Here is a 53,598-nt window from a genome sequence, read left to right on the forward strand (position 1 = left end):
CTCGCAATTGTGCAAGTTCACTAATTCGCTGATTGAATGGGTTCAGTTTTGGTCGCAGCGAAGTCCTTTGGTGTCTGGCCGCCAAGGGCCTGATGAGGCCTGTGGTTGTTGTAGTAGATCAGGTACTCGAAGAGTTCATTGGCGAAGTGATCGAGGTTATCGAAGGTTGCCCCATCGATGACGTCGTCGTCGAGGGTACGCCAGAACCGTTCGATCTTGCCGTTGGTCTGCGGCCGATAGGGTCTGGTGTAGCGATGCTTGATGCCGAGTTCGAGGAGCATGGCTTCGAAGGGATGCTCTTCACGGTTGTTTCGGGATGCGAACTCGGCGCCGTTGTCGGACATGATTTCGGCGAAGACCAGCCCATAGGTGACGTTGAGGGTGTTGATCATCTTCAGCGTCCTGAACATGACCGGCAAGGCTTTCTTGGAGGTGATGACCTCGGCCCAGGCCAGGCGCGAGCAGCTGTCGATCAGGCTGACGATATAGGCCGTGGCCGGGGGTGGCGCCAGGAACACGTCGCGTGGCAGCTGATGCAGATCGACATGGCCAAGTTCGCCGAGCTTGTCCTTGATAATGCGGCGTTTCTCCTCGCGCATCGCCGGCGTGCGCCGGTTCAGATGATAGCGTTTCAGGACCCGGTAGATCGTCGACGGCGAGGGTAGCGTATCGCGCCGCTCGCGCAAGACAGCATGGATCTCGTAGCGGTTCATCCCCCTCTGGCGGCAAGCAACGATCTCGGCCTCGATGCCTTCCGGTTCGCGCCGTTCCTTCCACTTCGGTCCGCGCCGCCGCGGCAAGAGGTCGGCCTCCTCGCCGCTTTGCAAATAGCGGTTGTAACACTTCCGGAAGGTTTGCGAGCAGGTGCCGTGATGCCGATAAAAATCTCCGACCCGGCGGAACGTTGCCGACCGCCCGGCTTTCACCGCCTCGTATTCCGGGATCAGGAACCGCCACTTCTGCAGGTAGTTCCGCTCAATCGTCCGGTCGTAGCTGTTGTCGCGCATCGAATCCTCCCGCAAGAGAATTCAATCAGCGAATTAGTGAACTTGCACAGCAATGACGGCTAAAGTGGCGCCGGACGATACACAAAGGATACAGAATGCCCTGGCTTGAACCGGTCACCCTTCGCGGCGCGCATGCGCGGCTTGAACCGCTGTCGCATGATCAGATCAAGGGGCTGACGGAGGCCGTCAGCGACGGTGATCTCTGGAAGCTCTGGTACACCGCGATTCCGAAGCCGGAGAACATGGCCAAGGAGATCGACCGCAGGCTCGGCCTGCAGGCCGCAGGCTCCATGCTGCCGTTCACGGTGTTCGATGCCGATGGTGGGATCGCGGGCATGACGACCTACATGAATGTCGACACGCCGAACCGCCGCGTCGAGATCGGCTCGACCTGGTACGCCAAACGCGTGCAGCGCAGCGCGGTCAATACGCAGTGCAAACTGCTGCTGCTGACGCATGCTTTCGAGAAGCTCGATTGCATCGCGGTCGAGTTCCGCACGCACTTCTTCAATCATCAGAGCCGCCGCGGCATCGAACGTCTCGGCGCCAAGCAGGACGGCATCCTGCGCAGCCATCAGGTCGCACCCAACGGCACGTTGCGCGACACCGTGGTTTACAGCATCATCGCCAGCGAATGGCCGACGGTAAAGGCCCATCTCAACTATCAACTCAACGAAAAGGCGCGCTGACATCAGCGTCAGCGCAAGAAACGAGACGCAAGAAACGGGACGATGGAAACCTTCGATTATGTGATCATCGGCGCAGGCTCCGCCGGGAGCGTGCTGACCAACCGCTTGAGTGAAGACGCAGGCACCAAAGTGTGCGTGCTGGAGGCGGGGCCGAGCGACTGGCATCCCTACATCCATCTGCCGGCCGGCTTCATCAAGACCTTCCACATGAAGAGCGTGAACTGGGGCTACCAGCAGGAGGTGGGTCCCTACACCGGCGGGCGCAGCATCTATGCGCCGCGCGGCAAGACGCTCGGTGGCTCGTCGTCGATCAACGGCCACATCTACAACCGCGGGCAGCGCCAGGATTTCGACACCTGGGCGCAACTCGGCAATCACGGCTGGGGTTATCCCGACGTGCTGCCGTATTTCAGGCGGATGGAACGGCGGGTCGGCGAGGGCGACGACACCTATCGCGGCCGCGACGGCAATTTGACCGTGACCACGATGGACTGGCAGGACCCGCTCTGCGAGGCCTTCATGAACGGCGCGGTCAGCCTCGGTATCCCGCGCAACCCGGATTACAATGGCCAGATCCAGGAGGGCGTCTCCTACTGCCAGCGCACCATCCAGAACGGCCTGCGCGTCAGCGCCGCGACCGCCTATCTTCATCCGGCGCGCAAGCGGCCGAATGTCGATGTGCGCACCCATGCGCATGTCACCGGCATCATCTTCGAGGGCAAGCGCGCCGTCGGCGTGCGTTATAACCGCGGCGGCAAGTACGGCGACCCGCTCGAGATCCGCGTCAACAAGGAAGTCATCCTGTCCGGCGGCGCCTACAATTCGCCGCAGGTGCTGCAACTCTCCGGCGTCGGCGCGCCCGATCTGTTGCAATCGCACGGCATCGAGGTGCGGCATGCGCTGCCGGGTGTCGGCGAAGGCTTGCAGGATCACTACGCGCCGCGCTCGGTGGCGCGGGTCAAGAACATTCGGACCATCAACGAAATGCGCCGCGGCCTCAGTCTCTGGGTTGAGGCGTTGAAATGGGCGACGACGCGGCGCGGCCTGCTGTCGCTGTCGCCGACCATGGTCTATTGCTTCTGGCATTCCGGCGAGACCACCGAAAGCTCCGACCTGCAGCTCACCTTCACGCCGGCGAGCTACAAGGAAGGCGTGCAGGGCCAGCTCGAGGACGAGCCCGGCATGACGGTGGCATCATGGCAGCAGCGGCCGGAGAGCCGCGGCTATGTCCGGATCCGTTCGGCCGATCCGTTCCAGGCGCCGATCATCCAGACCAACTATCTTGCCGAAGAGCTCGACCGCCGCGTCGTCGTCGCCGGCATGAAGCTGGCGCGGCGGCTGCTCGCCTCCGAGCCGTTGAAGCCGTATTTCGCCTATGAGGATTTTCCGGGTCCGAAGGTGCAGAGCGACGCCGAAATTCTCGCAGCCGTGACCGAGCGCGGGACGACCACGTTTCATCCCGGTTGCACCTGCCGGATGGGACCGGCGGAGGCGCCATGGGCCGTGGTCGACGACCAGCTCCGGGTCCACGGCATGGAGGGCCTGCGCGTGATCGACGCCTCGATCATGCCGCGGATGATCTCGGCCAATCTCAACGCCTCGACGCTGATGATCGCCGACAAGGCCTCCGACATGATCCGCGGCAAGACGCCGGAGACGGCGGCGCAGCTTGCGGAGTATGCGTGAGGGTTTCCGTCATTGCGAGGAGCGAAGCGACGAAGCAATCCATGCGTCCGCGAACGTGGACAGATGGATTCCTTCGCTTCGCTCGCAATGACGGTGGAATAGACGGAGGGACCTAGCCGTAAACGAACGCCTTGTCCTTCAGATCGATCGCCGGGAATTCGTCCTTCTCGGCCCAGTAGTCCTGGTTGTGCTGCCATTCCGGCTTGTCGCCGCGCTTCGGCAGCAGGTGCATGCCGCGCATCATGTAGCCGGGGTTGAAGTTCTCGGGATCGATCCACGGCAGCAACGGCATGTTGTGGTCTTCCGCTCGCAGCGCCGGCGTCACCTTGTTGGCGCCAGTCGCCTTCATGTGGTTGAGCATGCGGCAGACGAAATCGGCGACGAGGTCGACGCGCAAGGTCCAGCTGGCGCGGAAATAGCCGAACACCCAGACCAGGTTAGGCACGCCGGTGAACATCATGCCGCGATAAGTCACGGTGTCCTTGAAATCGAGCGGCTTGCCGTCGATCTCGAAGTCGATGTCGCCGTTGGCGGAGAGGTGGAAACCGGTCGCGGTGATGATGATGTCGGCCTCGAGCTCGGTGCCGGACTTGAGCAAAATGCCGTTCTCGGTGAAGCGGTCGATCTCGTCGGTGACAACAGACGCCTTGCCGCCCTTGATGGCCTGAAACAGGTCGGCATCCGGAACGAAGGCGATGCGCTGCCGCCACGGCCGGTAGCTCGGTGTGAAATGAGTGGCCATATCATAGTCCTTGCCGAGAACGGCCTCGACCGCTGCCAGCAGATCCTTCTTGGCACCCTCGGGGTCGGCAAAAGTCCGCTTGGTGAAGGCGTCCTGCTCGAACAGGATTTTGCGCCTGACGATCTCGTGGATCCAGTGCTCGTCGACCTGCAGCTTGCGCAGCTCCTCGGCGATCTCGATCGCGTTGCGGCCGGTGCGGAAATAGGTCGGCGATCGCTGCAGCATGGTGACGTGGCCGGCATCGTCGGCCAGCGCCGGGATCAAGGTTGCCGCCGTGGCGCCAGAGCCGATCACGACCACGCGCTTGCCCTTGTAGTCGAGATCCTCGGGCCATTTCTGCGGATGGATTATCGGGCCCTTGAACTTGGCCATGTCGGTCCATTCGGGCGTGTAGCCCTCGGTGTGGCGGTAATAGCCCTGGCACATCCAGAAGAAGTTGGTGGTGAAGCGGAGCTTCTCGCCGGTATCGAGCCTGACCGCGTCGATGGTCCAGAGATTGGTGTCGTTCGACCACTTCGCCGCAGTGATGGTGTGACGATAGCGGATATGGCGAGCGAGGTCGTTCTCGTCGATCACGTCGCCCATGTATTTCAGGATCTCGGCCGCGCTTGCGATCGGCGCGCTGGTCCACGGCTTGAAGCGATAGCCGAAGGTGTGCAGATCGCTGTCGGAGCGGATGCCGGGATAGCGATGGGTCGACCAGGTGCCGCCAAAGGTCTTCTGCGTCTCCAGTGCGACGAAACTGGTGCCCTTGCATTGCGTGGTCAGGTGATAGGCAGCGCCGACACCGGAGATGCCGGCGCCCGCGATCAGGACGTCGAAATGCTCGGTCGTGATGGGCTCGGCAGCGCGGATTTGGGTCTGGACGTTCATCTTCCCTGGTCTTCTTTTTGGTTTGGGTGCGGAAGCAAAACGCCGGAGCCAAGGCCCCGGCGTTTGCCGATATCGAAGCTAGACTTCGCGGCGGCTGAGGAACGCGAGACGCTCGAACAGGTGAACATCCTGCTCGTTCTTGAGCAGCGCGCCATGCAGCGGCGGGATCAGCTTGCGCGGATCGCGCTCGCGCAGCATCTCCGGCGTGATGTCCTCGTTCAAGAGCAGCTTGAGCCAGTCGAGCAGCTCGGAGGTCGAGGGCTTCTTCTTCAGGCCGGGCACCTCGCGCACCTCGAAGAAGATGCGCAGCGCCTCTTCCACCAACCGCTTCTTGATGTTGGGGAAGTGCACGTCGACGATCTTGTTCATCGTGTCGGCGTCGGGGAACTTGATGTAGTGGAAGAAGCAGCGGCGCAGGAAGGCGTCCGGCAGTTCCTTCTCGTTGTTCGACGTGATCATCACGATCGGGCGCAGCTTCGCCTTGATGGTCTCGCCGGTCTCGTAGACATGGAATTCCATCCGATCGAGCTCAAGCAGGAGGTCGTTGGGGAATTCGATGTCGGCCTTGTCGATCTCGTCGATCAAGAGCACCGGGCGCTTCTCATAGGTGAAGGCGTCCCACAGCTTGCCGCGCTTGATGTAATTCTTGATGTCGGAGACCTTGCTGTCGCCGAGCTGGCTGTCACGCAACCGCGACACCGCGTCGTATTCGTAGAGGCCCTGCTGCGCCTTGGTGGTGGACTTGATGTGCCAGGTGAGCAGCGGCGCATCGATCGCTTTCGCGACTTCCTCGGCCAGCACGGTCTTGCCGGTGCCGGGCTCGCCCTTCACCAGCAGCGGGCGCTCGAGCACGATGGCGGCATTGACGGCGACCTTGAGGTCATCGGTGGCGACGTAGTCCTTGGTACCTTTGAATTTCATCGATCTGTTTGCCTTGGTTCGCTCAATGGCCGCTTCGGCCTCAACATCAAACGACCGCTCTCGCGGCGGTCGCATGGCCTGCCCAATGTCTTGTCGGACGCAATTCTAGTTGAAAAACCGGGGCGGTCTAGCGCGGATTCCGCAGCGCAGCGGTGCCGAAGGTGGTATTCGCATGGAATGTCAGGCATCATCTTTCCGTTGTGCGGAATGCTGGACAGCGGAGCGCCAGCCGGCCAAGGCGGTCACCAGGTGAAAGTGAATGGCTGATCTCGGGATGAAGCACGGCCGGGGCCCCTTGACGCCACCGGCCCAGCGGGCGATCTAGGCAAGTATGTTCCTGCAGTTTTTCACATCGCTGCGCGACGCCCAGGTCCCCGTGACGCTACGGGAATATCTGACCTTGATGGAAGCGCTCGACGCCGACCTCGCCGATCAGACGGTCGAGAACTTCTATTATCTGTCGCGCGCTACGCTGGTGAAGGACGAGCGCAATCTCGACAAGTTCGACCGCGTGTTCGGCACCGTGTTCAAGGGGCTCGAGAGCCTGCTCGACGCCATGAGCAAGGCGGAGATCCCCGAGGAGTGGCTGAAGAAGCTGGCGGAAAAATATCTCACCGAGGACGAGAAGAAGCAGATCGAGGCCATGGGCTGGGACAAGCTCATGGAGACCTTGAAGAAGCGCCTCGAGGAGCAGAAGGGCCGCCACCAGGGCGGCAGCAAATGGATTGGCACCGCCGGCACCTCGCCATTCGGCGCCCACGGCTACAATCCCGAAGGTGTCCGTATCGGGCAGGAGAAGAACCGCAACAACCGCGCCGTGAAGGTGTGGGACAAGCGCGAGTTCAGGGACCTCGACGGCAATGTCGAGCTCGGCATCCGCAACATCAAGGTGGCGCTGCGGCGGCTGCGCAAGTTCGCGCGCACCGGCGCGCCTGACGAGCTCGATCTCGACACCACGATCAAGGAGACCGCGAACCACGGCTATCTCGACGTGCACATGCGGCCCGAGCGGCGCAACGCGGTCAAGGTGCTGGTGTTCTTCGATATCGGCGGCTCGATGGATTCGCATATCGAGCAGGTCGAGGAGCTGTTCTCGGCTGCCAAGACCGAATTCAAGCACATGGAGTATTTCTACTTCCACAACTGCCTCTACGAAGGCGTCTGGAAGCAGAACAAGCGGCGCTTCACCGATCGGACGCCGACCTGGGACGTGCTGCACAAATATCCGCACGACTACAAGGTGGTGTTCGTCGGCGACGCCTCGATGTCGCCCTACGAGATCATGGTGCCCGGCGGCTCGGTCGAGCATGTCAACGAGGAGGCCGGCTCGGTCTGGCTCGACCGCATCACGCGCACCTATCCGCATGCGGTGTGGCTCAACCCGGTCGCGCAGAAACACTGGGACTATTCGGAATCGACCACCATTGTCCGTCGCCTGTTCTCCGAGCGCATGTATCCGATCACGATCGAAGGTCTGGAGCATGCGATGCGGGAACTGGTGCGGTAGTTGTTTCCGTCATTCCGGACAGACGCGAAGCGGCTGATCCGGAATCTCGAGATTCTCTGATGCGCAATTGCGCATCATAGTTCGATGCTTTCGCATCGCCCCGGAATGACGAACAAGAACTAGGGAGGAGAGCCCATGCCCCAGAGTATTCACCGCGGCATCAAGGCGCTGATCGACGAGGCCAATGCCGAGATCGAGACGATCAGCGCGCGTGATGCGATCACGCTGATCGGCAAGGATGACGTGGTCATCGTCGATATCAGAGATCCCCGCGAGATCGAGCGCGACGGCAAGATTCCCGGCGCATTCTCCTGCACCCGCGGCATGCTGGAATTCTGGATCGATCCGAACAGCCCCTATGCCAAGCCGGTCTTCCAGGAAGACAAGAAGTTCGTGTTCCACTGCGCCGGCGGCATGCGCTCGGCGCTCGCCGCCAAGACTGCGCAGGACATGGGTCTGAAACCGGTCGCCCACATGGGCGGCGGCTTCGCGGCCTGGCGCGACGCCGGCGGACCGATCGAGGCGTGGGAGCCGAAGAAGAAGGGGTGAGGGGGCTGCCCTCTCCCCGTCATTCCGTGGCGCGACGAAGTCGCGAACTATGGTGCGCAGTTGCGCACCTGAGAATCTCGCAAGGCAACCTCTAGATTCCGGGTTCGCGCTGCGCGCGCCCCGGAATGACAAAGGAAATACCAAAGTGACCGCAATTGACGATCCGCTTGTCTCCACCGAATGGCTTGCCGCGCATCTCGGCGATGCCAATGTGAAGGTGCTCGACGCCACCTTCAAGCTACCCGGCGTGCTGCCGCTGCCGAAGGACGACTATCTCGCCGCGCATTTGCCTGGCGCGGTGTTCTTCGATGTCGACGCGGTGTCCGATCATTCCAATCCGCTGCCGCATATGTTTCCGAGTGCCGGGCAGTTCGGCCGCGATGTCGGCGCGCTCGGCGTCGGCAATGCCGACACCGTCGTGATCTATGATGCCGGCGGCTGGGTCGCAGCACCACGTGCCTGGTGGATGTTCCTGTCCTATGGTCACCGCAACGTGCGCATCCTCAACGGCGGCCTGAAGAAGTGGCGTGCCGAAGGTCGGCCGGTCGAGAGCGGCGAGGCGGCCAAGCCTCGCCCTGCAAGCTTCACAGCGAGCTATGATCCGAAGCGCGTGCGCAGCATCGAGCAGATGATCGCCAATGTCGAAAGCCGCAAGGAGCAGGTGATCGACGCGCGCGCCGCCGAGCGCTTCGAGGGACGTGCGCCGGAGCCGCGGCCGGGCATCCGCGCCGGCCATATCCCGGGCGCCCGCAACGTGCCCTACAACAATCTGTTCGATGCTGCGACCGGCGCGATGAAGCCGCTCGACGATCTGCGCGCGGCCTTCAGCGGCGCCGGTGTGAAGCTCGATGCGCCTGTTATCACGAGCTGCGGCTCGGGCGTCTCGGCCGGCGTGCTGACGCTTGCGCTCTATCGGCTCGGGGTCACCGACACTGCGCTGTATGATGGCTCGTGGTCGGAATGGGGGCAGGCGAGCGGCCCGCCGATCGCGACCGGGCCGGCGTGAGCGGCGGTTACCGCCGCTGAACGGTCGTGATCGTCGTCGTCTGGCCGAACGGATCCACGGCCTGTTGCTGAACGACCACCTGCCGGGTCCGACGTGCGTGCCGCCGCGCTTTCCGATGCGCCGGCTTGCTGGTCGCACTCTGCTCCGGCGTCTTCGTCTCCGCAGCCTTGGCCGCGCTGGGATGCGCGATGACGACTTCGGGGCCGCCCAGCGTTGCGATCTTGGTCGCAGCCGCGATCGCCCCGGGTGAGAGCGGCGCCGCCACACTTGCCGCCACACTTGCCGGCTCGCTCGCCGGGGCCGGCGCATCGGCCACAGCGGCGAGCTTGGGTGCGGCTTGCTGCGTCGCCAATGCATCTACGACCGGTGGCTGCGGAGCGGCCTCCGTTGCCGGTGCGGGCGGGGTGGTCTCGGTGGCCTGCGTCTCCGATTTCGGAGTGACCGGCGGTGTTAGATCATCCGCCGTCAGGGTGGCGATCGTCTCGGGCTCGGCGGCAGGTGACACCTCCGCAGGGGCCGCCGGCTCTGATGTTGCTGACATCGGCGGGGCCGGATTCTCTGACGTCACCTTGTCCGCGGACGGTGGGTCGACGCGCAGCATGGCAAGGACTGGCGGAGTCTCGGTCTGCTGTGCGAATTGCGGTTCGCGCGGAGCCGGGCGCGCCGGGATGCTGGCGAATTCCTCGTGGGCGGCGCGCAGCAGCGCTGCCGCGCCCAACCCGAACACCAAAATTGACGTCGCCAGCACGATTGCCGCGAACAAGAAACGAAGGCCGGGCAGCATGGGCGCGGGTTCCCCCTTCTGCGGGAGGTCTTGATGGTGAGGGAACGCGGTGACCACATGAGGACGGCCAGCGTTGCGAACGCGAATCAGGCCGATTCGAGAATATCGCAACGTCCGGAGACTGTTTGTTATAAAATACGCGCGCGTGATGACTTTGGGCACATGGACAAACTTTCCCAAGTCGTGAGACATCTTTGCCGCGGCGGTCACACGAGATCACAAAGTGCCCGAATTGGGCTGAATTTCGCTGATTTGTCTTGAATGCGCCGCTATCTTCCGTCATGTGGCCGTTAACAGTCCGGTGTGGCTTGGGGACTATACAAGAGCGATGATGATCAACCGCATTCTGACGATTTGCGCTGCTGCGGCTCTCGGCGCGGCGGGAACCTCGTTGGCGCATGCACAGCAAGGTTATCCGGCTCCTCAGCGGCCGGCCTATTCGGCTGCGCCCCAACCTTACCCGCAGGGCAATATGCCCAATTTCGACGCGTTGGACGATGACGACGCGCCGCAGGATTCGGCGGCACTACCGCCGCCTGGCCCGGTGATGTCTCCGGACGATCCACGCTACGGTCGTCCGATGAATGCGCCGCCGGTTTACTCCGACCGTGCCCCGGCCGGTCCCGTGATGTCGCCTGATGATCCTCGCTATGGCCGGGCCATGAGCCCGCCGCCGGTGATCTATGCCGACCGTCCGCCGGGCGCGCCGCAGCAGGGCTATCGCGACCAAACCTATCGCGACCAAGCTTACCGCGACAACGGCGTTCCGGCCGCAGGCGTTGCCTATCCCGCAGCTCCGAATGGCGATGATCGCAGCGGCATGCGTCCGCCGGAAGCGGTCGGTGCTGCCGGCGTCACCGGCACCGTGCCCCCGCAGCAGGCTCCGGTCGGTGCCGATGGCCAGCCGCTGCAGCTTGCAGCCCTGCCGCCGGATGAACAGCCTGAATCCGGCCCGGCGCAACTGGCGCCGAATCTGCGCCGCCAGGAAGTGGCGTTTCCGACCAAGGAACCGGCCGGTACGATCGTCGTCGATACGCCGAACACCTACCTCTATTACGTCCTCGGCGGTGGCCGGGCGATCCGCTACGGCGTCCGCGTCGGTCGCGACGGCTTCACCTGGACCGGCGTCCAGAAGATCACCCGCAAGGCCGAATGGCCGGATTGGCATCCGCCGACGGAGATGATCGAGCGCCAGCCCTATCTGCCGCGCTTCATGGCGGGCGGACCCGGCAATCCGCTCGGCGCCCGTGCGATGTATCTCGGTTCGACCGTGTACCGCATCCACGGCACCAATCAGCCGTCGACCATCGGCAAGTTCGTCTCGTCGGGTTGCATCGGCATGCTGAACGAAGACGTCTCCGACCTGTTCGAGCGTACCAAGGTCGGCACCCGGGTGGTCGTCATGCCCGGCGGTACCCCGCCGCCGTCAACGACGGCCTCGGCCGCACCGATGCCCGCCGCTGGACCTGCGCCGACGCAAGCCCAGATGGCGCCGCTGCCCGGCACCCAGCCGACCACCGTTCAGCCGCTGCCGGCCCCGGTCACGGTCCGCTAAACCGACCTCAACTCATTCCGGAAAAGGCGCGCCAACAGCGCGCCTTTTTTGTTGGTTGATTGACGCCTGCGATCTCAGGCCAGACGCCGCGGCGGCTCGCCGCCTTCGGTGAAGGCGTCGATGCACGCGACCATCTGCTGATAATGCGTCTGCAAGCTTTCGCGCGTCGCGTAGCCGAGATGCGGCGTGATCACGATGTTGTCGAGCTTGCGGAACGGGTGGTCTGATGGCAGCGGCTCGACCGAGAACACGTCGATGCCGGCACCGGCGATTGTCCTGGCGCGCAGCGCCGCGAGCAGGGCGTCTTCATCGACGATCGGTCCGCGCGCGCTGTTGACGAGATAGGCCGATGGCTTCATCCGCGCGAGATCCGCAGCTCCGACCAGTCCGCGCGAGCGCGGGCTCAGCACGACATGGATGGTGACGATGTCTGATGTCGAGAACAGCTCCTCCTTGCTGGCATAGCCGACGCCGGCCGCCTTGCACGTCTCGGGGGTGAGGTTCGGGCTCCAGGCGATGACGTTCATGCCGAACACCTTGGCCATGCCCGCGACCTTGCTGCCGAGCTTGCCGAGGCCGATCACGCCGAGCGTCTTGCCCTCGATCTCGGTTCCCGCAAAGCTCTGCCAGGGCTCGCCGGCGTGCATCCGCGTGTTCTCGCGGCCGATGCCGCGCGTCAGTTCCAGGATCAGGCCCATGGTCAGGGCCGCGGTGGGGTCGCGGCCATACTGCGTACCGCAGAACACGACCTTGCGGTCCTTGGCCGCTTCGATGTCGATCGCGGCGTTGCGCATGCCCGAGGTGATCAGGAGCTTCAGCCTGGGCAGCGCATCGAACAGCGTGCGCGGAAACGCGGTGCGCTCGCGCATCGCGCAGATGATCTCGAAATCCTTCAGCTTGGCCGCAGCGTCCGCCTCGCTTTCGAACGGCTTGTCGAACACGGTGACGTCGACGCGATCCTTGATGCTGGGCCAGTCCGCCACCGAGAGCGCGAGATCAAAATAGTCGTCGAGGATTGCACAGCTGAGCCGCGTCATCGGGAGGTCCGTTCATGGCGAGGGCGACGGCGGGAATGAACCGTCGGGGGCGGGCCATGGTCGCGCGCAATCGGCGGGCGCGCAAGCGGAGGAGGTTGCAAAAAGGATCGGCTGTTATGCTGACGGAGACGACCTGCGCGCTTTGCTGGTCCGGATCTCGGCGAGCATCGATTGCACCGCGGGTGACAACCCCACGTGTTTGGCGCGCCAGGCGGGGCCCGGGCCGCGCATATAGTGCAGTTCCGGCCGGTAGGGGTTGAACGCCTTGGCCACGAATGCACGCCAGAAGGCGCGGAATTCTGCGAACAGCTTCGCCTCGCCTCTGGTCGCCGGGCGGGGAAGAGATGCCGAGGTGATGGTAGCCATGACGCGGCCTCTGCTGTTCTGATCGCGGTTCTGCCGCGAAACACGCCGTTTTGGGCGCTGAGAACGAGTTTTGGCCTGATTTATTAAAAGATAGTTTCAATTGTCGTGATCGAGGGCACACAAGGGTGTGCCCGCGTGCACATGGTATCTGCCCCGTAATCGCCCGTGGTGAACGGATGGAAAACGGGGCGGTCGCGGTTGCGCTTTCGGGGGCCGGCCGCTACATCGGCGGCAGCAAAATTTCCACAAATCCTCTCGTTTTCAGGGATCGCGAATGGCTCGCCAGTTCGTCTATTTCATGCAGGGTCTGACCAAGAGCTATCCGACCCGCAAGGTGCTCGATAACGTCCATCTGAGCTTCTATCCGGACGCCAAGATCGGCGTGCTCGGCGTCAACGGCTCGGGCAAGTCGACGCTGCTCAAGATCATGGCCGGCCTCGACAAGGAATATAACGGCGAGGCCTGGGTCGCCGAGGGCGCCCGCGTCGGTTACCTCGAGCAGGAGCCGCATCTCGACGCCACCAAGACCGTCCGCGAAAACGTCATGCTGGGTGTCGCCAAGCAGAAGGCGATCCTCGATCGCTACAACGAACTGGCGATGAATTACTCGGACGAAACCGCCGACGAGATGACCAAGCTGCAGGACGAGATCGAGGCCGCAGGCCTGTGGGATCTCGACAGCAAGGTCGACCAGGCGATGGACGCGCTGCGCTGCCCGCCAGACGATTCCGATGTGACGAAACTCTCCGGCGGCGAACGTCGCCGCGTCGCGCTGTGCAAATTGCTGCTCGACCAGCCCGAACTGCTGCTGCTGGACGAACCGACCAACCATCTCGACGCCGAGTCGGTGTCATGGTTGGAAGGCCATCTGCGGAACTATCCCGGCGCGATCCTGATCGTGACCCATGACCGCTACTTCCTCGACAACGTGACCAGCTGGATCCTCGAGCTCGACCGCGGCAAGGGCATCCCCTACGAGGGCAATTATTCGTCATGGCTGCAGCAGAAGCAGAAGCGGCTCGCACAGGAGGGCCGCGAAGACGTCGCGCACCAGAAGACGCTGATCCGCGAGCAGGAATGGATCGCGTCGTCTCCGAAGGCCCGCCAGGCCAAGTCGAAGGCGCGCTATCAGCGCTATGAGGAATTGCTGAAGCAGGCGAGCGAAAAGCAGACCCAGGTCGCGCAGATCACGATCCCGGTCGCCGAGCGCCTCGGTCAGAACGTCGTGGATTTCGAAAACCTCAGCAAGGGTTTTGGCGACCGCATGCTGATCGACGATCTCACCTTCAAGCTGCCGCCGGGCGGTATCGTCGGCGTGATCGGCGCGAACGGCGCCGGCAAGACCACGCTGTTTCGGATGATCACCAAGCAGGAAGAGCCGGACAAGGGGTCCATCACGGTCGGCGAGAGTGTTCATCTCGGTTATGTCGACCAGTCGCGCGACGATCTCGACGGCAAGAAGAACGTCTGGGAGGAGATCTCCGGCGGCAACGAGCTGATCCTGCTCGGCAAGCGGGAAGTCAACTCACGCGGCTATTGTTCGTCGTTCAACTTCAAGGGCGCCGACCAGCAGAAAAAGGTCGGCGCGTTGTCGGGCGGTGAACGTAACCGCGTGCATCTGGCGAAAATGCTGAAGTCGGGCGCCAACGTGCTGCTGCTCGACGAACCGACCAACGATCTCGACGTCGATACGCTGCGTGCGCTGGAAGAGGCGCTGGAGGATTTCGCCGGTTGCGCCGTCATTATCAGCCATGATCGCTGGTTCCTCGACCGCATCGCGACCCATATCCTGGCCTTCGAGGGCGACAGTCATGTCGAATGGTTCGAGGGCAACTTCCAGGACTATGAAAAGGACAAGATGCGCCGGCTCGGCCAGGACAGCATCATTCCGCATCGCGTGAAGTACAAGAAGCTGACGCGGTGAGGCGGTCTCGCAGGTCGCCGAACCTGTCGAGGAATGCCCGCGCGCGGGGTAGCGCGTCGTGAAGGAACTGCTTTGGCTCGCGCAGCCAAAGCCCTTCGATCTGCCGCGAGCGCTGTTCCGAGATCAGGATGTCGGTCGGCAGATCGACCAGCGTCGCGTCCCAGCCTGGAAAAAACCGGCGCGCGCGCCGGAAGCCGAGCGACAGCAGATCTGCTTCGCTGGACAGGCCGTGGTAGTCGAACGCAGCCCTGCCGTCGGTGACGAAGATGTGGTTGCCCGTATAGCCTTGCGCCGGCTTGATCCATCGGGCGTGAAAGCCGAGGTCGGAATATCTTTCGAGAAACGCGTAGGCGAGCACCTGGCAGGCGCCATTGGCAAAGAAATGGCGATCGGGCCGATGCCATCGACGCACCGGGTCGTCCTTGACGTTGACCTTCGGAAAGAACATTTGCGCCGCAATCGCGCTGAGTCGACGGTAGGACGAGACTACCCCGTGTCGGCGGCAGGGAAAGCGCCGAATTTGCAAATCCCGGGGATCGTGACCGCATCGCGACGCAATCTGCGGCCAGTTGTCGCTTTTCAATCGCGCGGGAATGCGTAGATAGAGCGCTCCGCAATCCAATCCCGCGAGCTTTCCAACATGTCTGCCATATCCGACGCGCCCGCTCTGGCGAAGCGCGGGTCGCTGCGTCCGATCCCCATGCTGATCTTCGGATCGCGCTGGCTGCAATTGCCGCTTTATGTCGGCCTCATTATCGCCCAGGCCGTTTATGTCGTGCTGTTCCTCAAGGAACTGTGGCACCTGTTCGCCCATGCCTTCGATTTCAGCGAGCAGCAGATCATGCTCGCCGTGCTCGGCCTGATCGACGTCGTCATGATCTCGAACCTCCTGGTGATGGTGATCGTCGGCGGCTATGAGACCTTCGTGTCACGCCTCAATCTGCAGGGGCATCCGGACGAGCCGGAATGGCTGAGCCACGTCAATGCCAGCGCGCTGAAGATCAAGCTGGCGATGGCGATCATTGGCATTTCCTCGATCCATCTGTTGCGAACCTTCATCGAGGCGGGCGCATTGTCGTCAGGAAAGGCCAACTACACCGAGACCGGTGTGATGTGGCAAACCATCATCCATTGCGTCTTCATCCTGTCGGCCATCGGTATCGCCATCGTCGACAAGCTGTCGAACGACCCGATCGAGGGCGCGAAGCAGCAGGCCGCGCACTGATCGCGGCCGAAGGGCGCTCCACGGTTCACAGCAATCCAGTGCCGTGATAAGGCTCACGGCACGATCAGGACGGGGTCCACGAGATGGCGCCCCATTGGACCGCTGCGTGAACAGGCTATTGGATTTGGCATTTCTCCGCGCGCTCGCCTTTGGGCTTCTGCTCACGCTCTGGCCGATGGCGTCGCCGGCCCGCGCGGCTGACGCGGCCTTCACCCAGTTCATCGCCTCGCTCTGGCCCGAGGCGCAGGCCGCCGGGGTGTCGCGCGAGACCTTCGATCGCGAGACGCGCTCCCTCGAACCCGACTACAAGTTGCCCGATCTGATCCTGCCTGGGCGTCCGAAGACCGGCGCGTCGACGCAGGCCGAGTTCGTGCAGGTGCCGGCCGATTACATCAAGGAGGCCTCGATCGCACGGCTTGCGGAGGAGGGCGAGAGGCTCCTGAAGAAATATCGCCCGGCGCTCGATGCGATCGAGAAGCGCTTCGGCGTGCCGGCCACGATCGTGCTGGCGATCTGGGGCCGCGAGACCGACTATGGTCGCTATGCGTTGCCCTACGACACGTTGCGCGTGGTGGCGACGCAGGCCTATGTCGGCCGCCGCAAGGATCAGTTTCGCACCGAGTTCATCCTCGCGCTGAAGATCCTCGGCGAGGGCGTGGTGACGCGCAAGGAGTTGCGCTCGTCATGGGCCGGCGCAACCGGCTACACCCAGTTCCTGCCATCGGAATACTACAAGCATGGCGTCGATCTCGACGGCGATGGCCGCGTCGACATCTGGCACTCGGTGCCGGACGCGCTCGCCTCCGCCGCGCAGCAGCTCGTCAACAAGGGCTGGCAGCCCGGCCTGCGCTGGGCCTACGAGGTCAAGGCGCCGGCCAATGTCGACTGCACGATGGGCGTTCCCGAGGTGACCAAGCCGATCGGCGAGTGGCTGCGCGCAGGCTTCGTCCCGGTGCGCGGCGAGAGGCTCAGCGCCGCCGAGCAGGCGCAGCAGGCCTCGCTGCTGCAGCCGGAGGGGATCTACGGTCCTGCGTTCCTGACCACGCAGAACTACTTCGTGATCAAGGAATACAATTTCTCCGATCTCTACGTGCTGTTCGTCGGTCATCTCGCCGATCGCATGACAAGCCCGCTGCCGTTCGCGGCGCCTTGGTCGGCGTCGACGCAACTGCGGTCCGCCGATGTCGAGGCGATGCAGCGGCATCTGACAAAGATCGGTCTCTACAAGGACAAGCTCGACGGCAAGGCTGGGATGCAGACCCGCGCTGCGCTTGGCGCCTATCAGAAGTCCGCGAGCCTGAAGGTCGATTGCTGGCCAAGTGACGCGGTGCTGCGGTCGATGGGCGCGGCGCGCTAGGATAGGGCGCAGAAACGGACAAACAAAAACCCGGCCGCAAGCGGCCGGGTTTGAAGGTAACGCGCGAGAGACGCGCGCGACTTACTCGCAGACTTCGACGCGGCGGAAGCGCCAGTTGTAGCCATCCCAGAAGCGCTCGCGGACCCAGCGGCAGGGCGGGGGCGCTTCTTCCACATACACCGGACCACCATAGGCCGGGCGGCTGGAGGCAATGGCGCCACCAACGATCGCACCGCCAATCAGGCCGGCTGCGATGCCCACGCCAACGCCACGCTGGGCGCTGGCCGGCGTTGGGGTGAGCGACGAAGCGGCAATCGCAGCGACAGCGACGAAGGCAGCCAGGGTCTTCTTCATGTCTTGGGCACTCCTGAGGTGGCGCCGTGGGCCGGCGCCGGGTTTGAGGTAACTCGCACGCTGGTTTCGAACTGCTGTCTCGCTAAACAGCGCATAACAGTCAATTGAAAGTAAACGTCCGTCCGATGATGACGTAAAAAGCGGTTTTTTCGGGCCATCAACAGCAGATGTCCCGGAAAACAGTCGGTTTTCCGGGACATCTGGTTCGATTTAATCGAGATGAACGAGGATTAGCGGTTAATCGCAAACCCTGACTCTGCGAACGCGCCAGCCGTAACCGTCCCAGAAGCGCTGACGTTGCAAGTAGCAGTCGGGACCCGGGCCGTAGCCTGGATCGGCGACATAGGCCGGTCCGGGCGCGTAGCCGTAGCCAGGGCCGTAACCGTAGCCTGGGCCGTAATATCCGTTCTGCGATGCGATCGCGCCGCCGACGATGGCGCCGCCGATCAATCCTGCAGCGACGCCGGCGGCGACACCACGTTGTGCGTGGGCGGGGGCGGGCACCGCCACAGCCGAAACCGCCAGAGTGGCGACGGCGCAAAGCGCCAGCAATGTCTTCTTCATGACCTCACCCTTTCCCGGGAGCTGCGACAGCTTGCAAAGCGGTCTGGTGGCCAAACTTCCATATTTCGCTTGAATGTTCAATGAACGAGGTCGCCGCATTTGGTGACGAATGGCCATAGTTTGGAGATGTTCTTGCGGTGCACAAATAGAGAACGGGGCTACTGATGCCGCACAGGTGGAGACGGGGGTGATGAGTGGAATGGCGACGTTCATGATCGCGGTCGCCGGCACCTCGCTGGTCGTCTTTGTCCTGATCAGCGCGAAAGCGAGCCGTGGTGCCAGGCGGAGCAGCGCCGCAGGTGACGGTGCGGCCAGTGGTTCCAGCGGTGATGCCTTGAACCTCGGCTGGCTCGGAGGCGACAGCTCAGGCAGTTCTGCGAGCTGCAGCGGTGACAGCTTCAGCGGCGATTCAGGCGGTGGCGACTGCGGCGGCGGTGGTGGCGATGGAGGCGGCGGCGGAAGTGGCGACTGACGCCAATCGCGAGACCGTGCCCGTGAACAGGGCCGGTCGCGGAATGAGTTTTAGACTCGTTCCAATCTGAATCCCGCATCAGTTTGGAATTGCTTCAAAAAGCGTGTTTTCCTTTTGCATCCGATCGAGCCGTTCAATAGATCATTTGTAGCATCACCAATGGACCTGCCTTTCTCCGATGATTGTCTGTTCCTGTAACGTCCTCAGCGACCACGATGTCCGCGCCGCCGTGACGGCCGGCGGCGCGCCGACGCGCAATGCCAAGCAGGTCTATGGCTGTCTCGGCTGCAGCGCCGAATGCGGCCGCTGCGCGCGTACCATCAAGGCCATCATCGACGAGGCGCTTGGCCCCTGCGCCAAGGCTTGCTGCACTGGCTGCCCGCACGGCTTTTCCCACGCTGCCAACGAAGACGAGCCGGCCGCCGAGTTTGCGCTCGCGGCCTACTGAGTCCCCTGCAAATCCCCTGTTTTCTTTATCCACGCGCCGCTTCCGCGGAGGGTTGCTCTCGCCGGTAATCTGATTTAGAAGCGTTCTAAATTAGAATCCGGCCGATTTTGGCCGCGACAGGTGGAGTGGATCATGCAGGGCGACCCGAAGGTCATCGATTATCTCAACAAGGGGCTGCGCAGCGAACTGACCGCCATCAACCAGTACTGGCTGCACTACCGGATGCTGAAAAATTGGGGCCTGATCGAGATGGCCAAGGTCTGGCGCAAGGAATCCATCGAGGAGATGGAGCACGCCGACAAGTTCGTCGATCGCATCCTGTTCCTGGACGGCTTCCCGAACCTGCAGGTTCTTGATCCCCTGAAGATCGGCCAGGACGTCAAGGAGATCATCGAGTGTGACCTCGCCGCCGAGATCGGCGCACGAACGCTGTACCAGGAGGGGGCGACCTACTGCCACGGCGTCAAGGACTATGTCAGCCGCGACCTGTTCGAGCAGCTGATGAAGGACGAGGAGGACCACATCGATTTCCTCGAGACCCAGCTCGACCTGATCAAGCGCATCGGCCTTGAACTTTACACCCAGAAGCACGTCGGCCATCTGAAGGGCGAGGAGTCCTGATCGGCTTCGCTCGGGATCGGAGACCATCCCTCAAAATTGCGAGAGGGCGTCCATCTGGGCGGCCTCTTTCGATTCTAGCGGGTGGATGTCGGGTCGGTCAGTAGCACCGGGTGATGTTGACGGTCCGATCTCCGCCGCGTCCAGGGACGACCACGCTCTCCGTGGGGCAACTCGACACATAGGGACGATCGGACGGCACCACCGCCGGCGGATACCGATGCGCCCAGTCCCAGGGAACGTCATAGGTGGTGGTATAACGGACGTCGTTCGAGACCGGCGGCGCAACCTCGGTGAGGGGTTCGCCGGACGGACCGTCATAGTATCCATATCCGCCTGCGACCGGCCAGAAGGTGCCGGGCACGCGCCCGTGATGCCGGAAGGCTGGATGTGGGGACGTGAACGCGCCGCGCGGCGCTGCTCCCGATCTCGCGAAAGTCTCGGTCGAGGACGCAGACATCAGCGCTGCAACGCCGAGCGACGCAACAAGCGCCGCAGATATCCGATACGCCATGGCACGCACCAACTCTTCGGTTACGAAGGATTGTGCGGACGCTAAGCCGCGTCCCGTCGCGCCCGCAAACCCATACTTAATTAATGGTTAAGAAGTAATGTTAACAGGGGGGGCGCCGCCTCAAAAGGGCGCGAGGCTATTCGTATTGCGTCAAAGCTGCTGCTCTTGAGTTCCTGCAGAACGGCCTATCTGAGCTTCCGCCACGGCCAGTCGATCACCCCGGCGGAATAGAGCGCCCACCAGACCAGCACCGGCTGAAATGCCAGCCGCGGCCCGTGGTAGAACCAGCTGTTGCTGATGTAGGGCAATGCGATGCCGTCGATCGCGTGCTTGATATTCGCGGGCCAGACGCAGATCGCATAGGCCGCGAGTGCGACGCCGGCCCACCAGCGCAACGGCTTCGTAACCAGCGCCGCAGCGCCGGCGAGCTCGCAAATCCCGGTGATGAAAATCACCTGCGGGGCGAACGGCACCCAGGATGGCGTAATGGCAAGCAGCTTGTCGGGCACCCAGAGATGCGCAATGCCGGCCGCGGCGTAGATCGCAGCGAGGGTCCAACGCAGGATGGTACGGATACGTTCGTCAGGTGTGGCGGAGATCATCAGCGGACCTAACACGGCTCCGCAGTGCGCACCACGCGGAACGCTAGAGCTATTCCGTTCCGATGGAATCGGAACGGTGCTCTAGATTCTTGTTTTGACGCGTTTTCTTCACGCGAACCGGTATCCACTTCGCTTGAAAACGCTCTAGACCGCGTCGGCGGGGACAAAACAGCTGATGATGATGCCGCCGCGATGATGCACATACCACACGACAGCTTCGCCGACCGGATTGCCGCGATCGCGGATCACCGCACGTTCGGGCACCATCATCCACTCGCCTTCGATCGGCACCCAATAGGCGCCGTCGCGGACATCGTAACTGGTGCGATGGCCGTCGGAGATGTCACAGCAGGGTACGCCGTTCGGCGCCATCACGCTCTTGAACCAGGCGCGAATGTCAGATGGCACGTTGTCGTACTGACCGTTGTCGAACGCGAGCGCTGCGCCCGCCAACGTCGAGAGCCACGCAAGCAGGGCGATATGCGTGAACCTTCGCATCCGGATCCTCCACGTAACATCCCGGCTGCCCATGCGCGGCGGACGACGCATCGGCGAATCCATTTATTGCCCGCAATTAGGCACGAACCGCGCACGAGATGCATGCTCAAAGAATGAGCGAGGCGGCGCGGCGGAATTTGATGCGCTGCGAAAATCAGGCACGCTTCGCGGCGCGCGGTTTCGCGGCCGGCTTCGCCGCGAGATTGTCCCACGCCATCGTCAGCGCGCTGCGCAACGTCGCCGGGTCGGCTTTCGCAAGCCGGACATTGGTGCTGCCGCCCTTGCCCCAACCGCCCGGCACCGGCCGGAAGATCTCAGGCTCCGCCGCGACCACGATCGCCTGCTGCTCCGGCGTCAGCTTGACCATGCCCAGGCGTCATCGGGATAGCCAAGCGTCGCGAAAATGCGCTTGCCGACGCGGAAGTCGGCGTGGCCCTGATGCGCACCCTCGACCGTGTCGGGCAGGCTCAACGCAGTCTTGCGGAAGCGGCTTTGTGACATGGCGCTGATCCCAGGGTTCAGCCTACATCGTTCGCTGCGGTGCAGTCTGCAGCAGCTCCTGCAATTGTTTGGCGTAGAATTTTGCGTCGCCGGTAGTGAGATGGCCGCGCGTCTCGGTGCTGGCGGGGACGAGATAGATCTTGCCATTCTTGATCCGCTTCACCGCAGCCTCGGTGACGCCGGTCTCCGCAGGATTGCGTTCATCGTCGGCGGCATTGATCGCGAGCAGAACAGCCTCGATCTTCTCCATTCCAGCCGACGGATCGTAATCGTGCGAGGCTTCCCATTGATAGACATAGTCGTTGGCGTCTGATGTGACCGGCAGCGCCAGTTGGTCGTCGACCATCTTGTCGGCCTGCGCTGCTGATGGCGCCAAAGTCTGGTAGCCGAGCGTGCCGCCGGCACTGGCGAAACGATAGGCCGCGACGGCGTATTTCATCATCCGCGGCTGGCTCGTGTAGTTGCCGTTGTTGTAGTCGGGATCGTTGCGGATCGTCTCCAGCATCATCCGGCGCAGGATCCAGTTGCGCGCCGCCATCGCGGTCGGCTGCGATGCCATCGGCACCAGCACGTCCATCATCTGCGGATAGCGTACGCCCCAGACCCAGGTATGCATGCCGCCCATCGAGTTGCCGATCACGAGTCGCAGATGCTTGATGCCGAGGCCCTCGGTGACGAGCCGGTACTGCGCATCGACCATGTCGTCGTAATCGTATTTCGGAAAGCTCGTCCGCATCACATCCGACGGTTTCGAGGATTTGCCGTGTCCGATGCCGTCGGGGATGATGATGTAGTATTTCGATGCGTCGAGCGGCTGGCCGGGCCCGTACAATTCGCCGGCGAAGCTCGGCGTCAGCATGCTGGCTGCCGAACCGCCGGAGCCGTGCAGCACCAGCACCGGCTGTCCGGTCGGCGCGCCGACCGTGGTGTAGTGCAGCCGCAGCTCCGGCATGATCTCGCCGGTGTGGAACTTGAAGTCCTTCGCGATCCACTCGCCGTCCTGCGGCGCAGGATAATCTGCAGCCATTGCCGTGACCGATATCGAGACGAGAGCGACTGCAAGCGCGGCGCACAAACGGATCATCGTGTTTCTCCCCGGGCACGGCGCGTTCGTCCAGCCGCTCGGGCGCGAGCCTATCATGACGGCGACCGTCGCGCGCAGGGCTGAGGTGGAATTGTCGAGCTAGCCCTCCCTCAGCACATTGAGGGCATACCATCCCCAATAGACGCGGTGGCGCCGGATCAGGCCGTCCTCGATCTCCATGATTTCGACCAGGTCCATCTGATCGCCCTCAGGCGACTGGCGCGGATATTCCCATGTGAGGACGCGGCCGTCGCTGAAGAAACCCTGCTTGAAGCGTTTGCGCTGCGGCGGATTGGTGCGGAACACAAGCGTGATGAACTCGCGCAGTGCATCCTTGCCGCGGACAATCCCCTCGCGCGTCTGCATCAGGTGCTGAACCAGCGGGCTTTCGATCGAGGCCTCGGACGCATAGAGCGCCAGCGCCGCCTCGAGATCCTTGTTGCCAAGGGCCTCGTCCCAGAGCCTGTAGATGCGTTCCGCATCGTTCCTGTCGGTTGTCATGGCTGTTCTCTTTCTCTCCGTTGACCTGTGCCGATCAGAGCGGATAGGGCGGCTGTGATGTTTCAGGAAAATCTGAAATGAGTTTCGAAGCCTCCGGATTGCAGGTAGGACTGTTCCGATCGATTTGGAGGACGAAGCTGTGGGATCATCCGGTCAGTCCGTGCAGACGGGATTCGCGCGGATCGCCGAGGCGCTGGGCGATCCGGCGCGCGAGGCGATGGTCAGCGCGCTGGCCGACGGCAAGGCGCTGCCCGCCGGTGAGCTTGCCTCCGTCGCCGGCATCTCGCCGCAGAGCGCCAGCGCGCATCTGCAGAAGCTGGTCGATGCGCGCGTGCTGTCGGTCTGGGCGCAGGGCCGGTTCAGGTATTACCGGATCAGGGACGACGACGTTGCGGCGCTGATCGAGAGCCTGGTCGACCTTGCAGCCAGAGCGGGCGCCGCGCGCAAGCGTGTGATGCCGGCCGAGCAGCTCAGGCAGTCACGCACCTGCTACCATCATCTGGCGGGCCAGCTTGGTGTGTTGCTGTCCAATGCGCTGATACGGCGGCGGCTCGTCGTGGTCGATGGCCGCGCCGGCCGCGTGACCGAACAGGGGCTGGCGTGGTGCCGGGCCGAGGAGATCGATTTCGATCCGGCGCGTCAGCCGCATCTGCGCGCTTGCAACGACTGGACCGAGCGCGTGCCGCACCTCGCCGGTCCCTTTGCCAACGCCGTGCTGGCGCGGCTGCTCCAGACGCGCTGTGTTGCGCCGCACCGCATTCCGCGTGCGCTGCGCATCACGGACCGGGGGCGAGCGTTCTTCGATCGGCTTGGCGTGCAGGTTCCGTTCTGACTAGCGGCCGTCCTCGACTTCCGTCTCCGGGCGGTCATTGCCGGCCGCGGTTTCGGTGTGCCATTTCCCGTCTGATGTCTCGTACTCGATCGCCTCGGTGCGCCCGGGCACGCGCTGCTCGGCAGCGACGCGTCGCGCGGCGGCAAGTGCCGCGGCATGGGTCGGAAACGGTTCCGAAAACACGCCGCTGACGGTATAGGCCCAGCCGCCGTCGTGCTGGACGACCTTGTAGATCACGTGGCTCATTGGAACCTCTCCGCCGTGGACGATCAGGGGTGCCAGACTAGACCACGATGTCGCATTTTGCAGCAGCCGATCGTCCTTGAGGGAGCAACCCATGACCGGGGACAGGGAGACCACCATGTGCCGCAACATCAAGACGCTGTTCAACTTCGAGCCGCCCGCTACCGAGGACGAGATCCAGGCCTCGGCGCTGCAATTCGTGCGCAAACTGTCCGGCTTCAACAAGCCGTCGCTGGCTAACGAGGCCGCGTTCAACCAGGCCGTGACCGAGGTGTCCGAGACGGCGAGAAGGCTGCTGATCTCGTTGCAGACCACCTCGCCGGCGCGCGATCGCGAGATCGAGGCGGAAAAGGCCAAGGAGCGTTCGCGGCTGCGGTTCGGCTGAGATTGGCGCCAGTCCGTGATCCAGCTCACGGACCAGCGGCGCAGCACCAGGCAACATCGCCGTCCACCCGGCCCGGAGCAACGCCATGAAGCCTGCCGTCCTGCTCACCCTCTGTTCGATCGCATTCGCCGTTCTGTGGACCTGCGGCATGCTGTGGTCGAGCGGGGTGATCGACCGCACCAATGTCATCATCCTGTCGATCTGCGGGGCATTCGCAGGCGTCGCCTGGTACTACGCCATGCGCTGGGTGTTCCAGTTCATCCGCCTCGTTCCGCCCGGCGATCGCTAGATCGCCAACGCGCGAACCGCACGCTGTTTGGCGTCCGCGGAGCTGAACGCGTTACTTCTTGTCCTTCTTGTCCTTGTGACGGTGCTTCTTCTTTTTCTTGTGATCGTCGTCCTCGCCTGAATCATCCTCGCCGAAGTCGCCGGTATCGACGTCGTCATAGGCGATCGCTTCCGCCGCCGCGCGCTCAGCGGCCTCGTGCTCGGCCTGCTCGATCGCTTCGCGCTCTTTGGTGCGCTTGTAGTCTTCGTAAGCGTCGAAGATCATGTGCAGCCACGGCATCACCTGGTCGAGCGACGGCAGTTGGCCGGCCGGTCCGGCTTCACCGCGCGGGCCTGCCGGTCCCGGGGCGCCTCGCGGACCAGCCTCACCGCGCGCGCCTTGCGGGCCTGCCTTGCCCTGTGCGCCAGGCTTGCCCTGCGGGCCGGCCTTGCCGATCGGGCCGGCCTTGCCGACCGGACCCGGCTTGCCGCGCACGCCTTCCGCCCCCGGCCGTCCTGGATGTCCCTGCGGACCCGGTCGGCCCGGCTCGCCCTGGCGGCCCTGTGGCCCCCGGCGGGAAGTTGTGTCGTCAGCCACTGCGATGCTCCGTCGAGATGTGGAGCCGTTTGTAACAGAGGTTGGACGACGGCTTCAATTCCGCCGGCCGGCGCCGACGCAAGGATCAACAGTCATAATTCGATGCGTCTTGCGATCGATCCGCCGATCTGAACGGCTACGCCGCCGCGCGTTCGCTGTGCGGCGGCACCTCGACGCCGTCGGCGGAGTATTCGCGGATCTTGTTGCGCAGGGTGCGGACCGACAGTCCGAGCACGCGCGCGGCGCGGGTGCGGTTGCCGTCGCAGCGCGCCAAGGTCTGCAGCACGAGCTCGCGCTCGACCTCGCCGACGGTGGCGCCAATGAGCAATGGCACGACTTCATTTGGGGCCAGCGACGGCAGCAAAGCTTCCGGCGACGGCAGGGTGGACGCGTAAGACATGACACCTCCCGATCAACGCTCGCCTCAGCGATGAAGCGGAAACATCGAGAATGAACTACCCCTAGTCCGTAATTTCACGGTGAGCCGGTTTGGTTAACAACGTCTTAACGCACCCCTAACCATCTGCGTTGTAAGGAAAATACCCCGAAATCGCCACGATTGCGGTTCCATCGGTCACAGTGTCCGATAGCCGCCATCGACCATCAGGATCGTGCCGGACACATAGGCCGCGAGATCAGATGCGAGGAAGATCGCGGGACCCACGATGTCCTCCGGCTTGCCGGCGCGGCCGAGCGGGGTGTGGTCCATGAACACCTTCACCAGATCAGGATTGGTGGCGCGCACCTTCTCGTTCAGCGGCGTCTCGATGAAGCCGGGGCCGATCGCATTGACCCGTACGCCGTCCTTGCCGAGCTCGGCGGCGAGCGCCTTGGTGAAGCCGAGCACGCCATGCTTGGAGGCGGTATAGGCCGGCGAGCTCGGCGTGCGCAGGTGCACAAAGGACTGGATCGAGCCGATATTGACGATGCGTCCCTTGGTCTTGCGCAAGGGTGCGAGGAACGCATGCGTCACGTTGAAGACGCCGGTCAGATTGATCGCGATGATGTCTTCCCAGTCCTTGATCACGGCCTCGTCCGCGCCGAGCATGCCGTTGCGGCGGGCAATGCCGGCATTGTTGACCAGGATCGAAACCGCTCCGACCTTGTCGGCGACAAGTTTCGCCATCGCGGTACAGGCGTCGCGATTGGTGACGTCGAGTTTGAAACTTTCCGCCTTGCCGCCGGCATCGCGGATGTCCTTTGCCGCCTCGGCAGCCGCCTCGCCGTTCATGTCGAGCAGCACGATGCGCGCACCCTCCCGCCCATAGCCCAAAGCGATCGCGCGCCCGATGCCGGAGCCTGCACCGGTGATGACGGCGATGTGATTGTCGAGAAGGGGCATGGCGTTTCCTCGTCTATTTTTGGATGTTGTCGACAACACTATTCAAAACTGCAGCAAGTGAAACGCCAAGCGGTGTTTGCGCGTTGCTGTTATCCGAATTCGGATGATGCCTATGGACTCGAACATGCACCCGCAGATCAGGCAATGGAAACTCGCGATCGAGCGTTTTTACGCGACGCCCGATCCTGACTATCGCGAGATGGCCCGGATGGTCGCGGAGATCGCGGCGACCGATCTCGACGAGACGCTGCGGCAGGCGGCCGCACAGGTGCTGCCGATCCTGCGCCGGGCTGCGTTGACATCCGCCGACCGCCGCACCCGGGTGATGGCACTGCGCCGCCTCGGCATCATCGGCGACGCGCTGCATATGCTCGCGATGCCGCTGTTCGGCCGGCGCGGCCTGGCGCCGAAGGCGCCGACGCAGGAGGATCAGTATCGGCAATTGCTCGGCCTGCCGCTCGGCCGCCGCCTCGCCACGACCGAAATCCATCAGGCCTTCAAGCACGCTGCCAAAACGGCGCATCCTGACGGTGGCGGCAACGGGCCGGCGTTCCACGAACTCGCCGCCGCGCGCGACGCGCTGATCAGGCATCATTGAAGTGACGCAGTGATTCCAGACAGCGCAAGCGCGGGCTCCGCGGCGTAACCGCGTGCCCGCCCGGTGCATTCGATCAGAGACGCTCAGAACGAGCAGGTGCCGTTGCTCAAGAGACCGGTCTTGTAGGCAAAAGCGGCCTCGAAGGTCGGCAGCTCCTCGCTGACGACGGCATAGTTCGACGGCCACGGCACGGTCGGGATGCTCTGGTCCCAGATCTGGCAGACGCCGGTGTCCTGCCAGCGGATCAGATGATAGGGCGTGGCGCTCGCGGGGCCTGCTGCGGCAAGCGCAGAGATGGTGACGGCAAGGGCGGCACAGGCAATCGGCAGACGACGCAAGAAACGAGGCATGGGAAATCTCCGGTTTGAAAAAGTCTTGCTCCGCAAAGGCAATTTGGGAGCTCTTTTGAGAGCGCTGGGGCGTGTCGCCCCGGACATGATTTGAGTGTTGGAACCCGGCGGTCAGGTTCAATGCTGACCGCGCGGAAAAGCTCGCGATGAGCGGGCCGCCGCTGTCCCAAATTGCGCCGCCTTGTTTGCTTGCTACAGTTCGCCAGGCGCGATTCGCTTGATGTCGCGATGTGACAAACATTTTGGGGAGACCGCACCAATGAGAGCATCCGTCCTTCGTGCCGCGCTGGCAGCACTCATGGCCTTCGCGGGCCTCGCCGTCTCGTCCGCCGTCCGCGCTGACAGTGGCTTCGTGACGCTCGTGATCTACAAGGCGGGATGGATCATCGGCGGCTCCGGCGGCAGCGGCACGCTCACGTTCCGCGGCCGCTCCTATTCGCTCTCCACCGGCGGCCTCGACTACGGCCTGGTGTTCGGCGGCTCGAAGACCGTGCTGCGCGGCCGCGTCAGCAACATCAACCGCGCCAGCGACATTGCCGGCGTCTACGGCGCCGCCGGTGCCGGCCTCGCGCTCGGCCGCGGCGCCCGCGCGATCGTGCTCACCAACCAGAAGGGCGCGGTGCTCGAGTTGACCGGGCATCAGGTCGGGCTGATGGCGAACGCGGATTTGAGCGGGCTGGCGATCACGATGCGGTAGGGATGCGTAGGGTGGTCTCCGCTCCTCGCGGCAACCTCTCCCGTCGTCCCTGCGAAAGCAGGGACCCATAACCACCGAATTACGTAAGCGAGCGAAGTCGACTCCGCTTGTGCCCTTTCCGCGGGCCGCGGCGTATGGGTCCCGGGTCAAGCCCGGGACGACAGCGAGCATGTTGCGCCGCTTGCGAGTCATACATCCGCATTCTCGCGGCGCGATTTGCCCGAGTTTTGCGAGGGGGCTTGCGCCGTCGGGCAACTCAGTGATTGGGGTGCGGCAGCCCGATCGGCGCGCTGCCCCCGCATGTCCCGGCGGACATTTCAACGGCGTCGCGCATCGGCTAGATTGGCGCGAATCGATCCGCCTCTCACATCATCCGGAGTATCCCCCATGAGATTGTCATCCGCCGCCCGCGCCGTGCTGCTCGCGCTGGGGCTGCTCGCCGGATCGTCCGCCGCCCTGGCCGACGAGGGCGCCGTGACACTCGTCATCTTCAAGGCGGGCTGGGTCTTCGGCGGCTCGATCGGCAAAGGCGTCATGACCTTCCACGGCCAGACCTACGGGCTCACCGCCGGCGGGCTGGACTATGGTCTCGTCTTCGGCGGTTCCCAGACCACGTTGCAGGGCAAGGTCCGGAACATCCGCCGGGCCCAGGACATCGCCGGCGTCTATGGCGCGGCGGGCGTCGGCGTTGCATTCGGCGCCGGCGTGCGCGGCATCGTGCTGACCAACCAGAACGGCGCGATCCTGGAATTGGCCGGCAAGCAGCTCGGCCTGATGGCCAATGTCGACCTCTCAGGGCTCGCGATCACGTTGAAGGAATAATGCGCTCCGCGATCTTTCCGCTCGTCATTCCGGGCTCGCGCCAAGAGGCGCGCCCCGGAATGACGGGGGGAGTTATTGTCCCTTCACCGCAGCCACGCCCTCGATCTCGATCAGCATCTGCGGGTTCGGCAGCGCCAGCACCACGCAGGTGGTGCGCGCCGGATAGGGCGCCGGCCCAAACGCCCCGGCATAGAGCGCGTTCATCGTGGCGACGTCGGCGGCGCGGGTCAGCAGCACGTTGACCTTGACGAGGTCGCGCATCGTGGCGCCGGCTTCATCCAGCACGCGCTTGAAATTGGTCACGACATTGGCGAACTGCGCCTCGAACGTGTCAGGCAGCGCGCCATTCGCATCGAACCCGGGAATGCCGGAGATAAACAGCAGGTCGCCGACGCGGGCGCCGAACGAGAGCGGCGGGGACTTGATGCCTGGCGGGGGAGGGAAGTGTTTTATCGACATGGGCATCCTCGCTTGGTCACTGAAAGATGAGAATAGCTGCGTAGCCCGCATGAGCGAAGCGATAAGCGGCGGGCGTTGCCCCGGACATCGCTCCGTTCATTCGAGCTACTGACGCCCGATCCACTCAGCCAGATCGCGCCACGGCTGCAACGTCCAGGTCCCGGACGCTGCGCCCGAGGGTGACGATAGCACGAACACGTCGGGAAAGTCGCTCACCGACGGCTGCTGGCCGAGCGCGATCGCACTGGTCGATCTGTTGTAGAACAGGCTCGCCGCCTTCTTGCTGGTGAAGGCGATGGTCTTCGGTCGATATTTCTCGATCTTCGCGCGGAAGCCCGCGACGTCGAACGATTGCCTTGCGATCTCGTGATCCATCCCTGCGCCGGACTTGGAGAGATCGGTGAAGCCGATGCCGAGCGCGAGCAGCGCGGCGAACTCATCCGGCTGATAGCGCCGCGGCGTGATGGCGGCCTCATGCAGCGCGCGCCAGAACCGATTGCCGGGATGGGCGTAATAGTGCCCGACCGCGGCCGAGCGCGTGCTGGCCGCGGTGCCGACGAAGACAAGGCGCAGGTTGGCGCGGAGCTGGTCGGGGAGGCGGTGAGTGATGGCGTCAGGTGATGACATCATGCGTGTAGCCCGGATGTAGCGCAGCGAAATCCGGGAGCGGTGTACCCGCGGATGGACTTCTCCCGGATTGCGCTCCGCTCCATCCGGGCTACGCCAGCCGGCTGCCAAAACATCGAAAACAACCCCATGCAAAGTAGCCGGCGGTTGCCCGCGTTCGACATGACGACTTGACACGTCGGGCAACTCAGCGGTATTATTCCATTATTCCGAAATAGTGCATGCGTCCCTCGCCCCGCACTATCGCACCCCAGCGCCTCAACGCAAGTTGCATGGCCGATCCTGCGGTTGCCTGCTCCGGCAAAACGGTCTGTAATCCAGCCAACAGAGCCAAGAAGAATTCCGGAGCGGGAAATGACCGAAGCGGCCAAAACCCATTACGAGGTGATCGTCGTCGGCGCCGGCGTGGCGGGCATTTATCAGATCAAGCGGCTGGCCGATCTCGGCATCGACGCCACCGTGCTCGAAGGCGCGCCCGATCTCGGCGGCACCTGGTACTGGAACCGCTATCCCGGCTGCCGCTTCGATTCCGAGAGCTACACGTACGGCTTCTCGTTCTCACGCGAACTGCTCGACGAGTGGCACTGGAAGGAGCGCTTTTCCGGCCAGCCGGAGAATTTGCGCTACCTCAATTACGTCGCCGACAAGTTCGATCTGCGCAAGCATATGCAGTTCAACTGCAAGGTCGAGGCGATGCGCTTCGACGAGGCGCGCGATCTCTGGCATCTCACGACCAGCGACGGCCGCACGCTGACCTGCCGCTTCGTGGTGCTCGCAATCGGACTACTCTCGGCGCCGACGATGCCGCGCGTGGACGGCGTTGACGACTTCAAGGGCCGCTCGTTCCATACCTATTACTGGCCGCAGCAACCGGTCGATCTCGCCGGCAAGAAGGTCGCCGTGATCGGCACCGGCGCCACCGGCATCCAGGTGATCGGCGAGATCGCCGACAAGGTCGGCGAGCTCACCGTGTTCCAGCGCCGGCCCAACTGGAGCGCGCCGCTCAACAACAGCGCGATTTCCGAAGCCGAAATGGCCGACATCCGCGCGCGCTATGACGAGATCTTTGCGGCCTGCGCGCTGACGCCGGGCAGCTTTGTGCACGGGCCCGACAAGCGCGGCTTCTACGAGGTGACGCGGGAGGAACGGCTGGCGCTGTGGGACAGACTCTACGACGAGCCCGGCTTCGGCATCTGGCTGGCGAATTTCCGCGAGATTTTCATGGATGAAGCCGCCAATGCGGAGTTGTCCGAATATATCGCCGGCCGCATCCGCCGCCGCGTGCACGATCCCAAGGTTGCCGAAAAGCTGATCCCGAGGGATCACGGCTTCGGCGTGCAGCGCCTGCCGCTGGAGACCAGATATTTCGAGGCCTATAACCGCGACAATGTGCACCTCGTCGATCTCAAGGAGACGCCGCTGGAGCGCATCACCGAGACAGGCCTGCGCACCACCGAGCGCGAATATGAGTTCGACATCATCGTCTACGCCACCGGCTTCGATGCCATCACCGGCGCCTATGATTTGATCGACATCAGCGGCATCGGTGGCGAGAAGCTCGCCGACAAATGGAAGCAGGCGCCGTCCACCTTCCTCGGCATGCTGGTCCACGGCTTTCCGAACCTGCTGATGCCGACCGGCCCGCAAAGCGCCTCCGCCTCGACGAACTTTCCACGCGGCATCGAGAACGGCGTCAACTGGTGCACGAACCTGCTGCAATACATGTGGGACCGCGGCTCGACTCGCGCCGACGCCACGTTGGAGGCGCAACAGCGCTGGACCGCGCATGTCGCCAAAATGTACGAGATCATGCTGATGCGCAAAGCCAAGTCGTGGTTCACCGGCTACAACTCCAACGTGGCGGGGCACGAGGAGGGCACGGTGCGGTACTTCGTCTACAACGGCGGCACGCCGAAGTTTTTGGGGATCATCAACGAAGTGGCGGCGAGGGGGTATCAGGAGATTGCGCTTAGTGCGGGTTCAGGTACCAGTATACGGGCGGCGGCCCCTCGCGCGTTAGCGTAGACTTTTGCATCCAGCCTCATGCAGCAGCTTCTTGTGAAGCGGGCGTAAGGCCGTGGGTCATTTCGATCCTTTGCGTTGCATCCGCTAGCGATCCTTGTTCGGTGAGCTCTCTAGAATTGAAGCAAGTCCCTTTCTACGGCGCTCGACGCGATCTTTCACTTCCTTTGTTAGCCTGGGAACTAGTTGGCCTTCCAACTGAAGAAACAGTCCCCAATGTGTCTCACAAAACCAACTGTGGTCTTCCGGCCGAAGTTCGACGTAAGGAAACGAGTCTTCAACGGTTAGTTCGCTTCCTGATTTTTCTCTCCAAGATGCAAATCGAGAGTCATCTCCGAGTACGCGACCGTCAACTATTCGACGCAGCATCTCGAGATCGGAAATGTACCCCCTCTCTTCTAGGCAATCATGGATCTCACGGAACACCCCGTAAGCTTGGTAAAGGGCATATCGGCCCTCCGTTAGGCGAGGTTTTCCGTTCGCCCCTTGTCTCGCTTTCCCGGTGCGGTTGAGCGCAAGCATTACGGAATCTGCTTCTTCATTGGCGTCGAGAACGAATGCACAAAAGGTAGGCCATCCTCCGAACACTGCGGCGTCAAACGATACGCAATCTTTTTGTGCGTCTATATCGCCGATGCGTTCTTCAAGGTCGACTAAGAATGGCAGTGCCCAAGCCTCTTCGAACTTCTCGCGGTTCATTTCGGCGACCATTCCGACAACATTATCAGATGTCGCGCGTTCAATCAGCCGCGGGAAGATGGTCGCAAATTCGTCCACTTTGATGCGGGATAAGAAGTATGCAGTAAAGTATTCTTGGAATGACCGATGACTGAAAGTGTACTCAAACCCATCCCGTATCAGCATGCAGACGCTTTCGGTGAGGTCACTTCGAAATAGCGTTTTTTCGACATCTATCTGAGACGATTCAATTGCCTGCTGTATAAAGCTCAACGTTTGATCGGATGTGAACGAATTCGTTTTCCTCGCGTAGGTAATCATACAAAAATAGGCAAATAGGCGTTTGAAGTCGTCTAACGGCAATGACGTATGACGCTTCCTTTGGAATCCGGCCTTTGTCGCGTCATGCTTACCAAAGAGAGCCTCGAACGCATATTCGTAGAACAGGTGAATCTTGGTGGGCACTTCAGCAAACTGCTCAAGCGTGATCAGCATCATTATTGTCAGAAGAGGATTCGTTAGAAACTGAACGTGTTCCTCGTATAATCCCTCGCCTAGCTTCCGCTTAAAGACACTCTTGGCGTCTGCGTCATACGGAATGTTATCGATTAGGAGTTCGACCTGTTGCTTTGTAAGGGGTTGAACCTCGAACACGTGAAATGTCTGCCACCTAGCGAACGTTTCGGCGGGGCGACTGGAGACAAAAATCCACGTATTGCGAAAGCGTGCTGCTAGTTCGTTTATCTCGGCTTCGCGTTCGATTCGCCTGTCGTGATTGATCTCGTCGACGCCGTCTAACATGAGGATGATGCGCCCTGTCTCTAGGGCGTACCGAAGTTGCTTGTCGGAGAACCCATCAATGTAGTCTGCAATTTTTAATTGAACATAATCTCGAAGAGATGTGCCGGAGTGTTCGTTTAGCTCTCGCAATTCTATCAGAATAGGAAGTCGTTCCGTCTGAACCTCAAGGAATTTTAGGTAAAGATAGCGCATCAACATCGATTTTCCGGAGCCAGCGGCGGCTGAAAATAGCACGTTCCTATAGCTCTCGATCTCTATTAAGAAATCCTCGTCACGCGATATCGCTTTGGAGCGCGCCACATATAGATTCACATAAAGATCGGAAAACGGAATCGGCGTGCTGCTCGAGATGATCGTTTTGACGACTGCAAATCGTCTGAGATTCTCCTCAACAAAGCGAGAAAAACCCTTTCTAAAAACTACCTCCAACTTCGCTTTAGCCCGACTGGCAACGCCCATGGCGGGAGATGCAAATACTCCTGCTAACTTGGTGATGAGCGGAGCAAGCTTCGTTATTGAAATAGCTTCAATAGCCATGATCATTCTCTTGAGCGGAATCTGGCTCGCGGCGATGAACTTCCTGCACAATTGTCATTTGACATGACTTTGTCATTTCGCGCTGGTGTTCGCAACCTAGACGTACAAAGCCGGGCTGTCGCCCGGCTCTTTGAATTTTTGATGCGCCCAGAGTCAATCGCGGACACGACGATAGAAGGCGAGTCCCCCTTACAACACCCGGTTGCTCTCCTTCACCTTCTCCGCATCGAGATACAGGTTCTCGCCCATCTCCTTGAACTTGGCGCTCATCGACGCCATGCCGTCCTCGATGGTGCCTGAGATCGACATCCCGACTCCCGTCGGATCATTCAGCGTCGCCGCGTAGTCGCGGACGTCCTGCGTGATCTTCATCGAGCAGAACTTTGGGCCGCACATCGAACAGAAATGCGCGACCTTGTGGGCTTCCTTCGGCAGCGTCTCGTCGTGGAAGCTCTTCGCGGTCTCGGGGTCGAGGCCGAGGTTGAACTGGTCCTGCCAGCGGAAGTCGAAGCGGGCGCGCGACAGCGCGTCGTCGCGCAGTTGCGCGGCGGGGTGGCCCTTGGCCAGGTCAGACGCGTGGGCCGCGATCTTGTAGGTGATGACGCCGACCTTGACGTCGTTACGATCTGGGAGACCCAGATGCTCTTTCGGCGTGACGTAGCAGAGCATGGCGCAGCCGAACCAGCCGATCATGGCGGCGCCGATGCCCGAGGTGATGTGGTCATAGCCCGGCGCGATATCGGTGGTCAGCGGCCCGAGAGTGTAGAACGGGGCTTCGCCGCATTCCTTGAGCTGCTTGTCCATGTTGATCTTGATCTTGTGCATCGGCACATGGCCGGGGCCCTCGATCATGACCTGGCAGCCCTTCTCCCACGCAATCTTCGTGAGCTCGCCGAGCGTCTCCAGTTCGGCGAACTGCGCGCGGTCGTTGGCGTCGGCGATCGAGCCGGGGCGCAGGCCGTCGCCGAGCGAGAACGAGACGTCATACTTGCGCATGAGGTCGCAGATCTCGTCGAAATGGGTGTAGAGGAAGCTCTCCTTGTGATGCGCCAGGCACCACTTCGCCATGATCGAGCCGCCGCGCGACACGATGCCGGTGACGCGGTTGGCGGTGAGGTGGATGTAGGGCAGGCGGACGCCGGCGTGGATCGTGAAATAGTCGACGCCCTGTTCGCACTGCTCGATCAGCGTGTCCTTGTAGAGCTCCCAGGTCAGCTTGACGGGATCGCCTTCGCACTTCTCCAGCGCCTGATAAATCGGAACGGTGCCGATCGGCACCGGCGAGTTGCGCAAAATCCATTCCCGCGTGGTGTGGATGTTGCGGCCGGTGGAGAGGTCCATCACGGTGTCGGCGCCCCAGCGGATCGCCCACACCATCTTGTCGACTTCCTCCTCGACCGATGAGGTCACCGCCGAGTTGCCGATATTGGCGTTGATCTTGGTCAGGAAGTTGCGGCCGATGATCATCGGCTCGAGTTCGGCGTGGTTGATGTTGCAGGGGATGATGGCGCGGCCGCGGGCGATCTCGCTGCGGACGAACTCCGGCGTGACGAAGGCTGGCACCGCGGCGCCGAAGCTTTCACCGTCGGCAAGGGCTGCTTCCGCGCGCTCGAGCTGGGTCTTGCGGCCGAGATTCTCGCGCTCGGCGACGTAGATCATCTCCTTGGTGATGATTCCTGCGCGGGCGAATTCGAGCTGCGTGATCTTGTGGCCGTCGAGGCCGCGCAGCGGCGTGTGATGCGCGGTGAACGACTTTGCGGCATGCGAGGCGCCGACATTGCCGTTGTCCTCAGGCTTGACGTCGCGCCCTTCATATTCCTCGACGCCGCCGCGCTCCTTGACCCATGCGAGACGGTTGCGTTGCAGGCCGGCATTGACGTCGATGGTGACATCAGGGTCGGTGTAGGGGCCCGAGGTATCATAGACCGGCAGGTTCGGCTCGCCGGCGCCTTCGGAGAGGATGATCTCGCGCAGGGGCACGCGGATATCAGGCGCGGAATCGGGCGTCGCGAAGATTTTTCGCGAGGAGGGGAGCGGGCCGGTGGTGACGGCGGGGAGTGTGGTGTCGGGGTTGGAGCGGATGTTCATGGGGATCCTCCGTTTAGTCGTTCTGTGCGATTGCGTTGTTCTCGTCACCCAGAGGAGCGCGAAGCGCGTCTCGAAGGGTCGACGAGCCGGGCCGTCGCCCTTCGAGGGCCGCTGAAGAAGCGGCCACCTCAGGGTGACGGGGATGCAGCGAGCCTCTTTCCCATCGTCGTCCCGGCGAAAGCCGGGACCCATAACCACTGGGTTGGGTTGTTGAAGAAGGCTGTGGCCCCAGCGTCCCGCAACAATAGCCTTCGGTGGTTATGGGTCCCGGCTTTCGCCGGGACGACATCGAGTATGTGGCGTCATCGAAGGTCATACATGACATTCTCTCAGGGTGACGGATAACGAGTATTTTCATCACGCGGCCTCCACGTTGAGGCCGAGCCATTGTTTGACCCGGGCATCAGGGTCGGCGTTCTGGGTCACATCGCTGACGACTGCGATCGAATCGGCGCCGGCGGCAAAAATCTCGGCCGCGTGCTCGAACTTGATGCCGCCGATTGCGACCAGCGGGATGCTGCCTACGCGCTTCTTCCATTCCGTGATCTTCGGAATGCCCTGCGGCGCGAAGCGCATCGATTTCAGCGTGGTCGGAAAAATTGGCCCGAGTGCGATGTAATCGGGCTTTGCGGCCAGCGCGATCGTGAGTTCGTCGTCATCATGGGTGGAGATGCCGAGCGTCAGCTTGGCGTTGCGGATCTCCGCGAGATCGGCGTCGGCGAGGTCTTCCTGGCCGAGGTGTAGGTGCTCGGCGCCCGCGACGATGGCCGCGCGCCAGTAATCATTGACCACGAGTTTTGTCGCGGTGCCCTTCGTGATCGCCAGCGCGTCGGTGACGATCTGCAGCGCCTGGCCGTCGTCGAGCTCCTTGGCGCGCAGCTGGATGGTGCCGACGCCGAGCTTTGTCAGGCGTTCGACCCATTTGAGGCTGTCGACGACAGGATAGAATTGATCAGGATACGGCATGCCAGAACGGGGTCCCAACAACAGGGGTGGACGGGGAGGCGAAGTCGCGGGCGTCCATCAGCCCGGCTTCAAAAGCGGTGCGGCCGGCCTCGACGCCGAGGCGGAACGCGTTGGCCATCGCAACGGGATCGGCGGCTTTTGCGATGGCGGTGTTGAGCAGCACGGCGTCGTAGCCGAGTTCGAGCGCTTCGGCGGCATGCGACGGCGCGCCAATGCCGGCGTCGACCACCAGCGTGATGTCGGGCAGCCGATCGCGCAGCAGTTTTAGTGCATCACGGTTGATGATGCCCTTTGCGCTGCCGATCGGTGCGGCCCACGGCATCACCACCTTACAGCCGGCATCGACCAGCCGCGTCGCGACCGAGAGGTCCTCGGTGCAATAGGGGAATACTTCAAAACCGTCCTTGATCAGGATGGTCGCGGCTTCGACCAGGCCGACCACGTCGGGCTGCAGCGTGTCGTTGTCGGCAATCACTTCGAGCTTGATCCAGGAGGTGTCGAACAATTCGCGTGCCAGCTTTGCGGTGGTCACCGCCTCCTTGACGCTGCGGCAGCCCGCCGTGTTCGGCAGCACGGTGACGCCGAGCTCGCGGATCAGCGACCAGAACGCATCGCCGGTCTTGCCGCCCGCCGCCTCGCGCCGCAGCGACACGGTGACGATGCCGGCGCCGGAGGCGCGGATCGCGCTCTGCATGATCGCGGGCGAGGGGTAGAGCGCTGTGCCGACCAGCAGGCGCGAGGTGAAGGATTTGCCGTAGAAGGTCACCATGTCCGAGGTGTCTCCTCAAATGTAGCCGTCGTCCCTGCGAAAGCAGGGACCCATACGCCGCGGCCTCTCCTTGGGGCACGCGGGGCGACGTTCTTCGTCAAATGGCCGGTCGTGGTTATGGGTCCCTGCTTTCGCAGGGACGACGTGGGGAAAGTTCGTGCGCTGTTAGTCACATCACCCTCCCTGCCGCGGCGTGATGATCTCGATCTCGTCGCCGGCGTTCAGCGCGGTCGCAGCCCAGCGGCTCTTCGGCACCACGTCGTAATTCACCGCGATCGCGAAATGCGTGCCTTCGTAGTCGAGCTCGCTGAGCAGCGTGTCGACGTGGGAAGCTGCGATGTCGCGCTGCTCGCCATTCACGATCACGCGCATTGCATCACCTCGTTGTCGATCTCGCCGCGCGCGACAAAGCTAAGCGTCAGCTCGGCCAGCGCCGGCGCCAGCAGGAAGCCGTGGCGGTAGAGCCCGTTGATGCTGATCTGATCCTTGTCGATCGCAATCTTCGGCAGATTGTCGGGGAAGGCGGGCCTAAGCCCCGAGCCGAATTCGACGATCCGCGCCTCGGCAAAGGCCGGATGCACGGCGTAGGCGGCGCCGAGCAGCTCCAGCGCCGAGCGCACGCTGACGCCTCGATCCTCGGCCTCGATCGAGGTCGCGCCCAGCATGAAGCGGCCATCGCCGCGCGGGATCACGTAGAGCGGCCAGCGCGGATGGATCAGCCGCACCGGGCGCGACAGCTCGACCTCCGCGGTCTCGATCACGATCATCTCGCCCTTGACGCCGCGCAACGAAGGCGCGCGGTCGCGTGCGGCGAGGCCGCGGCAATCGATCACGAGGCCGTCGAGATCATCGGCCGCGACGTCGCTGTTGAAGGTGACGGTGCCGCCGGCCTTCGCGATTGCGGCATGGAGCTGCGGCAGCACGCGGCGCGGCTCGACATGGCCCTCGTCGGGATAGAACAGGGCGTCACGGAAGCGGCCCTCGAGCGACGGCTCGAGGTCGCTGACGCCTTCGGCGTCGAGCCTGCGATGGCCGGTGGTGAGGCGCGCAAAGCGCTCGAAATCGGCGCGGTCGCGCGGATGCGCCACCACCAGCGAGCCGTTGAACGGGGTTTGCGGAAAATGCTCGCGCCACAGTGCGAGCGAGCGGATGCCGAGTCGCGAGATCACGGGCTCGGAGGCTTCAGCCTCGCACCACGGCGCCAGCATGCCGCCGGCCCAGTGGCTGGTGGCATCAGTCATCGCGGCGTCACTGCGCTCGTGCAAAGTGACCGCGTGTCCTGCTTGCGCGAACAACAGCGCTTGCCAGGCACCGGCAACGCCTGCGCCGATAATCGAGACGGGGGAATCCCCCCGCGGTCGTAACGTCTGATACATCCCTGTCCCTTCGCCGGCATGACCCGGATCAGGTTCAAAGGGTCACCGCGGTCCCGGGCTGATCGCCATCTCTGGCTAAGCCCAAGCTTGCGGTATCTCAGCTCCTCCTTCGGAGCACCCCTCGGAACGCCTCTAATGTAAGCCGATGGGTGGGAGTGTCAACGCGTTATGCCAGGGGACCCCGCGCCTGTGACGCAACACAGCTGTCTTGGCAGCTATTTTGAGGCCTGTTCCGGCTTCGCGTCGGCGGTATCGGTCGTGTGCTGCTCCTGCTTGGCGAGTTCCTTCGGCGGGGCACTCTCGCCGACCTGCTTCGCCTCCTTGAGGTGCTCGATGCGCTGGTGCTTTGCGGCGTAGTAATATCCGCCCGCGAAATAACGCACGGCTTGATCGAAATCACCTTTGGCAGCGCGATAGGCGCCGGCGAGGTATTTGATGCCGTAGGTGAGGTTGGTCTCGGCGTCACGCAGGCCTTCGGCGGTACCGGTGTAGCCGAGGCCGCGGGCGGTCGCGAGCTTGATCTGCATCATCCCGATGGCGCCGCCGCGCCCGATCAGCCGCGGCTGGTACTTGCTCTCGCGCACGATGACGCGATGCACCAGCTCTTCCGGCACCAGGTTGGCCTTGGCGTGGGCCGCCACGACAGCCTCATACTGGGCGCGGGATTGCGCCTGCGCGCTGCTGCAAAACGCCAGCAGCGCTGTCGCGGTGAGCCAGGCAAGGGCTTGAAGGGTCTTCATGTCGGATCGCTTGAGGCCGTTCACAATGTGTCAGGTTCTGCGTCCTCAATGGTACGGCGAGCGGGCAGGAATGTGGCAAAACCTCCGCACGACCAGAGGTATTGGAGTCCATCGTTCACCCTGCCGTCCGTGACGGGGACCGACGCCGACAAGATGCTTCAAATTGTCGGAGCCGATTTTGCCGCACGCTGCGGGTTGCAGATTGTCGTGCAAACGACTCAACCGAGTTGTAGAATGCGTGATAACAGCGTGCGCTTTGAGTCAGCCTATCTGTCCATTCAGCAGCACCAGAGAAAACGCCTTAGGGAGATGCGCCATGACTCGTCAAGATATGACTCGTCAAGATTTGGCCCGTCAGGACTCCGGCACTTCACCTCGCGAAAATCCCTGCGCGCAATGCGGCAAGCCGATCCTGCGCCCGGACTGGGTCGAGCACGGCGAAGGCCGCACCATTTATCTGTGGAATTGCCGCGCCTGCAATTATCGTTTCGAAGCGATCGCGATCTACGACCACGCGCAGCTGACGCCGCTCGCGGCGTAAAGTTGCCTGATCAGGCCGCCGATCGCTGGGCCTGCTGTTGACGCACCGGCAACTGAATCCGGACCACCAGGCCATGCGGCTGCCGGTCGTGCAGCGACAGCGTGCCGCCATGCGCGAGCACGATGGCGTTGGCGATCGACAATCCCAGGCCAAAGCCCTCGGCCTCGTTCATGTTGCGCGCGTCGTCGCCGCGCACGAACGGCTCCAGCACATTGGTCTTGTGCGCGTCCGAGATGCCCGGGCCGTCGTCCTCGACGTCGATGATGAGGCTGTCCGGCTTGACGTCGAGATGGACGGTGGCCTGTCCGCCGAAGCGCACCGCATTCTCGACCAGATTGGTGATGCTGCGATGCAGGTCGCCGGGCCGCGCCGTTGCCATCGCGTGCTGCGGGCCCTCGTAAGTGACCTTGTGCCCCATATCGGCGAACTGGTCGGTGACCAGATGCAGCGTGCTCGCGATGTCGACCAGCGTCATCTCCTCGAGCTTGCGGTCGTTGCGCAGGAACGACAGCACCGATTCCAGCATCGAGCGCATCTGGTCGAGATCGCGCAGCATGCGGTGGCGATGGGTCTCGTCCTCGATGAATTCCGCGCGCAGCCGCATCCGCGTGATCGGCGTCCGCAGATCGTGGCTGATCGCGGCCAGCATCTTGGTGCGATCGTCGATCAGGCCGGTGATGCGCTCGCGCATCCGATTCAGCGCCTTGGCGAGCAAACGGATCTCCTCCGGGCCGCGCTCGGGCAGTGGCGCTGCGGCGCCGCTCAGGCTGAAGGTCTCGGCGGCCTTGACGAAGGACGACAGCGGCGCCGTCAGCGCCCAGGCCGCCCACAGGCCGAGCAGGGTGACGCTGATGACGGCGAACAGCACCGTCATCATCCAGGGCCCGCCCCAGAACGGCCGCATGCGCTGATCCGGCATCAGATCGGCTGATATCATCTCGCCATCAGGCAGTCGGATGCCGACGCGTCGGACCTCGCCGTCATGCGACGCAGCACCGGCCTCGTGCGGCAGCAGGAAGACGCGATAGCCGGCCCCGAGACGGCGCAGCGCGTGCAGGCTCGGCGCGTCCGGTTCGGTCAGCGTGCCTGCATCGGCCGGCAGGTCGCCGATCGCGAGCTGCGGGAAGGCGCGCGCGATGTCGTCCTTCAGCCGCGGCCGCTCCGCTGCCGGGGCATGCCCGAGCAATTGCGCGGCGGCGGCGAGCTGGGTGTGCCAGCGATCCGACGGCTGGGGCTGGTCGGGGCGGTGGATCAGGAAGCTCGCGGTGAAGATGAGATGCAGCGTAACGATCGACACGACCACCAGGGCTGCGATCTGTGCGCCGATCCCCCGCAGACTCAGCACGCGCAGGAGTTTCATCTTCAAGTGCGTTTCATGGTCAGTTGGCCGTGGTTGCGACCGCCTCCACCCTCGGGGTGAACATATAGCCGCCGGAGCGCACCGTCTTGATCATGGTGGCCTCCTGCGGATCGGGCTCGATCTTGCGGCGGATGCGGCTGACCAGCACGTCGATCGAGCGCTCGAACGAGCCGGCGCTGCGGCCCTGCGTCAGGTCGAGCAGGCTGTCGCGCGACAGCACGCGGCCGGGCCGCTCGCAGAAGGTCCGCAACAGGTCGAATTCGGCACTGGTCATGGCGACCCGCGCGCCTTCAGGATTGCGCAGCTCGCGCAGACGGATGTCGATGCGCCAGCCGAGGAACGACAGCGTGGTCGCGCCCTCGATCGCGCTGGCGTTGCGGGCGGCAGCCTGCCGGCGCAGCACCGCGTTGATCCGCGCCAGCAGCTCACGCGGGTTGAACGGTTTGGCCAGATAATCATCGGCGCCCATCTCGAGGCCCAGGATGCGGTCGACGTCCTCGCCGCGCGCGGTCAGCATGATGATCGGGGTCTGCGATTCCGCTCGCACCTTGCGGCACAGGCTCAGCCCGTCCTCGCCCGGCAGCATGACGTCGAGGATCAGAAGATCCACCCGGTGGTCGGCCATCGCCCGGGCCATCTCGCGGCCGTCGGAGGCGGTGGTGACGTTGCAGGAATTGGTGCGGAGATACTTTGCGATGAGGGCCCGCGTTTCGCGGTCGTCCTCGACGACAAGGATATTGGGCGCTGCCTGGGTCATACCGAGTCTTGTGTCCGTGATTCGGGGAGAGCGGCTGAGGATTTTTGTTTCAGTATGTTTCTAACTGTTGCCTGGCACGGCACCTGCGAATTAACAGGTCGCCGGGGTCCTGAAAAGTTATCGTTCTGTCATCCAGCCTAATGCACTGAAATATCGACAGGATTCTCAAGGCTTTGGATCACCTCCGCTGCGGTGGCCAGATCGGCGGCCGCGACAGCACCGACCGAAGGGGTGGCGTCCCCGTTTGCAGGTTCCAGCGCCGGCTCCGCATCAACCACGTTCTGAAAGGGAACAATGGCTGCCGCATGACGACGGAACCCGCGCCGCTGACGCTGCGTTGATTCAGTCTTTCAGGGATGGAGGGTGAGATGGCAGCTGACGTCATGACAAGGCCGCATCAACTCGTTGCAAGCGATCGCGTCGAGGGCACGGCGGTGCGGCGGCCCAATGGCGACATGCTCGGTCACATCGAGCGGCTGATGATCGACAAGATCTCCGGCAAGGTCTCCTACGCCGTGATGAGCTTCGGCGGTTTCCTCGGCATCGGAAGCAATTTGATCCCGTTGCCGTGGGGTCGGCTGCACTACAATCCGAAGTTCGAGGCCTATGAGCTCGACATCGAGGATGACGAGTTGAAGCGCGCACCGTCGTTCCGCGCCGACAAGGATTTCGACTGGGGCGACCGTTCGCAGGAAGCCGAGTTGCATCGCTTCTATGGCGTTCCTCCGTATTGGGGCGGCTTTTGATCGCATGTTCCTTAGGAACGGCTGCTGATGTGACGGGTTCTCCCCGTATCGATTTTGCGAACTGAGGAGAGTCCATCAATGTTAGTTAAATCCATCGTCGCCGGCATCGCCGGCTCCGCACTGCTCGCGACCGTTGCGTTCGCGCAGACGCCAACCGACAAGAATGACAAGGCCGAGATGTCGACTGCGACGACCAGCGCGTCGTCGACCTCGCATCAGGGCAACTGGCGTGCGTCGAAAGTCGTCGGCCTCAGCGTCTATAACGACAACAACCAGAGCGTCGGCTCGATCAACGACCTCTTGATGGACAAGAGCGGTGACATCAAGGCCGTGGTGATCGGCGTCGGCGGCTTCCTCGGCGTCGGCGAGCATCTGGTCGCCGTGCCGCTCGACAAGGTGAAGTTCGTCAACCAGCCGGTCGCCTATACCGGCGCCGGCGCGTCGAACACGGGCACCGGCCCCGCCACCACGAACACGACGCCGACCACCACCACGGGGGCCGCAACGACAGCGCCTGCGGCGACCACAACAGCACCCGCGGCGACGTCGAAATCGAATCCCTGGTATCCCGATCACGCGGTCTTCAACGCGACCAAGGATGAGCTGAAGGCGATGCCGGAGTTCAAGTACACGACCGAGTAACGAGAAGCGTCCCATGAAAACGAAACGCGCCCGGTGAACGTCGGGCGCGTTTTGTTATTCTGTGCGTGAAACCCGTGGTCCGCCCGTCCTTGCAAAAAGCGGCCCCAGTGCGGGGCAGCTCTGGGGCCTTCGACAGCAATATGGGCTATGAGGAGACGTTGCCGTCGTCATCCAATTACGGGCGAGGAGTGGCAAAGTTTCGCAAGACCTACCTAAGCAGCCTTCCTTTGAAACTGCTTCTTCGCACAGAATATGACAGCCTGCGGAGCTTCGTCTGGCCGCTGTTTTGCGACAATGGTCGGACGCTAAGACAACTGATTCAACGGCGAGCCAGAAACACACCAATCAGAAATGCGACCGCCAGAGATTGAAGCGGGGCTTTGCGCGTGATCTCGCTCACGCGATCCATCCATCCAGGGCGCGGTCTGAGTTCGTCGGCGAGTTCTTGTGTCATCGTGCGAACAGCTTCCGCGGCCTGTTCAATACGCTGCTCCGGTGGGGCAGCCGGGATATCTCCATCAGCCATTTGCGTCACCTCGGACCTTTGCAGACCAATGCCCAAACTTGAAACGAGCCAACGCCGCTGTCAGACGAAATGATGAGCTGCGGCGAATATGGCAGCTACGCTCATGACCAACGCCAATGTCGCGCCGACCATCGCACGGTAGAGATGTCTCCTTCCTAACCGATATGCCATGTTGCGCCTCGCCGCCGCCTCGGCGACTTGGACCAGTTTCACCGCTCACATCGGGAAAGATCGCGGCTCAGCCGTTCACTTCTGGCCCGGTGCTTGAGCATTGGAGTCCTTCGGATCGGGTTTGTTGGCTTCGTGGTGTCCGATTACGCAGCCCGCCGCTGCGCCGAGCTTGCCGTGGCCGGCCATGTGACCGGCAACACCGCCGACGACAGCCCCCTTGATGCAGCCCTTAGCGTCTGCACCGGCGACGGAAGCTACCGAGATAGCCGCGGCGCAAGCCACTGTGAGAATCCGTTTCATGATCATCTCCTTCTTGCTGGACTGGAGAAACAATGCTGATCCGGCAAGGTGGTTCCGGCATCGCCGATCAGGCCTAAGCAGAATTTGCGCTGGCAGCCCCGCAATGCATCGATTGGCGCACGGAGATGCCGGTCAAAGCCATCGCGGGCGAAAAAGCAGCCGAACGCGAAGAGATCGGCACCGGCTGCAGCTGCGGATTTGCGCTGGACATTGCGCAAACCTCCGCCTGGTTCATATTGCCGACAACCCTTTCGCCTAGAGTCGCCTCGACTTCACGATTCATTTGGCTGAGGAAAGCTATTCCGACGCTTGCAAGAGGTGACGACCATGGATGTCGACAAGGTAACTGCACTGATTTCCGCGGCCGGCATCGAACTGACCGATCGGCGTCGGAACGGCACCGATGATGGCTGGTCCCTCAGCTTCTCCAACGGCGCCGTCGTGGAAGTCAGGGACAATGGGGAAATCTCCCACTCCGGCAAGGGGGCCGAGGCGGTCGCACGCCTTCTCGGCCAGCCCTGAAGACGGGTAACTAGCCGTCACTTCGCCGGCTGATACCCGTCGGTCAGCGTCCCGAGAAAGGCGACGACATCGTCGATCTCGGCCGCGGTCAAGGCCGGGGCATCACCCGCCTTGCGGTCGAACGGCGGATCCATGTTGACATTGGCCTTCGGCGTTTCGGGCAGATCGTCATATTTGTCGATGCCGCCGTCGGCCTTGCGCGGGTACCAAATTTCGGGCCGGGTTTCCCTCTCGACATAGAACCGCACGGCGTCGCGCAGGGAATGCGTGGCGCCGTTGTGAAAGAAGGTCTGGCGCAGCGCGACATTGCGCAGCGTCGGCGTCCGGAACAGGCCGCAATAGTCCTGGCGCTTCAGGAAATCCGTGCGCAGGGGCCCACACAGGCCGAGGTCGAAATAGCCCGGGTCCTTGTTGGCGGGAATCTCGCGATTGCGTGGCACGGCGAGCGCGATCAGCCCGTAATCGGTGAACTGGGGCGGGGTGCCGTCATTGCCGCGCTTGCTGATGTGGCAGGAGGCGCAATTGCCCTTGTTCGGCGCATTGAACAGGTCGAGCCCCCGCGCTTCCTCGGGCGAGAGTTCGGCCTTGCCGGCCAGCACCGCGTCATATTTGCTCGAATAGGGATAAAAGGTCCGATAGTCCTGCTGGTACACTTCGAGCGCCTTGAGGGCCGTCTTGGTGACGGTGGTACGATCGGTAACTGCCTTGAGCCCGGCAATGGCCGCGATCGCCTTGCCATGGCCCGCGGCGAGCAGGCGGCGAGCGACCTCGGCCTCGTCGCGATTGCCCATCTCGACATCCGAGAGCAGTGGAATCCTGGCCTGGTCGGCGCCACGGTCAACTCGCCCGTCCCAGGTCAGGCCCCCCGTCGGGCCATTGTCGACGCTTTCGTCGGCATCGTCCTCGGAATCATGGAAATGCTCGGTAAAGGGCGGCACCACCTGCAGATATTTCAGGGAGGGGACGGCACGCGTCCCCGGCTGGCGCATGTCGCCGCCCCCCAGTTGCACCGCGAGGGCATTGGCCGGGCCGAAACCGTGGGCGGGATCGTGGCAGGATGAACAGGCAAGCTGGCCCGATCCCGACAGCGACGGATCGAAAAACAGGGCCCGGCCGAGGGCGCCGAGCCGCTCGGCCTGCCTGCGCGCCTCGGCCCGTGACATCTCCTGCCGGGCCTGGCCGGGAACGATGGTCAAGGCCGGCAACACAATCGCCGATAAGAAAATCCAATGTTTAATCCGCATGTTGCAAACCGAGTCTATGGCTGGACACCTTCATGCCTTCGGTTAGCGTCCGGGCCATGACGAAAACTGAACGGAACGATAGCAACAAGTGAGCGGGGCTCGAATGCGAACGAAATCGGTGGTTGTCCTTTGTGCATCGAGTGTCTTCATCGGTGCATTCGGCCCGGTGCTGGCAGCGGAGAACGGTCCGGGTCCCAAGGTCTATTCAGGCAAGGGTGCCGCCGACGATCTGGCGCGGATCGACACGGTCGTGGTGATCTATGCGGAGAACCGCTCATTCGACAATCTCTATGGCAGCTTCCCGGGTGCCAATGGCGTGGCGAAGGCGTCCGCCTCGACGCGGCTCCAGCGCGATCGCGACGGCAAGCCGTTCCGTGAATTGCCGCCGGTCTGGGAAAACCTGACCGCCAAGGGCGTGACGCCGCCGGTCACCCAGGCCGAAACCGAGCATCTGCCCAATCATCCCTTCTATTTGGACGACCCGAAAGGCTTCAAGCTCAGCTACGGCACCATCACGCACGACCTCTGGCACCGCTTCTACCAGAACCAGATGCAGATCAATGGCGGGCGCAACGACAAATTCGTCGCCCATGCCGACTCCGGCGCGCTGGTGATGAGCCTCTGGGACGGATCGAAGACGGCGATGTGGAAGGTCGCCCAGAAATATGTGCTGGCCGACAATTTCTTCATGGGCGGCTTCGGCGGCTCGTTCTTCAACCACCAATGGCTGGTCTGCGCTTGCGCGCCGACCTACCCCAATGCGGACACCAATCCGGCCAAGCCGTCGATCGCTGTTGTGGAGCCCGACGGCGTGACGTTGAAGGAGGCCGCCAACTCGCCGAAATCGGCGATGGAGGGCATTCCGAAATATGTCAGCGACGGCAATCTCACTCCCGATTTCTACGCCGTGAACACCATGCAGCCGCCTTATCAGCCGAGCGGCAACGACCCCGCGAAGGACGGCGACAAGGCTTATGCGGATCCGGCGAAGCCGACGACGCTGCCGCCGCAGCTTGAGCCGACCATCGGCGACATGCTCAGCCTCAAGCGCATCACTTGGGCCTGGTATGGCGGGGCCTGGCAGGACACGCTCGACCATGGCTACAAGTCGCCGGTGCCGAACTTCCAGTTTCACCACCAGCCGCTGAACTATTATGCGAGCTTCGCTCCCGGCACCGCAGCCCGTGCCGAGCATCTGCGCGACGGCGGCCTGGCGGGCACCGAGTTCATCAAGGCGATCGACGACGGCAAGCTGCCTCAGGTGTCCTTCTACAAGCCGCAGGGCGATCTCAACGAGCATTCCGGCTATGCCGACATCCTCTCCGGCGACAGCCACATCGCCGACGTGGTCGCGCATCTCGAGAAGAGCCCGCAATGGCCGCACATGCTTGTTGTCGTCACCTATGACGAGAATGGCGGCCTGTGGGATCACGTGGCGCCGCCCAAGGGCGACCGTTGGGGCCCGGGCTCCCGCATCCCGGCCATCGTCGTCTCGCCGTTTGCGCGTCACGGTTATGTCGACCACACGCCGATGGACACGACCTCGATCCTGCGCTTCATCACGCGCCGCTTCGAGCTGCCAACCCTGCACGGCATAACGGTGCGCGACACCGCGATCGCCGCGCACGGGCAAAAGCCGCTCGGTGACCTGACCAGCGCGCTGGTGCTGAAGGACAAATGAGGCGGAAGCTGTGCGGCTTCATCGTTAGCTCGCAATGATTTCCGTAGCCCGGATGGAGCGAAGCGAAATCCGGGATCTCTGACGCCGTGGCTCCCCGGATTGCGCTTCGCTCCATCCGGGCTACGCCTGCCGCGCGCCCGATTTCACCGGCTCGGCCAGGAAGCGTCCGCTCGAGTGCTTCAGCGCCGGTTCTTCCGCTGCGCCAAGGGCGGCCTGCTTGCCTTCCACCATGGAGCGAAGGCCGGCGATTGCCTGGCTCATGCGTTCGCCATATTTGGCCGCGGCGCCCTCGACGAAGGCCTTGTCCTTTGGCTTCGGCTTGGCAATCCGCACTTCCAAATGCGTCGTTCCGTTTGGACCGTCGAGGAGGGCGCGGGTCACGACGATCCGCGGCGCGCCGGGAACCGGAAGCGCGATGCTGACCGTCAAATAGTCGACCGGACGCCAGTCGAGCGTCTCCTCGACATTGGCCGCCTTGCCGTGCAAGCAGTGATTCCTGGTGCCGACACCGCGCCTCCCTTTGCCGGAATCCTCGGTGATGTCGTCGGCGTCCCACCATTTTTGCCACTGTCCGGGCACCGTGAGATGCTCCCACACGGTCTGCCGAGGTGCTGCGATATCGAACGCGAACGTGGCGCATGCGTCGCCGCGCGTCACTTCATTCCGAACTCGCGCGTCGTCCTGCCTCCAGGCAGCCTCGAGATCGCGGACCCACAGCGTCACGTCGCCGATGATGTCGATGGTTTCGTGATGCGCAATGAGACCTTGTGCCACCGGGTCGACGCCCATGGCGCGGATGGCCGCGTCGCTGTAGAGCGCGTAGGCGCCGCCGCCGACCTTCTCGTTGACGGTGTTCTTGAGCAGCCGGTGGACGAGAATGACGTCGCGCCCGGCGAGCTCTTCTCTCCCGCCCATCCTCTGCTTCACCATCTCGCCGTGATGGACCACGAATTTGAAATCGAGATCGCCCATCGCGACGCAGGCCTGGCACTCGCAAGCCGAGGCCTGGCGAACGTTGCGCAGGCGCCGGCGGAACTTGAAATAGGCGCCCTCGATCGCGTCCTGCAGCAGCGAGCCGTCGATCGTCGCGTCGGTTGTGTAGACGAACGCGGCGTCGCCCTCGAACTTGGCGAGGCGGAACGGCGGGCGTAGCGCCTTCACCACCGTGTCCATGAAATCGGCGATGATGTCCTGCGCATGGTCGAGCTCGACCGCGGCGAGGAAGTTAGTATAGCCGGAGATGTCGGCAATCGCGAAATATGCCGCTTCAGCCTTCGGAAGCATCAAGACCTCCTACGCAATCGGTTCTCTCCGATCGTGCGGAAGCCTAGTTTGTCATACTGCGCCGCCCGCGGTCGAGGGCCAAAGAAGCCGTCAGGAGCGGCATCGGAACTGCGTCACCTCTCCCGCATGCGGGAGAGGTGCAGCGAACATGTGGCCAGGCCTCACCAGCCCAGTTCACGCAGATAGGTGGCGCGTGCGGCAACGCCGGTGTGGGTGAAATCGGTAAAGATCCCATCGACGCCGAGACGGAAGAATTTGAGATCTTCCTGGACCGGATCGGCGTGATAGTCGCCAGCCAGGTATTTCTTCTCGTTTCGGAACGTGAAGGGATGCACGAACAGGCCGACCTTGTGCGCGTCGGCGATGACGCTGGTGGCTTCCTGCGTCGAGGCGTCCGGCGTCGATCCCTTGTAGGGCGAGCCGTCGGCGTTCGCGTCCTTCCAGGGCGAGATCTTGTAGGGGACGATATAGACCTTCCACGGGCCGATGCCGTCGGCATAGGTCTTGATCTCCGCCAGGCCCGCAGGGGTCAGCATCGCGTCGAACCCGCGTGAATCACCCGCAACCGTCCAGTCATAGGGGCGGGAATTGGCGATGTTGTTGAGCAGCACCTTGCCGGCCTTGAAGTCGACGCCGTTGCCGTCGATCAGCTGGACCTGCCGCGTCTCGAGGCCATGGCTGCGCATATATTTCAGGCTGCCGGGCTCGAAGCTCTGGACGATGATCGGCGCGTCCTTCGCGTTGAGGCCGTTATCCTTGATGATCTTGATCAGGGCATCTTCGAGCGGGTGGCTGCCGGGCGCGCCGCAGCCATTGGCGATGGCCTGGGCATTGTTCCAGGTCGGATTCTTGGTTTCCGGATAGACGGAGATCGCGCGGCCGGTTTCCTTGCTCTTGGCCTTGGCGATGTCGACGATCTCCTGGAAGCTGATGATCGGGAATTTGCCGTTGAAGACCTTCGGCCTTTCATTGGCGGCATCATAGGTGGTGCCGGAAATCCAGGTCTTCAGTTCGGCCATGGTGAAATCGGTGATCGACCAGTCATTGGTGTGGTCGTCGCCGTCGACGATCAGCGCTTTCAGCACCGATTTCGGGTCGGCCGGATCGACGAGGTCGGTCGGATATTCGGCCGGTCCGCTCGCGGCGGATTGCGGCCACTTCACCTTGACCATGACGCCCGGCGTCGTGCGCTTGCGGGCGGCCACCGCGGCATTGGTCTTCGCCACCTCGGCAACGTTGGTGTTGTCGCCCAGCCAGGGATTGTGACGTGCGACCAGGACGCAATCCTTGGTCAGATGCAGGTCCTCTTCGAGGGAGTCGGTCCCCAGCGCCACCGCCAGCTCGTAGGATGCCTCGGTCTCTTCAGGCATCAGCCCGGGCACGCCGCGATGCCCGATCACCAAAGGCGCCTTGCCATCGAGGGTCAGGAAGGGCTTGGCGCCTGATGGGGCCGCGGCGGTTTGCGCCAAGGCCATCGTTGGTGGGAGCAACGCCAAAGCCGCCGCACCGAACAGCAACGCCTTAACATCTACTTTCGGTCGTGAACGACGGTTCTTCATGGCCAAGTCTCTCCATCTCTCAAGTAGCATCGGTGCAAATACCGGGCCGAACAAGGCCCAAGCTGTTGTCTTCTTGTATCAGTTCTCTGACAGGCAGATGACTGCCGGACGGGCCAGGCAGACAAAACCCACGATGCGCGCGTCTGTAAACCATTAACCACGGGTTTCGAGACCATCGATTCCGACATCCGAATTGCCGCTATAATCCTGCCGCAGCGAATGTGGGGCCGGCAATGGACGAAGCGGATCGAGAGAACAACAATCCCGCCGTGGCCCGGATTCGCGGCCGCTACCCGCAGTACACGCGGGGGCGGTTGGGACGCTTTGCCGAAAGGCTGCGCGACAAAATTCACGCCGATCGCGTGCCCGTCGTGTCGCTTGAGCTTGCCGGACCAACCGAGCGGATCAGCCTATCCGAGGCGCTCAAGCTGGATTTTAGGCCAATTTCATTGGGCCAGACGCTCGGTCCGCTTTGGGCGACGTATTGGGTGCGGGTCTCGGCTGACGTACCCGCGGCCTGGGCCGGCTCGCGCGTGGACCTCTATTGGGACAGTCGCTCGGAAGCCTTGCTGTGGCTGGATGGGCGCTCATCGCAGGGGCTGAACCCCGGTCGCCACATTGCGCCGCTGCTTCAGCCGGCACGCGGCGGTGAGACGCTCACCTTCTATGTGGAAGTTGCCTGCAACGGCCTGTTTGGCGAGTTCGGAGGCAACCCGCTGGGCTACGCCCTGGCGGCGTGTGAGCTCTGTCGTTTTGATCCCGAGGTGCAGGCGATCTATTTCGACTACGACGTTCTGCGACAGCTCGAGGCCGATCGGGATCCCGCGAGGAAAACCAGGTCATACGGTGCCGTCGGCGAGACGGTGCAACCGGCGCTGGATCGGACCTGGGCGGGACGGTTGCTGCACGACCTCAACCGTATCTGTAATATCGCCGACCCCGATGACCGCACGACATGGCCGGCGGCGCGAACGATCCTCGACGGCTTGCTCGCGGCGCGCAATGGCACGGTCGCCCATGAGATGTCGGCGATCGGCCACGCCCACCTCGACACCGCGTGGCTATGGCCGTTGGACGAAACCAGGCGCAAGGCGCAGCGCAGCTTCTCCACGGCGGTTGCGCTGATGGACCGTTATCCCGATTTCAAGTTCGCCTGCTCGCAGGCCTACCAGTACGCCATCATCGAGCAGCACGACCCCGATCTGTTCGCGCGCATCCGCGCCAAGGTCGCCACGGGGCAATGGATTCCCGTCGGCGGCAGCTGGATCGAGCCGGATTGCAATCTGCCCTGGGGCGAGTCGATCTGTCGGCAATTCCTGTATGGTCAGCGCTACTTCGAGCGGACCTTCGGCAAGCGCTCCACTGTGTTCTGGAATCCGGATGTGTTCGGCTATGACGGCCAGTTGCCCCAGCTGATGCGGTCGGCCGGGATGCCGCGCTTCCTGACCCAAAAGCTGTCGTGGAACAAATTCACCTCGCCGCCGCATCACAGCTTCCACTGGCGCGGGCACGATGGCAGCTCGGTGCTGGCGCATTTTCCACCCGCGGACACCTATAACGGATCGGCCGAAATCGCCGAGATTCGCTATCACGCGGCCAACTACAAGGACGCCGACCGTTCGACTGACGCGCTCTATCTGTTTGGCTATGGCGACGGCGGCGGGGGCGCCGATGAAACGATGCT

61 protein-coding genes, 3 pseudogenes and 1 riboswitch (1 of these 65 only partly in view) are annotated in these 53,598 nt (G+C 62.9%); of the genes and pseudogenes, 25 read left to right on the forward strand and 39 right to left on the reverse strand.

What is annotated here, in order from left to right; all coding sequences use genetic code 11:
* Positions 1-20: 20 nt before the first annotated feature.
* The 3 pseudogenes from UP09_RS38865 to UP09_RS00025 form a co-directional block, all read right to left on the reverse strand.
* Positions 21-206 (reverse strand): annotated as a pseudogene (locus UP09_RS38865) (integrase core domain-containing protein); the annotation flags it as partial.
* Positions 185-266 (reverse strand): annotated as a pseudogene (locus UP09_RS38870) (integrase core domain-containing protein); the annotation flags it as partial. The pseudogenes UP09_RS38865 and UP09_RS38870, both read right to left, overlap by 22 nt.
* A 24-nt stretch (positions 267-290) precedes the next feature.
* Positions 291-1,007, reverse strand: a pseudogene (locus tag UP09_RS00025) (helix-turn-helix domain-containing protein); the annotation flags it as partial.
* A gap of 95 nt (positions 1,008-1,102) precedes the next feature.
* On the opposite strand from UP09_RS00025, the gene UP09_RS00030 reads away from it, so the two are divergent.
* Both UP09_RS00030 and UP09_RS00035 read left to right on the forward strand, forming a co-directional pair.
* Positions 1,103-1,696 carry a GNAT family N-acetyltransferase gene (locus tag UP09_RS00030; RefSeq protein WP_044535964.1) on the forward strand — a complete coding sequence of 198 codons (594 nt, stop codon included), beginning with the start codon at positions 1,103-1,105 and terminating at the stop codon, positions 1,694-1,696.
* A gap of 42 nt (positions 1,697-1,738) precedes the next feature.
* A complete protein-coding gene (locus tag UP09_RS00035; protein ID WP_044535965.1) occupies positions 1,739-3,382 on the forward strand; it encodes a GMC family oxidoreductase in 1,644 nt (547 codons plus the stop codon).
* A 112-nt stretch (positions 3,383-3,494) separates the two neighbouring features.
* On the opposite strand, the gene UP09_RS00040 is transcribed toward UP09_RS00035, so the two are convergent.
* Positions 3,495-4,997 (reverse strand): flavin-containing monooxygenase, encoded by a 1,503-nt coding sequence (locus UP09_RS00040; RefSeq protein ID WP_044535966.1) that lies wholly within the window; start codon positions 4,995-4,997, stop codon positions 3,495-3,497.
* A 78-nt stretch (positions 4,998-5,075) separates the two neighbouring features.
* Positions 5,076-5,918 (reverse strand): AAA family ATPase, encoded by an 843-nt coding sequence (locus UP09_RS00045; protein WP_044535967.1) that lies wholly within the window; start codon positions 5,916-5,918, stop codon positions 5,076-5,078.
* Positions 5,919-6,249: 331 nt separating this feature from the next.
* Between UP09_RS00045 and UP09_RS00050 the strand changes: the two genes are divergently transcribed.
* From UP09_RS00050 to sseA, 3 genes are all read left to right on the forward strand, one after another.
* On the forward strand, positions 6,250-7,425 hold the full coding sequence (locus tag UP09_RS00050; protein WP_044535968.1) for a vWA domain-containing protein: 1,176 nt from the start codon (positions 6,250-6,252) through the stop codon (positions 7,423-7,425).
* A gap of 135 nt (positions 7,426-7,560) precedes the next feature.
* Positions 7,561-7,974 carry a rhodanese-like domain-containing protein gene (locus UP09_RS00055; RefSeq protein WP_044535969.1) on the forward strand — a complete coding sequence of 138 codons (414 nt, stop codon included), beginning with the start codon at positions 7,561-7,563 and terminating at the stop codon, positions 7,972-7,974.
* Positions 7,975-8,119: 145 nt separating this feature from the next.
* Positions 8,120-8,980 carry a 3-mercaptopyruvate sulfurtransferase gene (sseA, locus tag UP09_RS00060; protein ID WP_044535970.1) on the forward strand — a complete coding sequence of 287 codons (861 nt, stop codon included), beginning with the start codon at positions 8,120-8,122 and terminating at the stop codon, positions 8,978-8,980.
* Positions 8,981-8,987: 7 nt separating this feature from the next.
* Here sseA and UP09_RS00065 read toward each other — a convergent pair whose 3' ends face one another.
* Positions 8,988-9,926, reverse strand: coding sequence for a hypothetical protein (locus UP09_RS00065; RefSeq protein ID WP_156164367.1), 939 nt, complete (start codon positions 9,924-9,926; stop codon positions 8,988-8,990).
* 166 nt (positions 9,927-10,092) lie between these two features.
* On the opposite strand from UP09_RS00065, the gene UP09_RS00070 reads away from it, so the two are divergent.
* Positions 10,093-11,319: a L,D-transpeptidase gene (locus UP09_RS00070; protein WP_156164368.1), complete on the forward strand. Its 1,227-nt coding sequence runs from the start codon at positions 10,093-10,095 to the stop codon at positions 11,317-11,319.
* 74 nt (positions 11,320-11,393) lie between these two features.
* Here the strand turns inward: UP09_RS00070 and UP09_RS00075 are convergent, their stop codons facing one another.
* Positions 11,394-12,356: a D-2-hydroxyacid dehydrogenase family protein gene (locus UP09_RS00075; RefSeq protein WP_044535972.1), complete on the reverse strand. Its 963-nt coding sequence runs from the start codon at positions 12,354-12,356 to the stop codon at positions 11,394-11,396.
* A gap of 114 nt (positions 12,357-12,470) precedes the next feature.
* Positions 12,471-12,722: a hypothetical protein gene (locus UP09_RS00080; RefSeq protein ID WP_044535973.1), complete on the reverse strand. Its 252-nt coding sequence runs from the start codon at positions 12,720-12,722 to the stop codon at positions 12,471-12,473.
* Positions 12,723-12,996: 274 nt separating this feature from the next.
* Between UP09_RS00080 and ettA the strand changes: the two genes are divergently transcribed.
* Complete coding sequence (gene ettA / locus UP09_RS00085) at positions 12,997-14,646, forward strand: energy-dependent translational throttle protein EttA (protein WP_044535974.1); 1,650 nt, start codon at positions 12,997-12,999, stop codon at positions 14,644-14,646.
* On the opposite strand, the gene UP09_RS00090 is transcribed toward ettA, so the two are convergent.
* Positions 14,606-15,094: a hypothetical protein gene (locus tag UP09_RS00090; RefSeq protein WP_044535975.1), complete on the reverse strand. Its 489-nt coding sequence runs from the start codon at positions 15,092-15,094 to the stop codon at positions 14,606-14,608. The genes ettA and UP09_RS00090 overlap by 41 nt on opposite strands.
* Before the next feature lie 192 nt (positions 15,095-15,286).
* Between UP09_RS00090 and UP09_RS00095 the strand changes: the two genes are divergently transcribed.
* On the forward strand, positions 15,287-15,871 hold the full coding sequence (locus UP09_RS00095; RefSeq protein WP_044535976.1) for a TIGR00645 family protein: 585 nt from the start codon (positions 15,287-15,289) through the stop codon (positions 15,869-15,871).
* Between the two features lie 175 nt (positions 15,872-16,046).
* Complete coding sequence (locus tag UP09_RS00100; protein WP_044536177.1) at positions 16,047-17,228, forward strand: lytic murein transglycosylase; 1,182 nt, start codon at positions 16,047-16,049, stop codon at positions 17,226-17,228.
* Positions 17,229-17,309: 81 nt separating this feature from the next.
* Here UP09_RS00100 and UP09_RS00105 read toward each other — a convergent pair whose 3' ends face one another.
* Positions 17,310-17,582 carry a hypothetical protein gene (locus UP09_RS00105; RefSeq protein WP_044535977.1) on the reverse strand — a complete coding sequence of 91 codons (273 nt, stop codon included), beginning with the start codon at positions 17,580-17,582 and terminating at the stop codon, positions 17,310-17,312.
* 237 nt (positions 17,583-17,819) lie between these two features.
* The gene (locus tag UP09_RS00110; protein WP_044536178.1) at positions 17,820-18,146 is read right to left on the reverse strand and encodes a hypothetical protein; all 327 of its coding nucleotides are present in this window, start codon (positions 18,144-18,146) and stop codon (positions 17,820-17,822) included.
* Between the two features lie 190 nt (positions 18,147-18,336).
* Between UP09_RS00110 and UP09_RS00115 the strand changes: the two genes are divergently transcribed.
* The 3 genes from UP09_RS00115 (at position 18,337) to bfr (ending at position 19,687) form a co-directional block, all read left to right on the forward strand.
* The gene (locus tag UP09_RS00115) at positions 18,337-18,618 is read left to right on the forward strand and encodes a hypothetical protein (RefSeq protein WP_044536179.1); all 282 of its coding nucleotides are present in this window, start codon (positions 18,337-18,339) and stop codon (positions 18,616-18,618) included.
* A 178-nt stretch (positions 18,619-18,796) separates the two neighbouring features.
* Entirely contained in the window at positions 18,797-19,066 is a 270-nt protein-coding gene (locus tag UP09_RS00120) for a (2Fe-2S)-binding protein (protein ID WP_044535978.1), read from the forward strand.
* 132 nt (positions 19,067-19,198) lie between these two features.
* Positions 19,199-19,687, forward strand: coding sequence for a bacterioferritin (gene bfr, locus UP09_RS00125; protein WP_044536180.1), 489 nt, complete (start codon positions 19,199-19,201; stop codon positions 19,685-19,687).
* A 97-nt stretch (positions 19,688-19,784) separates the two neighbouring features.
* Here bfr and UP09_RS00130 read toward each other — a convergent pair whose 3' ends face one another.
* From UP09_RS00130 to UP09_RS00155, 7 genes are all read right to left on the reverse strand, one after another.
* Positions 19,785-20,198, reverse strand: a complete 414-nt coding sequence (locus tag UP09_RS00130) for a hypothetical protein (protein ID WP_044535979.1) — start codon at positions 20,196-20,198, stop codon at positions 19,785-19,787.
* A gap of 185 nt (positions 20,199-20,383) precedes the next feature.
* The gene (locus UP09_RS00135; protein WP_044535980.1) at positions 20,384-20,800 is read right to left on the reverse strand and encodes a DoxX family protein; all 417 of its coding nucleotides are present in this window, start codon (positions 20,798-20,800) and stop codon (positions 20,384-20,386) included.
* Between the two features lie 144 nt (positions 20,801-20,944).
* Positions 20,945-21,298, reverse strand: coding sequence for a hypothetical protein (locus tag UP09_RS00140; RefSeq protein ID WP_044535981.1), 354 nt, complete (start codon positions 21,296-21,298; stop codon positions 20,945-20,947).
* A 154-nt stretch (positions 21,299-21,452) separates the two neighbouring features.
* On the reverse strand, positions 21,453-21,665 hold the full coding sequence (locus UP09_RS38875) for a hypothetical protein (protein ID WP_502689020.1): 213 nt from the start codon (positions 21,663-21,665) through the stop codon (positions 21,453-21,455).
* On the reverse strand, positions 21,653-21,799 hold the full coding sequence (locus UP09_RS38880; protein WP_502689021.1) for a hypothetical protein: 147 nt from the start codon (positions 21,797-21,799) through the stop codon (positions 21,653-21,655). The genes UP09_RS38875 and UP09_RS38880 overlap by 13 nt, the downstream gene beginning before the upstream one ends.
* A 22-nt stretch (positions 21,800-21,821) precedes the next feature.
* Complete coding sequence (locus UP09_RS00150) at positions 21,822-22,883, reverse strand: alpha/beta fold hydrolase (protein ID WP_044535982.1); 1,062 nt, start codon at positions 22,881-22,883, stop codon at positions 21,822-21,824.
* Positions 22,884-22,982: 99 nt separating this feature from the next.
* Complete coding sequence (locus UP09_RS00155) at positions 22,983-23,384, reverse strand: nuclear transport factor 2 family protein (RefSeq protein WP_063840124.1); 402 nt, start codon at positions 23,382-23,384, stop codon at positions 22,983-22,985.
* Positions 23,385-23,523: 139 nt separating this feature from the next.
* On the opposite strand from UP09_RS00155, the gene UP09_RS00160 reads away from it, so the two are divergent.
* Positions 23,524-24,216, forward strand: a complete 693-nt coding sequence (locus UP09_RS00160; RefSeq protein WP_156164369.1) for an ArsR/SmtB family transcription factor — start codon at positions 23,524-23,526, stop codon at positions 24,214-24,216.
* On the opposite strand, the gene UP09_RS00165 is transcribed toward UP09_RS00160, so the two are convergent.
* The gene (locus UP09_RS00165; protein WP_044535985.1) at positions 24,217-24,462 is read right to left on the reverse strand and encodes a DUF2188 domain-containing protein; all 246 of its coding nucleotides are present in this window, start codon (positions 24,460-24,462) and stop codon (positions 24,217-24,219) included.
* Between the two features lie 115 nt (positions 24,463-24,577).
* Here UP09_RS00165 and UP09_RS00170 point away from each other — a divergent pair, with 115 nt between their 5' ends.
* Both UP09_RS00170 and UP09_RS00175 read left to right on the forward strand, forming a co-directional pair.
* On the forward strand, positions 24,578-24,844 hold the full coding sequence (locus UP09_RS00170) for a DUF2277 domain-containing protein (protein WP_044536181.1): 267 nt from the start codon (positions 24,578-24,580) through the stop codon (positions 24,842-24,844).
* 85 nt (positions 24,845-24,929) lie between these two features.
* Positions 24,930-25,133 (forward strand): hypothetical protein, encoded by a 204-nt coding sequence (locus UP09_RS00175; RefSeq protein ID WP_044535986.1) that lies wholly within the window; start codon positions 24,930-24,932, stop codon positions 25,131-25,133.
* 51 nt (positions 25,134-25,184) lie between these two features.
* Here the strand turns inward: UP09_RS00175 and UP09_RS00180 are convergent, their stop codons facing one another.
* From UP09_RS00180 to UP09_RS00190, 3 genes are all read right to left on the reverse strand, one after another.
* Entirely contained in the window at positions 25,185-25,709 is a 525-nt protein-coding gene (locus UP09_RS00180; protein ID WP_156164370.1) for a collagen-like protein, read from the reverse strand.
* Between the two features lie 136 nt (positions 25,710-25,845).
* On the reverse strand, positions 25,846-26,109 hold the full coding sequence (locus UP09_RS00185; protein WP_044535988.1) for a helix-turn-helix domain-containing protein: 264 nt from the start codon (positions 26,107-26,109) through the stop codon (positions 25,846-25,848).
* A 174-nt stretch (positions 26,110-26,283) separates the two neighbouring features.
* Positions 26,284-27,051: an SDR family NAD(P)-dependent oxidoreductase gene (locus UP09_RS00190; RefSeq protein ID WP_044535989.1), complete on the reverse strand. Its 768-nt coding sequence runs from the start codon at positions 27,049-27,051 to the stop codon at positions 26,284-26,286.
* Positions 27,052-27,163: 112 nt separating this feature from the next.
* Between UP09_RS00190 and UP09_RS00195 the strand changes: the two genes are divergently transcribed.
* Positions 27,164-27,649 carry a hypothetical protein gene (locus tag UP09_RS00195; RefSeq protein ID WP_245301716.1) on the forward strand — a complete coding sequence of 162 codons (486 nt, stop codon included), beginning with the start codon at positions 27,164-27,166 and terminating at the stop codon, positions 27,647-27,649.
* An 83-nt stretch (positions 27,650-27,732) separates the two neighbouring features.
* Here UP09_RS00195 and UP09_RS00200 read toward each other — a convergent pair whose 3' ends face one another.
* Positions 27,733-27,987 carry a hypothetical protein gene (locus tag UP09_RS00200; RefSeq protein ID WP_044536183.1) on the reverse strand — a complete coding sequence of 85 codons (255 nt, stop codon included), beginning with the start codon at positions 27,985-27,987 and terminating at the stop codon, positions 27,733-27,735.
* Positions 27,988-28,258: 271 nt separating this feature from the next.
* Here UP09_RS00200 and UP09_RS00205 point away from each other — a divergent pair, with 271 nt between their 5' ends.
* A complete protein-coding gene (locus UP09_RS00205) occupies positions 28,259-28,696 on the forward strand; it encodes a hypothetical protein (protein ID WP_044535990.1) in 438 nt (145 codons plus the stop codon).
* 387 nt (positions 28,697-29,083) lie between these two features.
* Positions 29,084-29,518 (forward strand): hypothetical protein, encoded by a 435-nt coding sequence (locus UP09_RS00210; RefSeq protein WP_044535991.1) that lies wholly within the window; start codon positions 29,084-29,086, stop codon positions 29,516-29,518.
* A 72-nt stretch (positions 29,519-29,590) separates the two neighbouring features.
* Here UP09_RS00210 and UP09_RS00215 read toward each other — a convergent pair whose 3' ends face one another.
* Positions 29,591-29,977, reverse strand: coding sequence for a RidA family protein (locus tag UP09_RS00215; protein WP_044535992.1), 387 nt, complete (start codon positions 29,975-29,977; stop codon positions 29,591-29,593).
* 105 nt (positions 29,978-30,082) lie between these two features.
* Entirely contained in the window at positions 30,083-30,607 is a 525-nt protein-coding gene (locus tag UP09_RS00220; RefSeq protein ID WP_502689022.1) for a mismatch-specific DNA-glycosylase, read from the reverse strand.
* A gap of 351 nt (positions 30,608-30,958) precedes the next feature.
* Between UP09_RS00220 and UP09_RS00225 the strand changes: the two genes are divergently transcribed.
* Positions 30,959-32,629: a flavin-containing monooxygenase gene (locus UP09_RS00225; protein ID WP_044535993.1), complete on the forward strand. Its 1,671-nt coding sequence runs from the start codon at positions 30,959-30,961 to the stop codon at positions 32,627-32,629.
* Positions 32,630-32,713: 84 nt separating this feature from the next.
* Here the strand turns inward: UP09_RS00225 and UP09_RS00230 are convergent, their stop codons facing one another.
* The 7 genes from UP09_RS00230 to UP09_RS00260 all read right to left on the reverse strand — a co-directional run bounded on the left by UP09_RS00230 (position 32,714) and on the right by UP09_RS00260 (position 40,581).
* A complete protein-coding gene (locus UP09_RS00230) occupies positions 32,714-34,642 on the reverse strand; it encodes an NACHT domain-containing protein (protein WP_197082575.1) in 1,929 nt (642 codons plus the stop codon).
* 189 nt (positions 34,643-34,831) lie between these two features.
* On the reverse strand, positions 34,832-36,730 hold the full coding sequence (gene thiC / locus UP09_RS00235; protein WP_044535995.1) for a phosphomethylpyrimidine synthase ThiC: 1,899 nt from the start codon (positions 36,728-36,730) through the stop codon (positions 34,832-34,834).
* Between the two features lie 357 nt (positions 36,731-37,087).
* Positions 37,088-37,696: a thiamine phosphate synthase gene (locus UP09_RS00240; protein WP_044535996.1), complete on the reverse strand. Its 609-nt coding sequence runs from the start codon at positions 37,694-37,696 to the stop codon at positions 37,088-37,090.
* The gene (locus UP09_RS00245; RefSeq protein WP_044535997.1) at positions 37,683-38,465 is read right to left on the reverse strand and encodes a thiazole synthase; all 783 of its coding nucleotides are present in this window, start codon (positions 38,463-38,465) and stop codon (positions 37,683-37,685) included. Before UP09_RS00245 ends, UP09_RS00240 begins: the two co-directional genes overlap by 14 nt.
* Positions 38,466-38,639: 174 nt before the next feature.
* The gene (gene thiS, locus UP09_RS00250) at positions 38,640-38,837 is read right to left on the reverse strand and encodes a sulfur carrier protein ThiS (protein WP_044535998.1); all 198 of its coding nucleotides are present in this window, start codon (positions 38,835-38,837) and stop codon (positions 38,640-38,642) included.
* The gene (locus UP09_RS00255) at positions 38,828-39,841 is read right to left on the reverse strand and encodes an FAD-dependent oxidoreductase (RefSeq protein ID WP_044535999.1); all 1,014 of its coding nucleotides are present in this window, start codon (positions 39,839-39,841) and stop codon (positions 38,828-38,830) included. The genes thiS and UP09_RS00255 overlap by 10 nt, the downstream gene beginning before the upstream one ends.
* A riboswitch (TPP riboswitch) is annotated at positions 39,829-39,973 on the reverse strand. (Overlaps the previous gene by 13 nt.)
* A gap of 83 nt (positions 39,974-40,056) precedes the next feature.
* The gene (locus UP09_RS00260; protein ID WP_044536185.1) at positions 40,057-40,581 is read right to left on the reverse strand and encodes a lytic transglycosylase domain-containing protein; all 525 of its coding nucleotides are present in this window, start codon (positions 40,579-40,581) and stop codon (positions 40,057-40,059) included.
* Positions 40,582-40,897: 316 nt separating this feature from the next.
* Here UP09_RS00260 and UP09_RS00265 point away from each other — a divergent pair, with 316 nt between their 5' ends.
* Positions 40,898-41,122 carry a hypothetical protein gene (locus UP09_RS00265; protein ID WP_082069910.1) on the forward strand — a complete coding sequence of 75 codons (225 nt, stop codon included), beginning with the start codon at positions 40,898-40,900 and terminating at the stop codon, positions 41,120-41,122.
* Positions 41,123-41,132: 10 nt separating this feature from the next.
* On the opposite strand, the gene UP09_RS00270 is transcribed toward UP09_RS00265, so the two are convergent.
* Both UP09_RS00270 and UP09_RS00275 read right to left on the reverse strand, forming a co-directional pair.
* A complete protein-coding gene (locus UP09_RS00270; protein ID WP_044536001.1) occupies positions 41,133-42,482 on the reverse strand; it encodes an ATP-binding protein in 1,350 nt (449 codons plus the stop codon).
* A gap of 19 nt (positions 42,483-42,501) precedes the next feature.
* Positions 42,502-43,239 carry a response regulator gene (locus UP09_RS00275; protein ID WP_044536002.1) on the reverse strand — a complete coding sequence of 246 codons (738 nt, stop codon included), beginning with the start codon at positions 43,237-43,239 and terminating at the stop codon, positions 42,502-42,504.
* Positions 43,240-43,607: 368 nt separating this feature from the next.
* Here UP09_RS00275 and UP09_RS00280 point away from each other — a divergent pair, with 368 nt between their 5' ends.
* A complete protein-coding gene (locus UP09_RS00280; protein WP_044536186.1) occupies positions 43,608-43,985 on the forward strand; it encodes a PRC-barrel domain-containing protein in 378 nt (125 codons plus the stop codon).
* A gap of 78 nt (positions 43,986-44,063) precedes the next feature.
* Positions 44,064-44,627, forward strand: a complete 564-nt coding sequence (locus tag UP09_RS00285; RefSeq protein ID WP_044536003.1) for a PRC-barrel domain-containing protein — start codon at positions 44,064-44,066, stop codon at positions 44,625-44,627.
* Between the two features lie 319 nt (positions 44,628-44,946).
* Here the strand turns inward: UP09_RS00285 and UP09_RS00290 are convergent, their stop codons facing one another.
* Both UP09_RS00290 and UP09_RS00295 read right to left on the reverse strand, forming a co-directional pair.
* The gene (locus UP09_RS00290) at positions 44,947-45,153 is read right to left on the reverse strand and encodes a hypothetical protein (RefSeq protein WP_044536004.1); all 207 of its coding nucleotides are present in this window, start codon (positions 45,151-45,153) and stop codon (positions 44,947-44,949) included.
* A gap of 246 nt (positions 45,154-45,399) precedes the next feature.
* Entirely contained in the window at positions 45,400-45,624 is a 225-nt protein-coding gene (locus tag UP09_RS00295) for a hypothetical protein (RefSeq protein WP_044536187.1), read from the reverse strand.
* A gap of 327 nt (positions 45,625-45,951) precedes the next feature.
* Here UP09_RS00295 and UP09_RS00300 point away from each other — a divergent pair, with 327 nt between their 5' ends.
* Complete coding sequence (locus UP09_RS00300) at positions 45,952-46,146, forward strand: hypothetical protein (protein ID WP_044536005.1); 195 nt, start codon at positions 45,952-45,954, stop codon at positions 46,144-46,146.
* Positions 46,147-46,163: 17 nt separating this feature from the next.
* On the opposite strand, the gene UP09_RS00305 is transcribed toward UP09_RS00300, so the two are convergent.
* A complete protein-coding gene (locus UP09_RS00305; RefSeq protein ID WP_052832914.1) occupies positions 46,164-47,309 on the reverse strand; it encodes a cytochrome-c peroxidase in 1,146 nt (381 codons plus the stop codon).
* A gap of 184 nt (positions 47,310-47,493) precedes the next feature.
* On the opposite strand from UP09_RS00305, the gene UP09_RS00310 reads away from it, so the two are divergent.
* Positions 47,494-49,071, forward strand: a complete 1,578-nt coding sequence (locus UP09_RS00310) for an acid phosphatase (protein WP_082069911.1) — start codon at positions 47,494-47,496, stop codon at positions 49,069-49,071.
* A 120-nt stretch (positions 49,072-49,191) separates the two neighbouring features.
* Here UP09_RS00310 and UP09_RS00315 read toward each other — a convergent pair whose 3' ends face one another.
* Both UP09_RS00315 and UP09_RS00320 read right to left on the reverse strand, forming a co-directional pair.
* A complete protein-coding gene (locus UP09_RS00315) occupies positions 49,192-50,355 on the reverse strand; it encodes a DUF2652 domain-containing protein (RefSeq protein ID WP_044536007.1) in 1,164 nt (387 codons plus the stop codon).
* Positions 50,356-50,516: 161 nt separating this feature from the next.
* A complete protein-coding gene (locus tag UP09_RS00320; RefSeq protein WP_052832901.1) occupies positions 50,517-51,914 on the reverse strand; it encodes a glycerophosphodiester phosphodiesterase family protein in 1,398 nt (465 codons plus the stop codon).
* A 233-nt stretch (positions 51,915-52,147) separates the two neighbouring features.
* Here UP09_RS00320 and UP09_RS00325 point away from each other — a divergent pair, with 233 nt between their 5' ends.
* Positions 52,148-53,598, forward strand: partial view of an alpha-mannosidase gene (locus UP09_RS00325; protein WP_044536009.1) — the 5' end (the start) only. The gene runs 1,624 nt beyond the window's last position; the window shows 1,451 of its 3,075 coding nt (coding positions 1-1,451); its start codon is at positions 52,148-52,150; the stop codon falls past the right edge of the window.

It is taken from the genome of Bradyrhizobium sp. LTSP885 (assembly GCF_000938305.1).
Lineage (GTDB): Bacteria > Pseudomonadota > Alphaproteobacteria > Rhizobiales > Xanthobacteraceae > Bradyrhizobium.

What these genes read in the sequence shown, in the direction of transcription:
- UP09_RS00030 (WP_044535964.1), top strand. Translation starts at nt 1,103, where the DNA reads ATGCCCTGGCTTGAACCGGTCACCCTTCGCGGCGCGCATGCGCGGCTT.
- UP09_RS00035 (WP_044535965.1), top strand. Translation starts at nt 1,739, where the DNA reads ATGGAAACCTTCGATTATGTGATCATCGGCGCAGGCTCCGCCGGGAGC.
- UP09_RS00040 (WP_044535966.1), bottom strand. Translation starts at nt 4,997, where the DNA reads ATGAACGTCCAGACCCAAATCCGCGCTGCCGAGCCCATCACGACCGAG.
- UP09_RS00045 (WP_044535967.1), bottom strand. Translation starts at nt 5,918, where the DNA reads ATGAAATTCAAAGGTACCAAGGACTACGTCGCCACCGATGACCTCAAG.
- UP09_RS00050 (WP_044535968.1), top strand. Translation starts at nt 6,250, where the DNA reads ATGTTCCTGCAGTTTTTCACATCGCTGCGCGACGCCCAGGTCCCCGTG.
- UP09_RS00055 (WP_044535969.1), top strand. Translation starts at nt 7,561, where the DNA reads ATGCCCCAGAGTATTCACCGCGGCATCAAGGCGCTGATCGACGAGGCC.
- UP09_RS00070 (WP_156164368.1), top strand. Translation starts at nt 10,093, where the DNA reads ATGATGATCAACCGCATTCTGACGATTTGCGCTGCTGCGGCTCTCGGC.
- UP09_RS00075 (WP_044535972.1), bottom strand. Translation starts at nt 12,356, where the DNA reads ATGACGCGGCTCAGCTGTGCAATCCTCGACGACTATTTTGATCTCGCG.
- UP09_RS00080 (WP_044535973.1), bottom strand. Translation starts at nt 12,722, where the DNA reads ATGGCTACCATCACCTCGGCATCTCTTCCCCGCCCGGCGACCAGAGGC.
- ettA (WP_044535974.1), top strand. Translation starts at nt 12,997, where the DNA reads ATGGCTCGCCAGTTCGTCTATTTCATGCAGGGTCTGACCAAGAGCTAT.
- UP09_RS00090 (WP_044535975.1), bottom strand. Translation starts at nt 15,094, where the DNA reads ATGTTCTTTCCGAAGGTCAACGTCAAGGACGACCCGGTGCGTCGATGG.
- UP09_RS00095 (WP_044535976.1), top strand. Translation starts at nt 15,287, where the DNA reads ATGTCTGCCATATCCGACGCGCCCGCTCTGGCGAAGCGCGGGTCGCTG.
- UP09_RS00100 (WP_044536177.1), top strand. Translation starts at nt 16,047, where the DNA reads ATGGCGTCGCCGGCCCGCGCGGCTGACGCGGCCTTCACCCAGTTCATC.
- UP09_RS00105 (WP_044535977.1), bottom strand. Translation starts at nt 17,582, where the DNA reads ATGAAGAAGACCCTGGCTGCCTTCGTCGCTGTCGCTGCGATTGCCGCT.
- UP09_RS00110 (WP_044536178.1), bottom strand. Translation starts at nt 18,146, where the DNA reads ATGAAGAAGACATTGCTGGCGCTTTGCGCCGTCGCCACTCTGGCGGTT.
- UP09_RS00115 (WP_044536179.1), top strand. Translation starts at nt 18,337, where the DNA reads ATGAGTGGAATGGCGACGTTCATGATCGCGGTCGCCGGCACCTCGCTG.
- UP09_RS00120 (WP_044535978.1), top strand. Translation starts at nt 18,797, where the DNA reads ATGATTGTCTGTTCCTGTAACGTCCTCAGCGACCACGATGTCCGCGCC.
- bfr (WP_044536180.1), top strand. Translation starts at nt 19,199, where the DNA reads ATGCAGGGCGACCCGAAGGTCATCGATTATCTCAACAAGGGGCTGCGC.
- UP09_RS00130 (WP_044535979.1), bottom strand. Translation starts at nt 20,198, where the DNA reads ATGGCGTATCGGATATCTGCGGCGCTTGTTGCGTCGCTCGGCGTTGCA.
- UP09_RS00135 (WP_044535980.1), bottom strand. Translation starts at nt 20,800, where the DNA reads ATGATCTCCGCCACACCTGACGAACGTATCCGTACCATCCTGCGTTGG.
- UP09_RS00140 (WP_044535981.1), bottom strand. Translation starts at nt 21,298, where the DNA reads ATGCGAAGGTTCACGCATATCGCCCTGCTTGCGTGGCTCTCGACGTTG.
- UP09_RS38875 (WP_502689020.1), bottom strand. Translation starts at nt 21,665, where the DNA reads ATGGTCAAGCTGACGCCGGAGCAGCAGGCGATCGTGGTCGCGGCGGAG.
- UP09_RS38880 (WP_502689021.1), bottom strand. Translation starts at nt 21,799, where the DNA reads ATGTCACAAAGCCGCTTCCGCAAGACTGCGTTGAGCCTGCCCGACACG.
- UP09_RS00150 (WP_044535982.1), bottom strand. Translation starts at nt 22,883, where the DNA reads ATGATCCGTTTGTGCGCCGCGCTTGCAGTCGCTCTCGTCTCGATATCG.
- UP09_RS00155 (WP_063840124.1), bottom strand. Translation starts at nt 23,384, where the DNA reads ATGACAACCGACAGGAACGATGCGGAACGCATCTACAGGCTCTGGGAC.
- UP09_RS00165 (WP_044535985.1), bottom strand. Translation starts at nt 24,462, where the DNA reads ATGAGCCACGTGATCTACAAGGTCGTCCAGCACGACGGCGGCTGGGCC.
- UP09_RS00170 (WP_044536181.1), top strand. Translation starts at nt 24,578, where the DNA reads ATGTGCCGCAACATCAAGACGCTGTTCAACTTCGAGCCGCCCGCTACC.
- UP09_RS00175 (WP_044535986.1), top strand. Translation starts at nt 24,930, where the DNA reads ATGAAGCCTGCCGTCCTGCTCACCCTCTGTTCGATCGCATTCGCCGTT.
- UP09_RS00185 (WP_044535988.1), bottom strand. Translation starts at nt 26,109, where the DNA reads ATGTCTTACGCGTCCACCCTGCCGTCGCCGGAAGCTTTGCTGCCGTCG.
- UP09_RS00190 (WP_044535989.1), bottom strand. Translation starts at nt 27,051, where the DNA reads ATGCCCCTTCTCGACAATCACATCGCCGTCATCACCGGTGCAGGCTCC.
- UP09_RS00195 (WP_245301716.1), top strand. Translation starts at nt 27,164, where the DNA reads ATGGACTCGAACATGCACCCGCAGATCAGGCAATGGAAACTCGCGATC.
- UP09_RS00205 (WP_044535990.1), top strand. Translation starts at nt 28,259, where the DNA reads ATGAGAGCATCCGTCCTTCGTGCCGCGCTGGCAGCACTCATGGCCTTC.
- UP09_RS00210 (WP_044535991.1), top strand. Translation starts at nt 29,084, where the DNA reads ATGAGATTGTCATCCGCCGCCCGCGCCGTGCTGCTCGCGCTGGGGCTG.
- UP09_RS00215 (WP_044535992.1), bottom strand. Translation starts at nt 29,977, where the DNA reads ATGTCGATAAAACACTTCCCTCCCCCGCCAGGCATCAAGTCCCCGCCG.
- UP09_RS00220 (WP_502689022.1), bottom strand. Translation starts at nt 30,607, where the DNA reads ATGATGTCATCACCTGACGCCATCACTCACCGCCTCCCCGACCAGCTC.
- UP09_RS00225 (WP_044535993.1), top strand. Translation starts at nt 30,959, where the DNA reads ATGACCGAAGCGGCCAAAACCCATTACGAGGTGATCGTCGTCGGCGCC.
- UP09_RS00230 (WP_197082575.1), bottom strand. Translation starts at nt 34,642, where the DNA reads ATGGCTATTGAAGCTATTTCAATAACGAAGCTTGCTCCGCTCATCACC.
- thiC (WP_044535995.1), bottom strand. Translation starts at nt 36,730, where the DNA reads ATGAACATCCGCTCCAACCCCGACACCACACTCCCCGCCGTCACCACC.
- UP09_RS00240 (WP_044535996.1), bottom strand. Translation starts at nt 37,696, where the DNA reads ATGCCGTATCCTGATCAATTCTATCCTGTCGTCGACAGCCTCAAATGG.
- UP09_RS00245 (WP_044535997.1), bottom strand. Translation starts at nt 38,465, where the DNA reads ATGGTGACCTTCTACGGCAAATCCTTCACCTCGCGCCTGCTGGTCGGC.
- thiS (WP_044535998.1), bottom strand. Translation starts at nt 38,837, where the DNA reads ATGCGCGTGATCGTGAATGGCGAGCAGCGCGACATCGCAGCTTCCCAC.
- UP09_RS00255 (WP_044535999.1), bottom strand. Translation starts at nt 39,841, where the DNA reads ATGTATCAGACGTTACGACCGCGGGGGGATTCCCCCGTCTCGATTATC.
- UP09_RS00260 (WP_044536185.1), bottom strand. Translation starts at nt 40,581, where the DNA reads ATGAAGACCCTTCAAGCCCTTGCCTGGCTCACCGCGACAGCGCTGCTG.
- UP09_RS00265 (WP_082069910.1), top strand. Translation starts at nt 40,898, where the DNA reads ATGACTCGTCAAGATATGACTCGTCAAGATTTGGCCCGTCAGGACTCC.
- UP09_RS00270 (WP_044536001.1), bottom strand. Translation starts at nt 42,482, where the DNA reads ATGAAACTCCTGCGCGTGCTGAGTCTGCGGGGGATCGGCGCACAGATC.
- UP09_RS00275 (WP_044536002.1), bottom strand. Translation starts at nt 43,239, where the DNA reads ATGACCCAGGCAGCGCCCAATATCCTTGTCGTCGAGGACGACCGCGAA.
- UP09_RS00280 (WP_044536186.1), top strand. Translation starts at nt 43,608, where the DNA reads ATGGCAGCTGACGTCATGACAAGGCCGCATCAACTCGTTGCAAGCGAT.
- UP09_RS00285 (WP_044536003.1), top strand. Translation starts at nt 44,064, where the DNA reads ATGTTAGTTAAATCCATCGTCGCCGGCATCGCCGGCTCCGCACTGCTC.
- UP09_RS00290 (WP_044536004.1), bottom strand. Translation starts at nt 45,153, where the DNA reads ATGGCTGATGGAGATATCCCGGCTGCCCCACCGGAGCAGCGTATTGAA.
- UP09_RS00295 (WP_044536187.1), bottom strand. Translation starts at nt 45,624, where the DNA reads ATGAAACGGATTCTCACAGTGGCTTGCGCCGCGGCTATCTCGGTAGCT.
- UP09_RS00300 (WP_044536005.1), top strand. Translation starts at nt 45,952, where the DNA reads ATGGATGTCGACAAGGTAACTGCACTGATTTCCGCGGCCGGCATCGAA.
- UP09_RS00305 (WP_052832914.1), bottom strand. Translation starts at nt 47,309, where the DNA reads ATGTCACGGGCCGAGGCGCGCAGGCAGGCCGAGCGGCTCGGCGCCCTC.
- UP09_RS00310 (WP_082069911.1), top strand. Translation starts at nt 47,494, where the DNA reads ATGCGAACGAAATCGGTGGTTGTCCTTTGTGCATCGAGTGTCTTCATC.
- UP09_RS00315 (WP_044536007.1), bottom strand. Translation starts at nt 50,355, where the DNA reads ATGCTTCCGAAGGCTGAAGCGGCATATTTCGCGATTGCCGACATCTCC.
- UP09_RS00320 (WP_052832901.1), bottom strand. Translation starts at nt 51,914, where the DNA reads ATGAAGAACCGTCGTTCACGACCGAAAGTAGATGTTAAGGCGTTGCTG.